Source organism: Flagellimonas beolgyonensis, assembly GCF_003992615.1.
GTDB lineage: Bacteria > Bacteroidota > Bacteroidia > Flavobacteriales > Flavobacteriaceae > Flagellimonas > Flagellimonas beolgyonensis.
The window spans coordinates 403701-461371 of the sequence record NZ_RZMY01000016.1 but is presented as its reverse complement, the minus strand read 5'-3'; the positions used below and the strand labels follow the sequence as shown (position 1 = coordinate 461371).

The following is a 57671-nucleotide window of genomic DNA, read 5'->3' as shown; positions in this document are numbered from 1 at the left end:
CAACGGTTTTACGAACCGCATATCGTAATGCCCTACTAGGCTTGGGTCGGGCAACTTGGAAATCAACGTTTCCATTTCGTTTCCGATATGCCCAACAGAAAGAATTGCCAATTTACTGCCTTTCTTCAAACGGCGGCCGGTACCCAATGCAATGGGTTCAAAGGGTTGTCTCCAATCCAAATTTACACCCCTTCCCCTTGGATAACGAATGGCGATGGGATGCGGTAGTTTTTGTTGTGCCGTGTACATGATATTGCGAAGTTCCATTTCGTCCATTGGGGCGAAAACGACCATATTGGGAATGCACCGCAAATAGGCCAGATCAAAAACCCCATGGTGGGTGGGCCCATCTTGACCGACCAAACCGGCCCGATCCAAACAAAAGATCACGGGGATATTCTGCAGGGCCACGTCATGGATCACTTGATCGTAGGCGCGCTGTAGAAATGTGGAATAGATATTACAGAACGGGACAAGGCCTTGGGTGGCCATTCCGGCGGCCAAGGTAACCGCATGTTGTTCTGCGATTCCGACATCATAAGCTTGATCGGGGAGCTCTTCCATCATAAATTTTAATGAACTGCCCGTGGGCATTGCAGGTGTAATACCCACAATGTTTTTGTTTTTTTGAGCCAGTTCCACCAAGGTATGTCCAAAAACATCTTGGTACTTGGGCGGTTCATCTCCATTGTATTTTTTGACCCGTTCCCCAGTATGCTTGTCGAATTTGCCCGGGGCATGGTAAACCACTTGGTCTTCTTCAGCCTTTTGTAGGCCTTTGCCCTTGGTAGTGATGATGTGCAACAATTTTGGACCATTTACTGTTTTCAAACGTTCCAATTCCTGAACAAGGGAAGGCAGGTCATGGCCGTCCAAAGGCCCGGAGTAGTTCAGGTTCAGGCATTCAAAAATATTTTCGTCCTTGGCGGTGCCGGCCTTTACGTTGGTCAGGTATTTTTTCAAAGCGCCCACACTGGGATCGATGCCGATGGCATTATCGTTCAGGATCACCAAAACATTGGCATCTGTAACCCCCAAGTGGTTAAGACCTTCGAAGGCCATACCACTGGCAATGGAAGCATCGCCCACGACGGCAACGTGTTGTCTGGTATGATTTCCTTTTAATTTGGATGCCATGGCCATGCCCAAAATGGCAGAAATGGCCGTGGAACTGTGTCCGGTACCGAAGTCGTCGTATTCGCTTTCACTTCTTTTGGGAAATCCACTAATGCCACCCATTTGGCGATTGGTATTGAATACATTTTTGCGGCCGGTAAGTATTTTATGGCCATAGGCCTGATGGCCCACATCCCAAATGAGTTTGTCTTTTGGGGTATTGAAAACATAATGTAGGGCAATGGTAAGCTCCACTACACCCAAACTTGCCCCTAAGTGGCCTTCTTTGGTCGATACAATATCAATGATGAATTCCCTCAGTTCCCCTGCAAGTTGTGGCAACTGGTCCATGCTCAATTTTTTGAGGTCGGCAGGGCTATTGATATGTGCTAAAAGGTTTTCCAACGGATAAAAAACAAAAGTACCGATAATCCCCAAAATTTTTTTATGCGTAGCTTAGCCATTATATAAAATCTTTTAAAAAAAGTGGAAAATCCATTTGATGACACCTATTTTATGAAACGGGCCTTGCAAGAAGCCCAGATTGCTTATGAGAGCGGGGAAGTGCCCGTTGGCGCCGTAGTGGTGGTCAACAATAGGATCATAGGTAGGGCGCACAACCTTACCGAACGTTTAAAAGATGTAACGGCCCATGCCGAAATGCAGGCCATTACCGCGGCCTCTAATTTTTTGGGAGGTAAATACCTTCATGGTTGTACGCTTTATGTTACCTTGGAACCTTGCCAAATGTGTGCTGGGGCCTTGTATTGGAGTCAGATTTCGAAAGTGGTCTATGGAGCCGCCGATCTTGAACGTGGGTTCAATGTGATGGGGGGTATGCTGCACCCCAAAACTGAGGTGGTAGGGGGTATCTTGGAAAACGAGGCCTCTGAACTGTTGAAACGGTTCTTCATCCAAAGGCGAAATCTCAACTAATAAAAAACCCCGGCTTAGCCAGGGTTCAACAAAAATCAAAATAAAATATTTTTATCCGATTACCTTCACTTGTGAAGCAACCCTTCCTTTTCTTCCTTCTTCTTCAGAGTATTCTACTTTGTCGCCTTCGTTCAGTTCCACTCCGTTCAATGCAGTAACATGAACAAAGATGTCTTTTCCTGTTTCACTGTTTGTAATGAATCCGTAACCTTTGGAATCATTAAAAAATTTTACTGTACCAGTCATTAAAAAAAAATAAAATGTTAAAACACGAAGGTATGTTATTTTCTGAACCGTTGGATGAAACCAACTTTAATTCTTTTGAAAATTATTGATTTTCAGTCTTTTTACGTTCATTTTCTTGCATTTTATCAATATTTTCCTTTGTAAGCATGTAATCTTTCATGTTTTTACCCTTGCTCTCATGGTAAAGAAACAGCGGCATGGCCACCAAAAAAAGACCAATTGTGCCCCCACCAATATATTTATGCGCTACTGCGGCCTGATCCTCCTCCAATGTAAATCCGTAGATAATGGAGGAAAAGGAACAGATGACAATCAGTAAGACAAAGAGTCTCATTTTCATTGGGAATGTTTGATCAATTTTCTTCTGTAGGCGGTGAGCAATTTGGATTTGGAAATAAACCCTTCATACTTTCCTTCTTTAATAACGGGCAAATTCCATGCGCCACTATCCTGAAACTTTTTCATGACCTCCTTCATATTGTCGGTTTCATAAAAAATCAACTCGGGCGGGGCATGCATTAGACTATTTACAAATACCTTCTCGTACATGTCCGTATCGAACATGAACGGCCGGATGTCATCCAGCACAATGATGCCCATCAATTTTTTATGATTGTCCAATACAGGGTATATGTTCCGTTTTGATTTGGCCACCGATTCATGCAACATTTCACCCAAGGTCATATCGGGATGAACAGGCCTGAAATTTTTCTCGATCACATCATCCAATTCTAACAGGCCCAAAACCATTTGATCCTTATTGTGGGAAAGCAGGGCGCCGATTTTGGCCAATTCCTTGGTGTAGATGGTATAGTCGAGTGCATTTTTGGTGATCAAATAGGATATGGAGGCAGTGATCATCAAGGGTACAAACAGTTCGTAGCCTCCGGTGATCTCAGCAATCAAAAATATGGCGGTCAAAGGGGCATGGATTACCCCGGCAATAAGCCCGGCCATTCCAATTAGGGTGAAATTACTTTCGGATACCGAAAAGCCAAACCCCAGGTTGTTGATCACTTTGGCCACTACATTGCCCAATGCGCTGCCCATCACCATGGTGGGGATAAATATTCCTCCCGCACCACCTGCGCCAATTGTTGTGGTCATGGCGATGGCCTTAAAGATGGTAATTCCAAAGAGTAGTGCAATCACCACCCAAATATTATGGATGTAGGCATCAAATGGCGTGCTGCCCAATGCTTTTAAATGGTCTCCGTGCAATAGGTTGTTGATGAAACTGAAACCTTCACCGTAAAGTGGTGGGATTGCATACAACATGATTCCGATGGCGATACCGCCCACCAGCAGTTTGTATTTTGGACTTTTCAATTTTTTGAACAGGGACAGGATGGCAAAATACATTTTGGTAAAGTAGATGGAAGCGAAAGCGGTTCCTATACCCAACAAAATGTAGAACGCGGTATCCTTGAGTTCAAAACCTTCAGTCAACGAGAAGCTGAACAGCACCTCGTTGCCCAGAAAGAAGTAGGAGGTTAGCACCCCTGAGATGGAAGCCAACAACAACGGCAACATGGACATCATGGTAAAGTCCAATGTAAATACTTCCACTGCGAAAATGATGGCCGCAATCGGCGATTGGAATATGGAGGCTATGGCACCGGAAGAGGCACAAGCCACCAAAAGTGATCGGGTCTTGGCATCAATATGCAACAGGCGACTAAGATTGGAACTTAAAGCGGACCCCGATTTCACTGCCGGTCCCAACAATCCAACAGAACCACCAAAACCTACGGTTAACGGCGCTGTGATCAAAGGGGTATAAATATCCTTGACGCTGAGCATGCCCCCTTTTTTGGAGAGGGAATAAATGATGGAAGAAACCGCGTGCTGCAATGGTTTTTTCTGTACAAACTTCACATATAGGTAAACAAAGGTGAGACCGATGGTGGGAAGAATAAAGTACAGTTGGTTCTCTGAAAACACGATGCCCTTTTTTAAAAGGGCCTCTATAAAATAAGTGAAGTTTTTTAGGGTAACCGCCACTGCGCCCGCCATAAACCCCACAACAAGGCTCATAATATGTATGAAGGTCTTGTTGGAGATATGTTTATATCGCCATTTTAGAAAACGGGTGAGTAATTTCTTTTTCTTTTTAGGCATTGGGGTCAATGTACACCTAAATGTATTAAAAATCCCGCTCGAAGGCGGGATGGTTTTTTATTAAAGATTGAGTTTGATGTGCAACTCGTTCAATTGGTCTTCATCAATATGGGCCGGTGCGTCGATCATCACATCCCTGCCACTGTTGTTTTTGGGGAAGGCAATAAAGTCCCTGATGGTTTCCTGTCCGCCCAAAATGGCCACCAAGCGATCCAAACCGAAGGCAATTCCACCATGGGGAGGGGCCCCATATTGGAAGGCATCCATTAAAAATCCAAACTGCGCCTTGGCTTCTTCGGGGGTAAAGCCCAAATGTTTGAACATGGTGGCTTGTGTTTCCTTATCGTGGATACGGATAGATCCCCCACCGATTTCGTTACCGTTGAGCACCAAGTCGTAGGCATTGGCCTTTACGGCACCGGGATTGCTTTCCAACAATTCCAGTTGTCCTGGTTTTGGTGAAGTGAACGGGTGGTGCATGGCATGGTAGGTGCCGGTTTCCTCATCCAGTTCCAACAATGGGAAATCCACAACCCAAAGCGGGGCGAATTCGTCCGGTTTCCGAAGTCCCAATCGGGTGGCAAGTTCCATGCGAAGCGCGCTCAACTGGGCACGCGTCTCGTTGGTATTTCCTGAAAGTACGCAGATCAAGTCGCCGGGTTGTGCACCTGTAACCTCCGCCCATTTGGCCAGATCCTCTTGATCGTAGAATTTGTCCACGGAAGATTTGTAGGTGCCATCTTCATTGCATTTTACATAAACCATTCCCTTGGCGCCGACCTGTGGTCGTTTCACCCAATCAATCAGGGCATCAATTTCTTTTCGGGTATAGGCTCCTGCACCGGGCACGGCAATCCCCACTACCAATTCGGCACTGTTGAAGACACCGAAATCTTTGTGTTGGGCCACAGCGTTCAATTCCCCAAACTGCATTCCGAAACGGATATCAGGTTTGTCGTTACCATACAAACGCATGGCATCGTCGTAGGTCATTCTGGGGAAGGAATCGATTTCAAAGCCTTTTATTTCTTTCAATAGGTGTTTGGTCAGGCCTTCAAATGTATTCAGGATGTCTTCCTGTTCCACAAAGGCCATTTCACAGTCGATTTGGGTGAACTCCGGTTGCCTGTCTGCCCGTAGGTCTTCATCCCTAAAACATTTCACGATCTGGAAATATTTGTCCATTCCGCCCACCATCAACAATTGTTTGAAGGTTTGTGGCGACTGGGGGAGGGCATAGAACTGACCTTCGTTCATACGGCTGGGGACCAAGAAATCCCTGGCACCTTCGGGAGTGGATTTGATCAAATAGGGCGTTTCCACATCTATAAACCCTTGGTCGGAGAGGTATTTCCGCACCTCCATGGTCACCTTGTGCCTAAAGATCAAATTATTTTTGACCGGGTTCCTACGAATATCGAGGTAGCGGTATTTCATTCGGATATCCTCACCACCGTCGGTTTCGTCCTCAATAGTGAATGGAGGCAACTTGGAAATATTCAAAATGGTCAACTCCTTGACCAACACCTCGATTTCTCCAGTAGGAATGTTCGGGTTTTTGGAAGCTCTTTCTATAACCTCACCTTTGGCTTGGATTACCGTTTCACGGCCCAATTCCCTGGCCTGTTCCAAAAGATCTTTAGAAGTACGGTCTTCATCAAATACCAATTGGGTGATGCCATACCGATCGCGCAAGTCTACCCAGGCTACAAAACCTTTGTCACGGACCTTGTGTACCCATCCACTTAAAATAACTTCTGAACCGATGTCGGATGCCCTTAGGGCACCGCAGGTATTGCTTCTGTACATGATGTTTGTAATGAGAGGGCAAATTTAAGAGGATTGCCTCTATTTATTGCTAGTAAACACCAATTTATCATCACCTTTTTGGTGCTATCATTTTGGGAGACCATTCTTAAGCTCAGATTAAAATTACACTAACTTTGAAATAACATTAAATTAACATTAATGATGATTTTTAAAGATTAAAGGCGTAAAATTATCGATTTTGGTTCTCAAAGTTAATTCAAATAATATATTTAAAAACTTGAAAAACAGATAAATAAAATTCTAATGTTAATTCAATGTAAATTTTATGTTACATAAATATGTGTTTAATGTAAAATATATGTATCTTTGATACGTTGTGTTATTAGTATTAACGATTTAAATCCCATATCGAAATGAAAAAAGCAGTATTATTTTTGGCGTTGATGTTTGTTGTTGCTGTATCTGCACAGGATACCAAACCAACATTTGAGAAAGTGGGTGAAATGGTGAAAGCTACTTATTTTCATGATAACGGGGAAATAGCCCAAACCGGATATATGTTGAATGGAAAATTACATGGCGATTGGGTGATGTTCGATACACAGGGAAAAAAGATAGCTACAGGTCAATACGTTAACGGTACCAAAACCGGAAAGTGGTTTTTTTGGAAAAGTGATGTATTGAAGGAAGTGGATTTTACCGACAACCGAATTGTAAACGTAACCAACTGGAGCCAAGGCGAGGTAGTCTCGGTAAACCAGTAGTTAAAATCAGTGTTTAAAAAAAAGCCCCGACCATTAGGTCGGGGCTTTTTTTTGGTATAATCTTATACCGAAACGGCTTCCAATTCCTCTGGCTTGGGAGCTTCGCGTTTTAGTTTCGCATTGCGTAACCGCAGTTTCAATTTGTAAACCAAACTGAACAATATCGGCACCACGATCAAGGTGAGGAAGGTGGCTACAAAAAGACCGTAAATTACCGTCCAGGCCAAAGGCCCCCAAAAAATTACGTTATCACCTCCAAAGTAAATGTTTGGGTTAAAGTCGCTCATTAGCGTAAAAAAGTTGATGTTGAACCCTGTGGCCAATGGGATCAATCCTAAAATGGTGGTGATGGCCGTAAGCAACACCGGACGCAAACGGGCTTTTCCACCCTTTACCACGGCTTCAGTGAAATCCTCGATGGGGAGGAGTTCGTCCTCTTCCAGATCCAATTTCACTTTTCTTCGATCGATCAGCAATTGGGTATAGTCCAATAGCACCACACCGTTGTTCACCACAATACCGGCCAATGAGATAATACCCATCATGGTCATCATGATCACAAAGGCACTACCAGTGGCCACAATGCCACCGAACACCCCGATCAAACTCAAGAAAATGGCCAACATGATGATACCTGGCTTGGAAACCGAGTTGAACTGGAAGATCAAGATGAAGAAAATCAAACCGAGACCTGTGAAAAAGGCACCCATCAAGAACTGAAACTGATCGTTCTGCTCCTCGATCTGTCCGGTGTAGTCGATCTTGATTCCGGAAGGCAGGTTCTCAAAATCATTCATTTCTTCCTGAATCTTTCCTACCACAGCCGCGGCATCGGTAAAGCCGGGGGCCAAAGCCGAATACACGGTTACCACACGTTTTACATCGCGGTGCTTAATGGCATTGAAACCGGTACTGTTCACTTGTTTGGTCACTGCCGAAACAGGAACTTCCTTAATTTGTCCGTTGGAAGGATCCCGGAAGGTAATGCGCTGGTTGAACAGGGCACTGGTATTGTAACGGTCCTCTTCGTTAAAACGCACGTAAATGTCATAATCCTCGCCTCCTTCTTTGTAGATGCCCGCCTTGGAACCAAAGATGGAGCTACGCAACTGTTGTCCCACTTGGCCCGTGGCAACGCCCAATTCTCCAGCCTTTTCCCGGTCCACGGCAACCAACATGGAAGGTTTGGATTTGTTCACATCGATTTTTAGCTCATCGATACCGGGAATGTTCTTGGTATTGATGAAGTTCCGCATTTCCTCGGCGGTATTGATCAATTCGGTATAATCATCGCCTTCCAGTTCAATGTTGATGGGATAACCCACTGGAGGTCCAACTGCATCTTTTTCCACAGAAATGGCCACCCCGGGATATACATCTTTCAGAGCTTCCTGTACTTTTCTGAGCAATTCGTTACTATCTGCCCCCTCACGGTATTTGAACTCACGCATGGTGGCGGTAATTTTTCCACGGTGGGGCATTTCGGCGGACGAACCACCATCGGTCTGAGGGTTACCAGCTCCTTCACCCACTTGGGATACGGCACTTTCAGTCAAGAAATTGTAATCCCCGTGCATGTAGGCATCCGAATTGATGATGCCATACACCTGTTCTTCAATTTCCTTGGTAATCTTGTTCGTTTTTTCAATATCCGTTCCCTCAGGATACTCGATATAGACAATGATCTGATTGGGCTTGTTGTCGGGGAAGAACTCCACTTTGGTGCGTTGGCTTCCAACAGACCAACCAAATCCCATAAAGGCAACCAACAACAGCACAAAAGTGGTAATTGCAATAAAAATGGGTCGTTTTCCTGCCAGTGCGTAGCGCAGCGTACGTTCATAAAAGCGCTCCCATTGGGGCAATATCTTGTTTTGGAACCCATTGGCCCAACCTCTTAGGAAGAAACGATAGATCCACAATAAAATAGCCGTTACCACCATTACCGTTCCCAAACCACGATAGCTACCACCAAAAATGATGATCAGTACACCGATTACTGAAACGATGGAAGTAACGCGAATGATCTGCTTTAAGGGCATTTCTTTGTCCTCGGTGGTCATGTATCGGGATACCAATACCGAGTTGAAGAAGATGGCCACGAACAGTGACGACCCCAATACTACCGAAAGTGTGATGGGGAAATACATCATAAACTGCCCCATGATACCCGGCCAAAGCCCAAGTGGAACAAACGCCGCTACGGTGGTTAATGTGGAAATGATGATCGGAAACGCGATTTCCCCGATTCCTTTTTTGGCCGCTTCAATGCGCGACATGCCTTCCTCATCCATCAATCGGTATACGTTTTCAACCACCACAATACCGTTGTCCACCAACATTCCCAGTCCCATGATCAATCCGAACAGGATCATGGTATTCATGGTATAGCCCAAGGCGTTCAAGATCATCAAAGACATGAACATGGACATCGGAATGGCAAATCCGACGAAAAGCGCATTCTTGAATCCTAAAAAGAACATCAAAACCCCAACCACCAAGATGATACCGAAGATGATGTTGTTCACCAAATCGTCCACCTGGCCAATGGTTTTGGTAGATTGGTCATTGGCAATGGTCACTTTAAGGTCTTGCGGGAATACATTGGCTATGGCCTCATCCACGATTATCTTGATCTGGTCCACGGCGGCCACCATGTTCTTTCCCGAACGTTTTTTAACGTCCAACATTACCACAGGCTCCCCAAATTCTCGGGCATAGGTGGTCTTATCTTCTTCCTTGAAGCTGATCTTGGCAATATCCCGTAAATAAATGGGGTTGCCATTTTCGGATTTTACCACAAAGCTTTCCAGATCTTTTGGTTGGTCAATCTCACCCACAATGCGGATGGTCCGGCGTTGGCCACTGGCAATCAGGTTCCCCGCCGACATGGTCATGTTCTCGTTGCTGATGGCATTGATCACATCGTTGAAGCTTACTTTGGCCGCCATCATTTTGTAGATGTCCACAGCCACTTCCACTTCTTTTTCCTGCGCACCGCGAATGTCTACCTGTTTTATTTCTTGGAGCCCTTCAATCTCATCCTCTAGGTATTCGCCGTACTCCTTCAATTTGTCCACGGGATAATCCCCGGAAATATTGATGTTGAGGATGGGCATTTCCTCGGAAAGGCTCAAATCGAACACATTGGGTTCCACTTTGGCACCATTAAAGGTGGGCCAGTCCTCCCCAGCGGTTTTGGAGTCGACCTCGTCCTTTACTTTTTGAAGTGCCCCTTCCACGGAAATATTTTCGTCGAACTCCACAATGATTATGGAATAATCCTCTTGTGAAGTGGAGGTGATCTCCACCACATTGCTCACGGTTTTGAGTTCATCTTCCAAGGGGTCCGTGATCAATTTCTCAATATCCTCGGCCGTATTGCCAGGATAAATGGAACTGATGTATATTTTGGTTTCCTTTACCTCTGGGAAACTTTCCCGAGGCATGCTGAAATAGGCCATGGCACCCAAGATCAGGATAACCACGATCAACACATACATGGTGGTCTGGTTATCGATGGCCCATGAGGATAGCCCAAATTCCTTGTCTACCTGTTTTTTTTGCTTGCTCATACAATTTTAAGTCTTTGGTCTATGGTTGATAGACGTTAGTTTTTAATATCTTTTTTAAGATAGTTTTGGAGGCTGGTCAGCATTTTTGACAGTTCCACCAAATGACTTTTCATATTCATTTCCTCTTCATCAGAAATATATTCCTGTCTTTTTGCGATGGTCAAGCAAACAACACTTTCCTTGATTGAACCCATAGCAATCTGAATAAACCGATTGAACTGTGCATTGGTGTCTCCCGAACCTTCGGCAATATTCAAGGCAATGGAAGTTGCGGAGCGAATAAATTGTGATGAAAGTCTATAGGTTTCCTCTTTTGGGAATTTTTCACACAATCGGTAGGCTTCGTCCGTAAACGCCAGAGCTTTTTGATAAACCTTTAAATCTTCAAAAGAGAATCGAATATTGTCCATCGACTGTAAGCTAACGACTGAATTTGATTTTCACTTTTTGTCCTTCCTTAACGCTTCTGGCCCCCTCGTCGATGATCGCATCACCACTGTTGATGCCCGAAAGCACTTCCACGAAATCTCCCTGCGTTTTACCTGTTTTGATGATCACTTTTTTGGCCACGGGGTCATTTTCAATGGAATCGGCCTCAACCAAGAACACATATTGTTCCCCTTCGGCGTTCTCTGAAAGGATGCTCTGTGGTATCAAAATGGCATTTTCACTGGTATAATCGTTGATCATTACCCTAGCAGTAAGGTTGGGCTTAATTTTTCCGTCATGGCTTGGCACTGGTATCTCGACGGTGAACGAGCGGTTACTTGGATTGATAAAATTTCCGGTCTCCCTGATCTTGGTGTTTACACTTTCGCCCAATACCGGAAAGTAAACCTTTACGTCTTTGCCCGGGGTTACATTGGGCAAATGGCTTTCGGGTACCTCGACTTCCACATACATGTTGGATAGGTTTACGATGCGGAACACTTCGGATCCCGGTCCGGGGGCCACCACGGTGCCTTGATCTTTGATCACGTCGTCGATGATTCCGGCAAATGGTGCTCTAATGGTCGATTTGGCCACTTGGCTTTCCATTTGTTTTACGGCACTCGTTTGGGCCTCATAGTTGGTCTTGGCCTGTAGGTACTGTATTTCCGAACCAATGTTTTGTTCCCAAAGTCGTTTTTGGCGTTCAAAGGTGGTCCGGCTCAATTCGGCCTGTGTTTTCATTTGAGCCAATTGACTGGACAATCCTCCATCATCAATGGAAGCCAAAACCTGACCTTTAGTTACATTTTGTCCCTTTTTAACATAGACACGGTTAAGTGTTCCGGCCATTTCGGGATAGATAAGTACATTTTGTTTGGTCATCACATCACCCTGTAGTTCCAAATAGTGTTCAAACTTTTGTGGGGCAACGGTTATGGTGGTCACCAACGGCAATTTGGCCGAATCGTCCAAAAGGGCAATGGCCGAATCCAGGGATTGCAATTGCATTTCCAAGGCTTTGTGTTCTTTGGAGATTTCCACATGTTTGGCCCTAATGGCTTCAATGTCCTGGCTGGCAAGCACCTTTTCCAAGGATTTGTTGCCTCCGCCCCCACAGGAAGCCAAAACAGCTGCAGTGATTGTGATATATATTGTTTTTCTCATGATGGAATGGTTTTCTGTTTTGATCATTTGTTTAAAATGGTTTCCAATTCGGTTTTCTTGTTGATCACATCTACCATGGATTGTAGATATTCTTGTTGACTGGTGTACAACTGAGTCTGTGCCTGTCGCAAGTCGAAACTTGTGGCCAATCCCTCAGCATATTTGATCTGGTTTTTCTTTTCGATGCGTTCCGCCAATTCCAAGTTGTCCTTGGATGTTCCATATTGTTCGATGGCCAGGATGTAATCGCTCTTGGCACTTTCCAATTGCAGACGGATTTGGGCCTCGGCCTCCGTAAATTGTGTTTTGGCTTTTTCCAGGGCAATCTTGGCCCGTTGGGTGCTGGCACTTCTTCCCAAAGAACTAAAAATGGGGATGTTGAGATCTACACCCAAAACAGAAGATCCAAACCATTGTTGTCCACTGTTCAGAAAATTGAAACTTTCGCTAAATGAGTTTCCACCATAATTCACAAAGGCATTCAGTGTGGGCAGGGCACGACTTTTGGCCAATTTTAATTCCAGGGCCCTTTGCTCGTTAAGGTTGAGGGCCATTTTGTAATCCACATTGTTTTCGATATTGAAATCGGCATCGATCAAGCCCAAATCAATTTGTTTTTGGGTAAGGTCATCCAAGTTTTCGGTCAACACCGTTGGGGTCTCAATGGGCAAGCCAAGCACCAAGTTCAACATTTGGTGGGTGATTTTTTCCAACCGCTTAGCATTTTTGAGTTGGTTGTCCACAGAAGAGAGTGTAATCTGCAATTGATCTACACTTTCTTCATCACCCAAACCGTTTTCATAAATACGCTTGGTCTCATAAAGGTTCTTTTCCAAGGTGGCCTTGTTTCTTTCCGAAATTTGGACACTTTCTCGGGCTAGGAGCACATTGCCATAGGCTTCCACCACAGCTTTTCGAACTTCCAGTTCGGTTTTTTCCTTATTGTTCCTACTGTATTCCAAAAAGGTTTTGGTGGCCTGCACGCCAACAATGTACGACCCATCAAAAATCTGTTGCCTTAGGGTAGCGGTTGCTGCGATGGACTGTGGCTGTCCGAAGACCACTTCTTGATAGGTGCCCGGTTCTCCTCCAAAAAACTCGGCAGGAATTTGTGTAACAGGCTGTTTCAATTGGTTTTGATAGTTCACTGCTCCCGAAATTTGGGGCAGTCCGGTTGCAATGGTTTCCCATTTTTGTTTTTGGGCATCCACAATATCCCTAGAGGCATTGATGGCACTGTAATTATGCTCCAATGCATAAGTGATGGCCTGATCCAAACTTAAGTTTGGAATGGTGTCTTGGGCCGATGCCAAAGTTGGCAAGATCAGCAAAAGGCTGATAATGAAAGTCCGCATTTATTCTTGGTTTGAATTGATGATTGAGTTGAGTATTTTTCTCCCTTTGGGTGTTACGATGCCCCTGAGGTGGTATTCCAAATAATAATCCAAAAGATGGGCCTTACTAAAGATTTCCGTAGGAAAAATGGCATTGTCCTTGATGCTCATGACCCCCGAAAAGTAAATCCGTGATACAAATTCCACATTAAGGTTATCGCGATAAATGCCCAATTCCATACCTCTTTTTACATTTTCGGCCACACAGCGATGGGTGCATTCAAATTGGATTTCCTTGAGTTCGGCATGTATTTTCGGATAATACTTCTGCAATTGGTACAGTGGTGAGGATTTTTCATCCTTTAAGTGCACCATCACAAATTTTTTGATCTCGTACAGCTCCTCAATTGGGTTTTGTTCCTGGGCTATGATATGATCAATCCCACAAGTGATCATGTCGGACATGGTCATCGTTGTGGCCTGGACCAATTCCGTTTTGTTCTTGAAATGGGAATAGATTGTTTTCTTGGAAATCCCCATTTCGTTGGCCAAATCGTCCATGGTTACGCTCTTAAACCCAAGGTTCAAGAACATATCTGCTGCTTTTTCTATGATTTTTTCCCTCATAACAAGCGGCAAATTTAGATAAGGAAACTTTAAAAACAAAAAAAGTTTCCATCGTTTTACATTTTTTTAACGAGAACTTAAAACTTTGTTTTATTTGGAATCATCCACCACAAAAAGGGGTTGAAGCACCTCGTTCTGCTCTAATTGATGGGTTGTGTTCCCAAAACTCCAAAAGAAGGGGCGATACTTCTTCAGGTATTTTTCAGTGAAGGTTGTTTTCTTAGCTGTTTTCATGATTTTCGTTTTTGATTTTTGCCACGTAGGCCTTAAAGGCTTCTTCACCCTCTTCTTTCCAGAATTGGTCGTAGTGTTTCCATTCGTCGAAGTCCCTTCGCAGGGAACTACATTTATGATTTGATCTGTGTTTCCTTCTTTGGTGCGACCCACCTTTGCTTTTACCGCCACCCCCTCCAAATCCGAAGATGATCTTGGCCATGACCAAAATGCCCAATGCTTGCCAAAAGGTAATGGTGGCCAGTCCAAATAGGTCGGGCATGAGCCAGTTCCAAAGACGCATGAGCACGTAGTTGGCCAAAAAGAACAGGGCTCCGGCAAGGATTACCATGGCGATGACCTTCACGATTTTTTTCACATAATATTCCACGTTGCTTTCCACACGTTTTTCAATTTCTCTTTTACGATCCATGATTCAATGCTTTTAAGTTTTCCAATTTTTTAGATAATTCTGCTAGAGCACGATGCCTTCGCGACATCAATGTGCCTGCTGGTATGTCGGTTCGTTCTGCGAGTTCTTTATAGTTATAGCCTTCAAAATCGATGGCGATAACAATATCCCGGTACGCTGGTTTCAGTTCCGAAACGGCATTTTTCAAAGCAGTTTCCAGTTCTGCAGAGTAGCTGTTATCAGCAGCTCCGTAGAACAGTTCTGCAAATTCCTGCCAATGCTGGTCCAGGTCGTCACTGGGCAATTTGCGTTCTTTCTTCCCACGCATAATGTCTATGATCCTGTTCCGGATGGCATTGTACACAAAGCCGCCCACATTGGTGATCGGGATGGCATCATCGGGCCGGGAAAAAATCCGAAGCGCAACATCCTGAACAATATCTTCCGCATCCCGTTCCGAAGTATCCCTGATCTTGGACTGCACATACGATCGCAACGAGCCATACTCCTCGTTGAAAAAGTCTGAAAGGTTGTTTCGGTCCTCGGTTTTGGTTGCCATTTTGATCTTGACAGCTATTGGTCTTCAACTATAGAGACGAACAAGTTGCAATCCATTGCAACTTTTCATCATTTTTTTTCGAAATATTTTGGGGAACACCACAAATATGGGGATGGAAACTTATCGTACCACTACCGTTTCAAATTGATTTTTTGCATGTATTTTTGAACCCATGTCAGCAATCGATAGTATTAGTCAGTACCGGGACATGTTTGTTACGGAACTCAAGGCCAAAACCCAATATTCGGAACCCAAAAACCTGTATGAACCGGTTTCATACATTCTGGATTTGGGTGGTAAACGGCTTCGTCCCGTTCTCACCTTAATGACCGCCGATATTTTTGGGGGTAAGGCAAAGGAAGCCATGGATGCAGCCCTTGCTGTTGAAATGTTCCATAATTTTTCGCTGGTGCACGACGATATCATGGACGATGCACCCCTGCGAAGAGGGAAGACCACGGTGCATGAAAAATGGGACGTGAACACAGGTATCCTATCCGGTGATGCGATGCTGATCCTGGCCTATCAATTTTTTGAGAGCTATCCAGCAGAAACCTATAAAAAGTTGACGGCTTTGTTCAGTAAAACCGCCATTGAAGTGTGCGAGGGCCAACAATACGATGTGGATTTTGAGACCCGGGACGATGTAACCATTCCCGAATACATCAAAATGATCGAGTACAAAACTTCGGTTTTGGTGGCTGCAGCCATGGAAATGGGAGCCATTGTTGCTGGTGCCTCGGAGCCCGATTGTAAGTCCATTTATGAGTTTGGTAGAAACTTGGGTATTGCCTTCCAGTTGCAGGACGACTTTTTGGATGCTTTTGGTGATCCGAAAACGTTTGGTAAACAGGTGGGAGGGGATATTTTGGAAAACAAAAAGACCTTTCTATACCTAAAATCATTGGAGCAAGGGACCAAGGAAGATCAGGAAAGCCTGTTGCACCTGTATTCCATACAACCCGAAGAGGGTTCGACCAAAGTGGAAACGGTAAAAACCATTTTCGAGGAAAGCGGCGCTGTGGAAGCCACCCAATCAGCAATTGAAGCCTACACCCAAAAAGCTTTTGAGGTTTTGGACGGCCTGCAATTACCGGATTCCAAAAAGAACTTGCTTCGCGTCTTTGGCGAAAATTTGATGCGGCGTACCGTTTAAAAAATCCGACCCAGCAAAGCACGGATAAAAGGCATAGGTTTGGGTGCGGTCACGATTTGCAACTCTTCCCAAAGATGGGTTTCGTTTTCCAGAAATTTTAAAATCAATTGGGCTTTTCGCCGCTTGAACAAAGACACAAATATGGAGGCGCCCAGTGCATTGTCCTTGTGGAGAATATCCAACAACAACATGTCGTAAAACAAAAATCGATCCTTGTGGTAAAACTGGGAAAGTGATTTTCCGGCCTTCAGATGTTCAACCAATTTGGGAATTTGTTGGCTGATACTGTAAAAGGTGAACCCGGTACTTGGCTTCGCCCAACCGCCTGCAATGCCGATATGGAAGACACGGTCAGAATTGTGCTTGTGAAAGGGATAACAGGTCATCGGAATGGTACCGAATTCGGTTTCAGTGATCGTAAAGGCCGTTTTGAACTTTTCTTGGATGTACTGTTTGATGGCCTCCTCATATTCACTTAGTTCCAAAAGATGCTCCGAGAAAAGGGTGTACTCCACCAAAGCTTCGGTTGGGGAAAAAGGCAGCACGTACAAAAATCGGGTGTTGCCGTTTTGAGCAACCGAAAAATCCATAAAAGTGGCTTCCCCTTCATTGAAAACTGGGTTTTCGGTTTTGACGAACCATCCCAAAAAATGTTGTTGCAATACCGGATAGTGCTTTTGACTGTAAGGACGTGATGGATCGTATAGACTCGAAAAAACGTGTTCTGCAGTAAAGGTTTGGGCATCGGTGACCACTTCCACCACATGCTCTTTTTCCCGAACGCTTTGCACTTCTTCTTTCACCCAAGTGATATTGGGGTATGCCTTTACCTTTGGTACATAATGGTTGTAAAAGTCGATTCCGCGCAACATCTTATAGGTGTAGGGAGTGATTTCCAAGGATTTTTCCCACTGTTGTCCCGCTACATAAATGGTATCCCAAGTTTTGTGGATCAAGTCATCAAACGGGCCCGGTCCTTTTTCCCAAAAACACCACGTACGGTCGTTTTGGGATTTATCGGCCTTGTCCAACACCATAATCGACTTGCCAGCGAAGAAAGCATCACGGCCAAGGGCATCGGCCAATAAGAGTCCGGCGGCCCCGGCACCAACAATGATATAGTCGTAATGGGTCATGGGTTCAAAGATAGGGGAAGGATTGGATATTAATTGAGTGATCATTTACCTCGGAAAAACAATCAACATTTTTCCTAATCAAAAAACCGTATACCGTACTCCAAAAAATCCCCGGATGCCCTGGTTGGGCCCATACACATAGGTGGGGTCAAAAGTAAGGGCATATGGGTTATCCGCCGTGGCTACCGGGTTTCCGTTGGCATCGAAGGTGACGTCCTTGTCAAATGGGTCGTTAGCCCGTGCAATGATAAAGGGATTGCCTCGGTTCGGAGTCCAGTCCAATAGGTTTTTGATGCCTGCATACACCTCAAAATTGTTCAGGCCTTTGTAGGTAAACTGGATGTTCTGAATGCTCCAAGTAGGGGAATAGGGCCTTCGCGGATCCAGGTCGCCCAACAAGGGCAAACGCATGGGGCCGTATAAATTTCCGGTATAATCTGCGGTGAGTTTAAGGGCATGAAAGGTGTACGACAGGTTCCACGTAGCCGTAATGCTTTCCGTAAGGATTTGCTGTTGGGAAATGCCATTTTCCGTGGTGCTCACATCTTGCCATGTGGCCCCGACCATAATCTTGAAACTACTGGGAAAAACTACATCCAAATTGGCACTAATGCCCTGGGAAACGGATTTCCCTTCCAAATTATCATAAATGATCTGGTTGGGATTGGTCTCGTAATCGGGCAAGATCACGTTGTTGAAATGGGTATAGAAAGCAGAGGCATCCAATCCGATAAAAGTACCGTTGTCGCTATAGATCTTCTTTAAATAATTCAGGTTGATGTTGTAAGAGCGCTCGGGTTTCAACTCTTCAGCAATGATCACTTCACGAGCCCCGGTAAGTGCTGCATGGTCTTCGGTGAACAAATTCACCACCCGAAAACCGGTTCCCGCATTTACCCGAAAAATGTCATGGTCCGAGATTTTCCATTTGTAGGCAGCGCGGGGGGTAAAGATGTTGCCGTGTCGTTGGTCATGATCAAAGCGCATTCCCGCCAAAAAAGAGTGTTTGGGGGCAAAGGTAAACTCGTCCTGCACAAAAAGGCTGGGAATCCAAATGTTGTCCGCTATTGGAGTGGCCGGGGTATTATCGTTGTAATAGTTGTATCGAATGGCACTTCCCAGCAACAGATCATGATTCCCCAAGGCTTTGTCCCAGGTGAGTTGGGCAAAACCAATACGCTGGTCGGCCAGGTATTCAGTATCGCCGTACACCGAATTTTGATTATGGTAATTGTACGAGAAAGAGAGCAAAAGCTTTTCGGAAAATGGCAATTGGTATTTTCCCAGAATTTCCCAACGACGGGTATAGATGCTCTCTCCATAAATTTCGTCCCCGCCACGGAATTCAGGGGTCCATTGCATTTCGCCGCCCCACCGGTCTTCATAAAAAAAGCGGCCTGCCAAGGAAAACAAACGGGCATCCTTACGTTCAAAATCCCATTTTTGGAACAAGGAAATACGGTCCTGTAGGGTAAGGTCGGTAAAATTATCCCCATTATTGTCGATGGGCACATCATAGTTGAAATAGTTGATTCCCAACAGCAAATCGGTCTTTTTGCCCACGGCAATCTTACTGCCCACATCCAGATTGTATTCGCCCCAACCGGTCACAAAACCATCGGCAAAAAATTCGGGGGCACTCAGCGCATTTTTAGTGATGATGTTGATCAAACCACCTACAGCCTCACTGCCATAGAGAGAAGAGGCAGGCCCTTTCACGATTTCAATTTGTTCAATCAAGGAATTGGGAATACCGGTAAGTCCATATACCGTTCCCAACCCGCTTACAATGGGCATCCCATCAATAAGTACCAGTGTGTAGGGCCCTTCCAAACCATTGATGTGGATGTCTCCGGTGTTGCACACATTGCAATTGATCTGTGGCCGTACGCCATTCACATTTTGTAACGCGTCAAAAACACTGGCCGTTGGGTTCTTTTTAAGAAAAGTTGGTGAGTACACCTCAACCGGAACTGGACTTTCCAACCGGTTTACGGGTTTTAGTGTTCCTGTGACCACCGTTTCGTCCAATCTTTGGGCCGACGGCTCCAATTGTATATTAATGGTTTTAGTCGTATCCGCCCCTAGTTTTATTTTGGTTTGATAGGGTTGATAGCCCAAGGAAGTCACTAACAATACATAGTCGCCCGGCACCACAGCGTCAAGTGTGAAATTACCATCGATATCGGTAGCTGCCCCATATTCAGTGCCTTTAAGCTGCACATTGACCAGAGGAAGGGGCGTCCCATTTTCGGTTACCTTTCCCGATACCGAAGCCGATTGGGCCAAACAACAACTGCTGACCAAAGCAATCCAATTAAGGGCAAGATGTTTACAAATTGATTTCAATTAATAAAAATATAAATTTAGACAAAACTAAAAATAGGTTTTGATAAATAAAAATGTATTTTTGAAAAAATTATTTTTGATGACCCGTTCGGAAGAAAATTATTTGAAAACTATTTTTCATTTGGGAGGGGGAAATGCCCAGTCCATTACCACCAATGCCATTGCGGAGCAAATGGAGACCAAACCGTCCTCGGTGACCGATATGGCCAAAAAATTGGCTGACAAAGGATTGGTCAACTATGTAAAGTACCAGGGCGTTTCTTTGACGGATTCCGGCATAAAAACAGCACTTTCCATTATTCGAAAACACCGGCTGTGGGAAGTCTTTTTGGTCAAAAAATTGGACTTTACTTGGGATGAGGTGCATGAAGTGGCCGAGCAATTGGAGCACATCAAAAGTGAAAAATTGATCGATAAGATTGATGAACTTCTGGAGTTTCCAAAATATGACCCGCATGGAGATCCCATTCCTACCAAGGATGGCAAATTTATGGAGCGGGACGAGCAATTATTGAGCGAAATGCCGGTGAATACGCAGGGAGTCTGTGTGGGAGTGAAGGATTCATCAGCCCCTTTTTTGAAATTTTTGGACAAGAACAATATCGCCCTTGGGCATACCATCAAGGTATTGGAAAAGGAAGATTTTGACCAATCCCTACATATTGAATTGCAGGGAAAGGAATTACGGATATCACATCAAATTGCAGCTAATCTTTATGTAAAAAAGAACGACTGATGGAACAGGTAATACAGTATTTTCAGGAAATAGATCCCGTTTTGGCGGCGCTCTATGCCACCATTTTTACTTGGGCCTTGACCGCATTGGGCGCAGGGTTGGTTTTTTTCTTCAAAGGGATGAACCGTGCTGTTTTGGATGGCATGTTGGGGTTTACCGGAGGTGTTATGGTGGCGGCCAGTTTTTGGAGTCTGTTGGCACCCGGTATCGAGATGAGCGAAGGGGAAGGTTTTGTAAAGGTGATACCGTCCGCGGTTGGGTTTCTTTTAGGGGCCGGCTTTATTTTTGCCTTGGACAAAGTGTTGCCCCACTTGCACATCAATTTTAAATTGAGCGAGGCGGAAGGTGTAAAGACCCCGTGGCACCGGACTACCTTGCTTACCTTGGCCATTACTTTGCACAACATTCCGGAGGGATTGGCAGTAGGTGTATTGTTTGGTGGGGTGGCCGCCGGTTTTGAAGGGGCTTCCATTGGTGGAGCCGTTGCGTTGGCCTTGGGTATCGGACTCCAGAATTTCCCGGAAGGGTTTGCGGTGGCCATGCCTTTACGCAGACAGGGCCTGAGCCGAACCAAAAGCTTTTTGTATGGACAGGCATCTGCTTTGGTGGAACCCATTGCCGGGGTGTTGGGTGCATGGGCCGTGCTCACCTTTGAACCTATTTTGCCCTATGCCCTCTCTTTTGCGGCTGGCGCCATGATCTTTGTGGTGGTGGAAGAGGTAATTCCAGAAACCCAACAAGACAAATACACCGACATTGCCACAATGGGCTTTATCGGTGGATTTATCATTATGATGACGTTGGATGTGGGCTTGGGGTAAACCAGGTTACCCTCCGATCAAATCAAAAACACCCTTGGTCAAAAATTGGTCCGTTTCGTTCAGTCCGGTACCTCTGACTTCGGTGAAGCCATCGTAGGTATTCCCTTGGGTCACGGCAACACGTTCAAACGAATAGTTGGAATCGGTTTTGCCTATCAATTTCAACACGTAGGCCGTACCTTCGGACTCGATTACCGCTTCTGCTGGCAGTGCCCACGTTTTTGTGGTATCGGTCATGATCAGGGCATTCACGAACATGCCGGGAAGAAAATTCCCTTCCTCTTTTTCAAGATGCCCGTGCACTTTAATTGTGCGTTTCGCATCGTCAATGGAAGTACCTACCAAGTATACCCTTGCATTGAACGTTTCATCCGACGCCTCCGGAATTTTGAAATGTATCTTTTGCTCCTTTTTTATTTTGAGAATATCCTTTTCAAAAACAGTGAGTTCCAGATGTACGTGATCGTTATCTATAATCTCCAAAATTTCCATTGCTGGGGACACATAACTGCCCATGGAAACGTTCATTTTGGTAATGCTTCCTTCTATTGGGGCATAAATGGCCGCTTCGGAAACGATGGTACCTTGTTCCACCTTGTTGGGTGAAATGTTCAACATCTGCAATTGTTCCCGCAATCCCTGGTAACGGGCCTTCGCGGTTTCGTAATTGCTCTTTGCCTGCAAGTAGTTTTTCTGGGAAGCGATTTTTTCTTCAAATAGGGTCTTGTTTCTTTCGAACTCGGTTCTTAAAAAATCCAATTGATTGAAAACTTCCAGATAATCCTGTTGCATTTGTACGAACTCTTGGCTTTCCAAGACCACCAAAAGTTGTCCTTTTTTTACACGATCACCCACCAACAAGGGTGTTTTCTTCACAAATCCACCCATAAAAGCGGTTACACTGGCCCTGTTCTCTGGCGGAACGTCGATCATGCCCGATGTTTCCACCATTTTTGGAAAGGTGCGCTGTTCCAAGGACCCCAATATCAAATCGTTGGTGTCAAATTGGTCCTGCGTTATGATAATACCCGAACCTTTCACTTCTTCAGAAGTCGATTCGGAGTTGTTCTTGTTGCCACAGCCTATCAATGTCAATAGGACAAAAGTGGCGATACTATAGCTTATATTTTTCATTGTTATAATGTTATGGTCAAGTAATTAATGGCGATTACAGTTTGATTGTATTGATTGAGCACATCCAAATAACTATTTTGGATATCATAGGCGTTTTCCAAACTTTGGATGTATTGAAAAAAGTCGATTTCCCCGTTCATGAAGTTTCCGGATGCTGCTTTTAGGATCTGGTCGGACAACAATCCCCCCTCATCTTCGTAATAGGAAAGCTCTTTGTCCAGCTGATCCAGTTGTCCCAACAACGCCTTGTAGCGCTGATTGGTGGATATTGAAATTTCCGTGTTCTCCATGGCCGTAATCTTGGTCTGGATCTTTGCCGATTTTACCTTGCTGCTTTTTCCAAAAAACAACAGCGGAATCCGAACACCCAATTGAACGCCGTACAACGATGTGCCGAGTCCTTTGTTGGTCCCTTGGAAATATTCCAGGTCCAAGTCGGGCAACAACCGGTTTTCTTCCAGACTTTTTTCTGCATTGCTCAGCTCTTGGCGTTGGTCCAGGAACGCCGTCTCCGTTTCCATAAGGCCCACAGCGTTGGAGATTGAAAGCTTTTCAGGCCTTTCAATGGCAATGTCCAAGGTATCGCCGGTTTGCACTAAACTGATGATCTGTGCATACGTGGTTATAATACCTTGTTGGACTTTTGCATAGGTATTGGCAATCTGCCGTTGTTTGGCTTGTGCCGTTACCTTTTCCAAATAATTGGTCTCGCCGAGTTCAAACCGTCTATCGGCAGCATGGGCAAATTTCCGATAAATACTGTCCAATGTTCCATAAAGTTTCGCTTTTTGGTGAAGAGTCTGATATTCGTAATAGGCCGTGCTCAATGACTGGAACAACAATTTCTTCCGAATTTCAAATGACGATTTTTGCAGTGCATAATTGGATTTTTGAACCCTGTTTTTAGCCCCATACACCGTTGGAAACTCAAACATCTGTTTTGCACCGAACACTTTCAACGGCTCTCCATTGAGTGCCAGGTTGTTTTCATCATATTGATAATAAACGTCCGTTTTTTCAAAATCGAAGGCTGTTCCACGTAGGGTTTTGGCTTGGTCGACCATCAATGCCCCCGCCTGTAATCCTTTATTGTTCTCCAAGGAAAGCGACATCAGATCGTCCAAATTCAATTTGGATTGGGAAAACCCGGAGATCGATACCAAAAGCATCAAAATGGTCAAAGCATTTTTCTTCCGCATTCTACGTTCTTGCCTTCTTTTTCGCATACCTCTGAACTTTATATTGTGGGAATAGGCATATAAAACTGGCAAAACCACCAACGTGAGCATGGTAGCGGTGACCAATCCACCAATAACCACAGTGGCCAATGGACGTTGTACTTCAGCTCCGGCATTAGTGGAAACCGCCATGGGCAAGAAGCCCAAAGCCGCTGCCGAAGCGGTCAATAGAACAGCGCGCAAACGATCCTTGGTTCCCTGTTTGATCAAATCTTCCATGGAATCAAAATCCTTGCCCTTCAATTCTTTAAAATGCTCGATTAGCACAATGCCGTTCAATACCGCAATACCAAAAAGTGCAATGAACCCAACACCTGCCGAAATACTGAAGGGCATGTCGCGCAACCAGAGCAATAGCACACCTCCAACCGCGGAAAGTGGAATGGCCGAGAATATCAACAGGGCTTCTTTTACCGAGCCAAAGGCAAAGTAGAGCATGATAAAGATGAGCAATAGGGCTATGGGCACAGCTATCATCAACCTTGCTTTTGCATTTTGAAGGTTTTCAAACTGACCTCCATAGGTAATGGTATAGCCGGGGGGCAATTGAATGTGTTCATTGATCAGCAGTTGTACATCATCCACTACGGATTGTAGGTCACGATTACGTACATTGATACCGACCACAATGCGTCGCTTGGTATCGTCCCTTGAAATTTTGGCCGCACCCTTTTGATAGGTAATTTCGGCCAATTCGCTCAATGGAATTTTACCGCCATTGGGAATATCCACATAAAGGTTTTTAAGGTCGGAGATGTCGTGTCGGTTGTCGGCATCCAACCGAACGACCAAATCGAATTGACGTTCCCCTTCAAAAACGCTACCCAACACTTTACCGGCAAACCCCATGGAAATCATTTCGTTCAGGTCGGCAATATTAAGGCCATGCCTAGCAATTTTTGCACGGTCGAAGACCACACTCATTTGAGGCAAGCCTTCTACTTTTTCCACAATAATATCCGAAGCGCCTTCTACATCTTGGATCAAATCCTTTATTTCATTGGCCTTGCGGTTCAAGGTTTCCAGACTTGGTCCAAAAATCTTGATGGCAATATCGGCCCGTACCCCAGTAATCAGTTCGTTGAACCGCATTTCGATGGGTTGTGTAAATTCCACCTCCATGCCTGGAATCACTGAAAGGGCCTCTTTAAACTTATCGGCAAGTTCATCCTTGGTTTCGGCGGAAACCCATTCCTTTTTCGGTTTTAGGGAAATAATGACATCACTTTCTTCCATGGACATGGGGTCGGTAGGTACTTCGGCCGCTCCGATCCGGCTGACTACTTGGTTCACTTCTGGGAATTGATCTATCAAAATCTGTTCGATTTTGGTCGTGGTTTCCACGGTTTTCGCCAGCGAGGTTCCTGTTTTCAATACGGGCTGAATCACAAAATCCCCTTCATCCAAAGTGGGCACAAATTCCCCTCCCATGGTGGAAAACAATAATACGGCTCCCACCAACAATGCTGCTGCAATGGAGAGCACCAGTTTTTTGCTGTTCATGGCCCAATGGATCACAGGTTCGTATTGTTTGTTGATCCAATTCACCAATCGGGCCGAAATACCTTTTGAAGTATTTTTTGCAGGTTTAAGGAAGAGGGCGGAGGCCACGGGTACATAGGTGAAACAGAACAGAACCGCACCTAAAAGTGCAAAACTGAAGGTCAACGCCATTGGTTTAAACATTTTCCCTTCCACACCACTCAACGAAAGAATGGGGATGAATACGATCAAAATGATCAGCTGTCCGAAAACTGCGGAGTTCATCATTTTTGTGGCGCCTTCCACAGTGATCTTATCTTTAATGGATTGGGTATCCCCTTTGTTCAATTGGGAGAGCTCTCCTTGCCGTTGGGTGATTTGGAAAGCGATATATTCCACAATGATCACCGCTCCGTCTATAATGATGCCAAAGTCGATGGCACCCAAGCTCAAGAGGTTGGCGTCCACTCCGAAGATGTTCATCAGGGTAAGGGCGAATAAGAGACATAACGGAATCACCGAGGCTACCACAAGCCCCGATCGCCAATTTCCCAAGAGCAACACCACCACAAAGATGACGATCAAACAGCCCAGGATCAGGTTTTCAGTAACGGTAAATGTGGTTCTTCCAATCAATTCGCTGCGATCCAAAAAGGGATTGATATAAACCCCATCAGGCAGTGCTTTGGAAATATTTTCAACACGTTCTTTTACAGCGTCGATAACCCGTTTGGAATCGGCATCCTTCAACATCATGATCTGTCCGAGCACTTTTTCGCCCTCCCCGTTCCCGGTGATGGCGCCGAACCTGGGCGCACTACCGAATCCAACTTTGGCAAGATCCTTTATATAGATGGGAATGCCATTTCTTGTGGTCACGACAATATTTTCAATATCCTTCAGGTCGCCGACCAAGCCTTCACCACGTATAAAGTAGGCCTGGTTCACCTTTTCAATATAGCCACCTCCACTAACACTGTTGTTCATTTCCAAGGCGGTGAAAACCTCTTTGGCGGTGATGTTGAGCGCATTCAATTTTTGGGTTTGGATGGCCACCTCATATTGTTTGAGGAATCCGCCCCAAGTGTTGACCTCAACAACCCCGGGTATTCCGGAAAGTTGTCGTTTCACGATCCAATCCTGAATGGTTCGAAGATCGGTGGCCGTGTATTGATCCTTGTGTTCGGCATCCACATCCAAAATGTATTGGTAGATTTCGCCCAAACCTGTGGTAATCGGACCCATTTCCGGAGTTCCGAAGCCTTCCGGGATTCGGCTGGATGCCGATTTTATTTTTTCGGCAATAAGCTGCCTGGGCAGGTATGTACCTAAGTCATCGTCAAAGACAATGGTGACCACGGAAAGCCCAAACTTGGAGACCGACCTGATTTCCTTTACACCGGGCAGGTTGGCCATTTCAAGTTCCACAGGATAGGTGATGAACTGTTCCATGTCCTGTGTGGACAAGCTTCTTGAGGTGGTGATTACCTGAACTTGGTTATTGGTCACATCGGGGACCGCCCCAATGGGTATTTGTGAGAGGGAGTACAACCCGATCAGGGCTATAAATGTTGTAAATAAGAGAACAATGAATTTGTTCTTTATACTAAAGCTGATAATTTTTGAAAACATGATTCATAGATATAGATAGCATTATAAAATTCAATAAAGCTTCATGGAAAGTAAACGGCATGGGCCGTAAATACTATGTTCTATGCATGTTTGGGTGGTTGGAAGGGGTCGTCGCCCCAAACGGTTGAGTAGGAGATTTGATAATGGAAATTCCCTTTTTGAACCATCGGAATCTCTGATTTTGAATCAAAGAAAGATTTTGAGTCCATCACAAAGACCAAGTGCTGTGCACACTGGGTTTGGTGTTGAAAGGGTAATTTTTCGTGTTCCTTTTGTTCTTCTTGGTGTTTTTCGCTGTGGGAATCCTTTAATTCACCGTAGTGTTTGGACATAAATACCAAAAAGTTATCGCCATATTCCGCAGAGTGGAATTGGTAGTGCTCAATCAATTGATCCAGTTCGGCCAAATCGGTGAAATGGATATTGATACTTTGCAGAAAAATGAGCACTGCAGTACCTATGGTAATTAATTTATTCATCCTGACAGCGTAAAATTACAAATTTAACACGGCAGGAAAACCATGGGCAACTAATTTAGAATCAATCTGATTACACTGAGAATGAATTAGTTGATATTCAAAATCACCGCCTGAAATGGCTTCAATTTTAAGGAATTGTCAATAATATCAAGGTCATTATAATTATTTATAAGAATTGGGGAAGCGGCCCAATTCTTATCTAGGGACACGGTCGAACTTTCTTTAGAAAAGTTTAACAGGACCAATAGCTTCTTATCGTCCATTGTTCTGGTATAGGCATAAACCGTTGGATGCTCGGGCATTATAAGTTTGTAATCGCCATACACCAAAATTGGATTTTGTTTGCGCAGTTGGGTCATTGCCCTAAAATGGTTCAGCACGGAATTGGAATCTGAATCTTCAACTTGTACATTGATTTCTGCGAAATTGGGATTTACGGGCAACCAAGGTGTTCCTGATGTGAAACCAGCATTGGTGGAACCGTCCCACTGCATGGGGGTGCGGCCGTTGTCCCGGGAGCCGAAATTGAGTTTTTCCATGAACAGGTCCATATCCTCACCTTCCGATAATGCCTTTTGATACCCATTGATGGCAGCAATGTCCTGATATTGCGAAATGGAATCAAAATCAATATTGGTCATACCCAGTTCATCCCCATAATAGCAATAGGGCGTGCCGCGCATACTTAGGATAAACGTATTCAACAGCTTGGTGGAAGCGCTTCTAAATGCTTCACTGTCGTTGCCCCACCTGCTCACCATGCGGGCCTGGTCATGGTTGGCCAAAAAGATGGACAACCATCCATCCTCGGCAAATTCTTGGTCCCATTTGGTGAACACTTCCTTCATGGTGGCCAGATCATATCCTTCATATTTGGGAATGTCCACCCCTTCAAAAGCATAGGCCAAATTGAGTTCATTTCTATCTTGGTCCACCAATTTGTGTGCATCCTCAAAATTGCGCCCGGCACCTTCGGCCACACTCATTACATCATATTTGCTGAAGACTTCTTCGTTCATTTCCTTCAAGTAGTCGTGAAGGCCATCCTGCATGGCATAATATTGAATGAAATCCTTCTCAAAACCATCCGGGAATTTTGGATAGGTGGTATCCTTGGCAGCAAATTGGAAGGCATCCAAACGGAACCCATCCACACCTTTATCGGCCCAAAATTTCATGATATCGTACACTTCCTGTCGCACTTTGGGGTTGGACCAATTCAAATCGGGTTGTTGTTTGGCAAAGTAATGTAGGTAATAGGCATTGGTCAACGAATCGTATTGCCAAGCGTCTCCTTTGGCATCGAACAGACTGTAACGGTAGGGCGGTTTCCCTTTTTCTGCAGGCCACCAATGGTAATAATCCCGGTATGGATTGTCCCGTGAGCTTCTGGATTGCTTGAACCATTCATGCTGGTCACTGCTATGGTTCACCACTATGTCCATGACCAATTTGATATCGCGTTGGTGCATTCCGGCAAGCAGGCTGTCAAAATCGGCCATGGAGCCGAATTCTTCCATGATGTCACGGTAGTCGCTCACATCATACCCATTATCGGCATTGGGAGAGGTATAAATGGGATTGAGCCAAACGGCCGTTACCCCCAAACTTTTAATGTAATCCAACTTTTCGACGATGCCCTTCAGGTCACCTACGCCATCACCATCGGAATCCTTGAAACTACGGGGATATATTTGATAGACAATAGCCTCTTTCCACCATTGGGCATTATCAATACTGGTTTTGGGCTGTTCTTTTGGTTTTTGATTGCAGGATAAGACCACCATTAGCACTAAAAAAAGGCAAATCACCCCTATAAATGAGGAACGTTTCATAACAGTTGGTTTATATGCAGTATTCCTTAAAGATAGGTGATTTGCCCATATGTTCTTTTATCGCTTTGCCGTTCTATTCCAAACGGATGGTGCCACTGCCATTTTTTTCCAAAAGGACATTTACCTTTGGAAGTTGCGTTTTAAGAGTGCTGTTCAATTTAGCCATGTGTTGGTCCAACTCCTTCGAAAGTTCATCGTACACCACGTATGCAGCATCCGTTGGTCTGGCGTCCCCATTTTCGATGCTTCGTTGCAAGGCATTGAATCGGTTGTTCAATTTAATCGGGAAGTTTAAGGGGTCTTGACCCGATTGGTTCTTGGTCTGATACAGGTCTTCCTCAATTTCGGTAAGGGTGCCCATAAAATCACTGGATAGCTTTTTGAATTGATGGCTCGAAATACCTTTGCCCAAACTATCCAATTGCTTGCGAATGTCCCTGATCTGGATGACCGCTTCATTGGCAATGGTGGCTTTTTTGGTGATTTTGGATGCCAAGTCAAATTGCTTTTGAAGGTCTTCGGCCGTAATGCCTTTCAAGTTGGGGTCCATTTCAATGGTAAACGGATAGCTTTTGATGACCTCCGTACCAACTTTCATTTGCACGGTGTACGTGCCGAGCGGTGCTTTTGGCCCTTGCTTGGCTGAAGCTCCCCAAATAATGATGCCATCAAAGGTCGTGGGTCCGGGATACCTCAAATTCCAGGTAAAAGAATTGATGCCTTTTGCAGTTGTCGGAGTGGTACTGCTGCCACGGCTCCACCAAGATGCATTGTCGTCCTTTTTGTATTTGGGTTGGTTGCCTCCAAATGCTTCAATCAAATTATTGTCGGCATCAAAGATGGAAAACGTAACACTGTCCACCTGTTCTTCCAAATAATATTGGAAAGTGGCATTGGTAATCCCTCTAATCGCATTGGTGGGCTTGAACAGTACATTTCTATCACTGATAAGCTCTTCTGAATATTCGCGTAACGGTTGTATATCGTCCAAGATCCAGAATCCCCTACCGTGGGAGCCCAAGACCACATCGTTGTCCTTGATCACCAAATCCCTGATCGGGGTGTCGGGCAGGTTTAATTGCAGGGATTGCCATTGTTCGCCATCGTTTATGGAAAAATAAACGCCATGTTCGGTGGCCAAGAACAACAAGCCCTCCCGTACATGGTCTTCACGGATGGCCCGTGCAAAATGTCCTTTTTCTATCCCGTTGATGATCTTGGTCCAAGTTTTTCCGTAATCGTGCGTCTTAAAAACATAAGGCTCACGATCATCCACTTGGTAACGGTTGGCGGCCACGTACAAAGTACCCGGATTGTGAATGGATTCATCGATGATGCTTACCCGTGAGAATTTTGGTAAATCCTTTGGGGTGATGTCTTCCCAATTTTTACCGCCATCCCTTGTAATATGGATTTTGCCATCATCCGAGCCGGCCCAAATGGTGTTGATGTCGTGATTGGAAGGTGCCAAGGCAAATACGGTGGCATAAATTTCAGGCCCGTTCATGTCCATGGTGATGATACCCCCGGTTTTCCCCAGTGTTTCTGGGTCAGCATAGGTGAGGTCCGGACTGATTTTTTCCCAGGTCTGTCCATCGTTTGTGGTTTTCCAAACATGTTGGGAGCAGGTATACATCACATTGGGGTCTTTTGGCGCGAACATAATGGGGAACGTCCATTGCCAACGTTCCGGAAGGGCACTTGCCGGTTCCCCAGAAAAGAATCGTGGATACACCTGAATATCCCTTATCTGTCCGTTGCTTCGGTCATATCGCGTCAATAGGGCGCCTTGGCTTCCGGCATAAAATATATCCGGATTGGTCGGGCTTTGGGTAATCCAGCCACTCTCACCACCGCCAACAGCATAGTACCAGCCGTGGTTCGGGCCACGGGCCTGCATAAAATCCCATCCATCACTGGGCATGGCCAACGTACTGTTGTCTTGCTGGGCACCCACCACGTGGTAGGGCACGTCGCTGGTGGCCATTACGTGATAGAATTGTGACGTGGGATAATCCTGTTCGGTCCATGTTTTGCCTCCGTTGATGCTTACTACACCACCACCATCATTGGAGCTGATCATACGTTCTGGGTCATTGGGGTCGATCCATAGATCGTGATTGTCGCTGTGTGGAGTTCGGATGGTAACATCGAAGGTTTTTCCCCCATCTGTGGATTTGAAAAAGCCAACATTTAAACCGTACACCACATCCTTGTCCTTGGGATCGGCATAAATTCGGGAATAGTAAAAAGCGCGTTGGCGCAGTTTTCGTTCATTATTGGTGAGCTCCCAGGTTTTTCCACCATCATCCGATCTGAACACACCTCCTTCGTTGGCTTCCACAATGGCCCAAACCCGGTTCGAATCCACTGGGGAAACGGTTACCCCGATTTTTCCAATGGGACCTTCGGGCATTCCGGGATTTTTGGTCAAGTCGGTCCAAGTTTCTCCGCCATCGATGGACTTCCACAATTTACAATCGGGACCACCGCCCCACATTTTCCATGCTTTTCGGTACACCTGCCACGTACTGGCATACAGGGTATTGGGGTCGTTTCGATCAATGATCAAATCAGCAGCGCCCGCTTTGGGACTCACATACAATACTTTTTTCCAGGTTTTTCCACCGTCCACACTTTTAAAAACACCCCGTTCCTCGTTTTCGCCGTAGGGATGCCCAAGGGCTGCCACGTACACAATGTTTTCGTTGGTGGGGTCCACCCGTACCCTTGAAATGGCTTGTGTTTCTTCCAATCCTAAATGGGTCCAAGTTTTGCCACCATCCGTGGTTTTGTAAACGCCGTCGCCTTGGGTAATGCTGCCGCGCAACTGGGTTTCCCCCATACCAATGTATACTACGTCCGGATTACTCTCGGCCACGGCCACCGCTCCCACCGAAGAGCTGGTCACTTGTCCGTCCGTTACCGCGGTCCAAGTATTGCCGCCATCGATGGTTTTCCAGAGGCCACCACCTGTGGCCCCAAAATAATATTCGTTGGGTCTGGAGGGACTTCCTGCACAGCCCAGTGACCTTCCGCCGCGGTCAGGACCAATGTTCCGCCAGGAAAAACCACTGTAAAAACTGGTATCCACGGGCATGGATGCTTGGTCGTTTTGAGCAAAATTGAAAAGGGTTGTGAAAAACATGGCCATAAGCCACCATGTTTTGGTTGAGGTTGTTTGCATTTTCATAATCTGAGCGTTGGTTTTGAGTAGTTAGCCCCAAGTTACTCAATATGAACGAAAAAATATCACTCGCGGAGTTTTTCTAGGGTCATGCCGAAATCGTATTGCAGGTCTTCGTGGAGCAAGGGCATTTTTTTGGCGATATAATCCAATTGTCGGGTATATAAATTGAGCAATGTGGTGTTTCTGTGAATGGAAGGCTTCAGATTTTTTAGCTTTTCACAGAAATACAACAACAATTCCACTTCGGTTTCCTTGTTGCCCGAATAGCGGATGTATTTTTTGATGGTCCGCAATATTTTCCGCACACTCTTTTTGATATAGAAATAGCTATTGATGTTAATGTCCGCGAACATTTCGTCCACCTCTAGTTTAACCGTTTCAATATAACCGGCCTCACTGTCGGATTCAAAGAGCAGATAGGTGAGAAGTTCTTTGTTCTCCTTTTTAAAACGGGCCAAACGCAAACAGAGCTGCACAATATCGTCTTGGGACTTGAATTGGAGTTCTTTTTTGAGTTGGGCTATTGTAGCTGCCTTCATGCGATTACTATCTTAGGTAGGATGCACCGTTAACATCGATTATGGTACCCGAGGAATAGGCCGCCCCTTCAGATGCCAGGAATAGGATGGCATGGGCCACTTCTTCGGGCTGGGCCATACGTTTGAAAGGGGATTCCCGTAACAGGTTTTCACGTTCAACTGGCGTCAGGGTTTCCTTGGCCATTTCGGTTTCGGTAAATCCGGGTGCCACCACCCCGATGTAGATTTTGTAAGGAGCCAATTTTTTGGCGAGCGATTGGCTCATAGCATTCAAGGCAGCTTTGCTGGCCCCGTAAGCTGGTTTGGTGGGCTCGCCACGGAAGGACCCACGAGACGATACATTCACAATATGCCCACCGCCCGATTTTATCATGCTCTGGGCCGCCCAATAGCAGGTGTTGGCCACAGCGAATAGGTTGGTTTCGAAGGTTTTTTCCCATGCATGTGTCCAATGGTCAAAATCGACCTTGTCAATTTCATGGAAAATGGAAATGCCCGCATTGTTCACCAGAACGTCCAATCGGCCGTAAGCTTTTATAAAATCATCAATAAGCGTTTTGGTCTCGGCCTTTTGGGAAATATCCCTTTTGAACAGTTTGTGGCCGCTCCCGGGTAATTCGGATAAGGTTTGTTGGGCCACTTCATCATTGCTTCGGTAATTGATGCCCACTATGGCCCCTTTTTGGGCAAACGCCATCGCAGTTGCCTTTCCTATACCACGGGAAGCTCCAGTGACTAACACATTTTTTCCTGTAAAATCCATAAATCGTTTGATTGTTGTTTTCAAAGATAGGGGGAAAAGCGCTTTTTGATTGCTAAAATGAATTGCACTACCTTTAAAATCCAATTCAGTAAAACAAGTGTTTGAATGGGAACCAAAAAGAGACATTGGCTGTGGAACCTATTGATTGTGCTGACGGTAATCGTTTGTATTCTCGCTTTTGTGGAGCACTATAAAAATTGGTACAAGGTGGAGGAAGGCAACCTAAAGGTACTTTCCGGGCTGTACTACCAAAAAATCCCATTGGCGGAACTGGACAGCGTACTCTTTGTGGAAAAGTTGCCCGAAATGGAACGATCAAGCGGTTTTTCTTGGAAAGCAAGGGAAAAAGGCATTTTTCTGGATTCGGTAACACAGACCAAAGTGCATGTTTTTGTGGACGATCTGCGGCAACACAAGATCAAGTTGGTACACCATGATTCCCTTACCTTGTACATGAACCTGCAAGATAGTACCGAGACCCAAGAATTATTCTCAATTTTGCAGACCGAAATGCAAAACCGTACCCATGTTGATTAAGGCAATGAATAATAAAATGGCGGTGGCCATAAGTTTAGTAATGTTCCCCATGTTGGCTTTTGCCCAAAATACCATTTCAGTGCATGTACACAATGTGGCATCCAAAAAGGGAAAGGTGAACGTTGCAGTCTATAACTCCCACAATACATTTTTGTCCTTTGATGGGGTCCTCACTACGAACAGCGTGCATGCCAATGAAGGGATTGTAACGTTGAAGATACCAAATTTGCCTGCTGGGGAATATGCCTTGGCTGTTTTTCATGATGAAAACGACAATGGGAAATTGGATACCAATTGGCTGGGCATTCCAAAGGAAAAGGTGGCATTTTCCAATGCGGAGATGCGGACTTTCGGACCACCAAAATATAAGGATTGTGCCTTTCACATTTCCTCGGATTACGAAATCAACATCACTCTTTAATTAAAATCAGATGGGAACAATATTTATGGCGCAATTGATGGGTGCACTTTTTGGACTTTTGGCTGTCGTTTTCGGTGCTTTCGGTGCCCACGCCCTTAAAAAGAAATTGACCCCTGAACTGCTCCATAGTTTTGAGACAGGGGTCAAATATCAAATGTACCATGCCATCGTACTTTTGGTACTGGGCTTTAATTTGGGTTTTGACAATGCGTTGGATGCGGCCATTGTCAATTGTTTCATTTTTGGGACCTTGTTGTTCTCCTTCAGTATTTATGCCCTTTGTTTGAGCGCTGCCAAAGGTGAAAAATTGCGGTTTTTGGGTCCTGTAACTCCCATTGGGGGATTATTGTTGGTCGCGGGATGGGCATTGTTACTTTATTCCTTTGTGGCCAACTTGGTCTAAAGCCTAAGGTATAGATTCCCGTTGATGGTGTTCAGTCGCAATCGGTTTTCAGCCTTGTCGAAGCTGCCTTCCACTTTTTGACCCACATACTTGTCCGAAACCACCAAGTTCAGCTTTTCGTCGGCATAGATATTTCCATTCAAGGTTTCGGCCACCAATCGGGTGTTTTTCATCACTAGGTCAATGGCACCGTTGATGGTCTGGAGGTCCATATCACCCTTGTATTGTTTGATGTCGATATCCCCATTGATCAATTCGGCCGTAAAATCCCCTTCGATGATGTCTGATTTTAGGGTGCCATTGATGCTGCTCACTTTAAAACGAGCTCCCTTGGGCACATAAAGTACATAGTTGAATTCATAGGTGTCATCTTCCATGAACCCTCTATTTTTGGAACCTGGGTGATTTCTGTCCCACTCATCCTGAAAGGCTTTGAAAACAGGGATGGCATCTTCTTCAATGTCCAATGTAGATCCGTTTTCATCAATGTCCAAGTTGTATAGGTCGATGAATTTGCCATTTTTGGTGGTGATGTCCGCCTTCAGGTATACCGTGGATTTATCCCAGGTCTTTACTTCGATTTCGGAGGCAAATTTTACGTTAAGGTCAATAAACTGACCGGAATACTTGAAGTTTTTTTCAATAACTTTTTGTGCCGATAGGGATAGGGTTGCCAATCCCACAACTGCGGTGATGATCCATTTTTTCATGACTGTTCGTTTTTAAGATGATTTTAAATTGATGTTTTGTCATCTTGAGCGCAGTCGAAAGATGGATAAAAACATCTCGACTCCGCTCGATGTGACATTTGAGATTATTTTTTTCGGAGGTACATATTACTATTGACAGATTTCATGGAGATTTTGACTCCACCACCATTGATGGCGGCATTCACTTTTCGTCCCAAATAGGATTTCATGCCATCCTTTTCGGTCACTTTTATGTCGAAGTCGGTATAAAGATTTCCATTCAAGGTGCTCAACGATAGGTTGGCGGGGGTATTGCCAGGTAGCGAAACATCCACCACTCCGTTAGTAGAGTACAAAGTAATCGGGGAATCTTGTTTTACGGTCCCGAAAACCACTTCCAAGGTTCCATTAAGGGAGTTGGCGGTTACCGGACCATTTACGTTGGTGATCTTTACACTACCATTGAGTTGGGCATCTGCCTCGATTTCTCCTGAAAACCCATCGATGTCGATGTCGCCGTTCCAAGTGCTCTTAACAGATAGGTTTTGGGATTTGGGTAGGTAGATTTCGGCCCCTTTGCTTTTTCTCAAATTGTGTACGATCAATGTGTTGCCATCTTGCACCACGGAGAAACCGATATTGGTGTTGTCCGGCCCTCCCTCTCCGACCAATTTGAGACCTTTGGCCCTTTCGGGGGTCTTCACTTCGGGACCGGATTTGATCAAAAGCTCATTGGAGCTGTGGGTTTTAACGGTGATGTCCGTTTTCGATTCAATTTTGACCCACTCGATGCCGCTTAATGATTTCGTGTAATCTGTCTGGGCCTTGGCCAAGGTGCCCACTAAAAGGGCCGCAATAATAAAAATTGATTTTCTCATGATTTTCGTTTTTTGATGTTTATGTTATACTGGGTAATACTGCTTTGATCTGTTCTTTTATAAAGGGTTGGGTGTCTTCTTGATCCAATAATTTTTGCATGGGTTTCACCGCTTTTTTCTCTTGGATTTGCACCAGTGCTTGAATGATAGCGACTTGGATACTCGGATTTTTCTCTTTTTCCAAAGCCTCAATGAGTATGTTTTTTACACTTTCCGAGGAAGTGAACTTTGCAAGGGCATCGAAGGCAGACATACGAACGTTGTCGTTTTCATCATATAACAATCGGTTGCCCAGTGCTTTGATGATGGCTTCATCCGGACTTTCAAATTCTTCAATGTAGCTGACTCCTTGGATGCGTTTGCTGGCCGATTGGTTTTCCATCAGCGATAACATGGCCGTTTGTTTCATTTGGAGGGTCTCCTCCTGCAGTAGCGCGATGTCCTTATTGGCTTTTTGCTGTTGGAATACACTGCCCATTTGGAAGGATGCCACCAAAAGTGCAATGCTTGCCGCCACTTTTAAAAAGGTGTTCGACCAGTTGTTTCCTTTTCGTTGCGGCTGCAATTGAATCACCTGGCCGTGATTTGATATTTCCGTTTCCAGCACTTTTTCAAATTGAGCCTTCAACCTTTCGGAAGGAACCTCAATTTGGTCTTCCCTAAATGCGGAAAACAATAGTTTCATTTCTTCCAATTCCTTTTGACAAAGGGGACATTCCGCAAGGTGTTGCTCCATTTTTCGTAAGTCTTCCCCTTTAAGTGAACCGTCCAGATAATCGGGAATCAATTCATCAACATGTTTGTTTTTCATAGCTACAGACTTTCTAAATAGATATGTTTCAATTTTTTTAGTATTCGGCACACTTTGGTTTTTATGGCTCCCGGTGTGCTTCCCATCATTTCCGCAAGGTCCTCATACCTAATTTCCTGGAACCGGTTCAATAGCACCAATTCCCGGTCGGCAGGATCCAATTGGTTCAAAGCGTGTTGTAATTGGGCATGGTTTTCCATTGTTTCATTTTCCTCTTCCACTGCTTTGTACGCCAAAACACCAATGTCTTCATGATTTTTATGGGTTCTCCTATAATAGGTCTTGAGACTGTTTCTGGTAATGGTGAACATCCATGACATAAATGAGCCATTGTTGTACGAGTTCCTATACTTAATGAGCTTGTAAAAAACATCTTGGGTCAAATCTTCGCTCAACATGCGGTCACCAGACATTTTGTACAGAAAATTGTACACATGTTTGTGATGTCTGTCGAACAATACCTTGAGCAAATCCAGATTACCTTCTGTAACCTGCTGCATGATCAATTCATCTGAAAGCGTTTCCAAACGATGTTTTTTAGTTGGCGTTTACCTTATATAGTCAGGAAATTAAGAAAGGTTACACAGGAAAGAAAAAATAAATCACCATCCTAACTAAAAGGGAGCCAAAAAAGGTGTATTTGGGTGTTGAAGTTTAGTTACAACCACAATTGTCTTGGCCACAGCCCTTGTCCTTTTTTTTGCCAAAGGATTTGGGCAATAGGTATTTCCAAAGCAGAAAAGCGACTGCCAAAATCAGAGTTCCATATGCCAAAAGTTGTTGTACCATGTAAAGGTCAAATTAAAAGTTGATAGGCAATCAATGCCACGATATAGGCAAACACGCTCATGAAACCCAGTTGGAACAGGGGCCATTTCCAAGAATTGGTCTCCCTTTTCACTATGGCCAAGGTACTCATGCATTGCATGGCGAAAGCATAGAATAGCATTAACGAAATGCCCGATGCCAAATTGAAAAGTGGCCTGCCTTCATCATCCAATTCTGCCGCCATTCGGTTTTTGATGGTTTCCTCTTCATCGCTGCCCACACTATAAATGGTGGCCAAGGTACCCACAAAAACTTCACGCGCCGCAAACGAGGTCAATACCGCAATGCCTATTTTCCAATCGTAGCCCAACGGTTTTACAAAGGGTTCAAAGGCTTTGCCAGCCTGACCAATGTATGAGTGTTCCAATTTGTAGCTGGAGATTTCCTGGGCAATCGCCCTTTCTTTCAGTTCCTCCGTCAATACGGTTATGGAATCTTGGAGGACAGTAGCGGACATACCATCTGCGAGAGCTGCTTCTCGATAAGAAGCCACATTGTTCTGGATGTAATTTTTGCTGTAGGTGCTTAGTCCATCTTTTTCTATACGTTCCGAGACTATATGTTCAGCATTCTTGAAATCATCGGAATACCCATTAGACCCCAAGAACCAAAGGACAATGGAAATGGCCAATATGATTTTTCCGGCCCCAAAAACAAAGCTTTTGGTTTTCTCCAACACCGTATAGGCAACATTTTTGAAGAGTGGCAGTCGATACGTGGGCATTTCCACCATGAACAGCGATCGACTTTTGATTTTCAGGATTTTGTTCAACACCATGGCCGAGAAGATGGCCATTCCGAACCCGATGAGATATAGCAACATTAAGGTCAAGGCTTGATAGCTCAGTCCCAAAAACGTGCCTTTGGGAATGACGAGAGCAATCAAAATGAGATAGACGGGCAACCTTGCAGAGCAGGTGGTAAAAGGTGTCACCAATATGGTAATGAGCCTCTCTTTCCAGTTTTCAATGGTTCGTGTGGCCATAACCGCAGGAATGGCACAGGCCGTTCCCGAGATCAAGGGTACAATACTTTTTCCGCTCAGGCCAAATGGGCGCATCAATCGGTCCATTAAGAACACCACACGGCTCATATAACCTGATTCTTCCAGCAAGGAAATAAACAGGAACAAAAAAGCGATCTGGGGAATAAAGATTACAATACCCCCAATACCGGCAATGATTCCTTCAGCCAATAGATCGGTGAAAATACCCGGTGGCAATGTATTTTTGACCCATTCACTGGCCATGGCAAATTGCTCGTCGATAAAGTCCATGGGGTAGGAACTCCAATCGAAAATGGCTTGGAAGATGGTCAATAAGATCACAAAGAAGATCAGATAGCCGAACACTTTATGGGTCAACAGTTTGTCCAATGATCCCCTGAGGCCTTTGGCGGCCAAAAAGTCAACTTTGTAGGTTTCCTTAAGCGTATTGTTGATGAACTGGTATCGAAGTACCGTTTCCTTATGCTGTAGTTTTTTGAGTTCTTCCTTTGACTTGGTGGTAAAATCGGTGGCGTCCTGGATGCGTTTTTTCTCAATGGGCATAAAGTTCACATCCTGGGTGATCACCAACCACAATTTGTAGAGGTCTTCGTTGGGGAACGTGCGCTGCAAACGCTCAAAATATTCTGGTGAGATGCGTTTGGCATCCAAGTTGGGTGCGGAGGAAATATTTTTGTAATCGGCAATCAATTCCTTTAACCGATCGATCCCTTGCCTTTTTCTGGTACTCACCAAGGCGATTTTGGTATCCAATTTCTCTTCCATGGCTGCCACATCCAACGAAATACCCTTTCTGGACATGCGATCGGCCATGTTGATCACTAAAATGGTCGGGATTTTGAGATCCTTGATTTGAGTGAACAGAAACAGGTTACGTTTCAAGTTCTCCACATCACTGATCACCACAGCGACATCGGGGTAATCCTTGTCGTTTTTGTTGAGGAGCAACTCCACCACCAGACTCTCATCCAAAGAAGTGGTGTTCAGGCTATAGGTGCCTGGTAAATCCAAGATATGGGCCTTTACACCCCGTGGCAATTTGCAAATCCCTTCTTTTTTCTCAACCGTGATTCCGGGGTAATTGCCCACCTTTTGGTTAAGACCGGTAAGTTGGTTAAAAACGGAGGTTTTGCCTGTGTTCGGATTTCCGATCAGGGCAACGTTGATGTTTTTACTCATGGTGCTTGGGTTTCTTCGATAATATCAAGCTCTATGAGTTCGGCCAACGATCTTCGAATGGCAATATGACTTCCGCTCAGATTGATGTAAATGGGGTCGTTTAAAGGGGCAACTTGCACCAATTCAACACTATTTCCGGGCAAACAGCCCAATTCCAACAATTTTATGGGGAGAAGGTGCTCGGAGAAATCCTTGATTATGCCCTTTTGTCCATGTATTAGATCCGCAACGGTAGCCACTATGCTTATTTAGATTTATTATAAGTAATGGCAAAAATAGCTAAAGTTGATAAATAAATTGCCATAAATTGAAGGAAAGGTCGGAGGTTATTCACTGTAGCTTTTCTTTAAGATTTTGATATCGGCCAGCAACTTGTCAATATCTTCCGGATTGGTGCCATCGTAAAAGCCGCGTATCCGCTTCTCTTTGTCCACCAATATGAAATTTTCGGTGTGGATCATGTCGTAGGGCCCACCATCTCCATCATTTTTAACGGCCAGGTACGATTTGCGCGCCAGTTCGTAGATCTGTTTCTTGTCCCCGGTCACCAAGTTCCATTTGCTATCGACCACCCCTTTTTCCAAGGCATATTTCTTCAATTGGGGTACCGAATCGATTACTGGGGTCACAGAATGCGACAGAAGCATGATCTCTGGGTCGTTCAGTATGGCATCTTGGATCTCGGCCATATTTTTGGTCATTATGGGGCAAATGGTAGGGCAGGTGGTGAAGAAAAAATCGGCCACGTAAATCTTGTCCTTGTAGTTCGCTTGGGTAATGGTATCCCCATTTTGGTTCACTAGTTTAAAATCTGCAATGGTGTGGTATTTCTTTTTATAGTAAAGTGTACTGTCCACCAACGATTTATCCACCATGGATGGTTGGTACACTGGCAATAGTTTTTCCGGTTGGAGGGCATTGTAAAAAAGGTAGATGATGATGGCGGAAAGACCCAGTAAAACGAGCCCGAACAGTTTGTATTTGGCAAAAAATGAAACCATACCGCAAAATTACGGCCCAGACTACGATTCACCATGATAAAAGTCAAAATTTGGTGCTAAATCTTTCTTAAATACAAGGGCATGCAAATACACCGTTTTTTTATCACTTGCTAAAAGTTTACTTTTGTTCGTTTTAATAAACGCTGTCGAATGACCCCTATATTAATAAAGACCATACAATTCTTTTTAAGTCTCTCCCTACTCATTGTATTGCACGAGCTGGGACACTTTATTCCTGCAAAGCTATTTAAGACTCGGGTCGAGAAGTTTTACCTCTTTTTTGATATCAAATTTTCGCTCTTCAAAAAGAAAATTGGCGAAACCGTTTATGGTATCGGTTGGTTGCCCTTGGGCGGTTATGTGAAGATATCCGGTATGATCGATGAGAGTATGGACACAGAACAGATGCAGCAGGAACCACAACCTTGGGAGTTCCGCAGCAAACCGGCTTGGCAACGTTTGATCATAATGTTGGGCGGGGTAACGGTCAACTTCATTTTGGCAGTGGTTATTTTCATTGGCTTGGTGTTCACGTATGGCGAACAGTATATCGCTGCAGATAGTCTAAAGGATGGTATTTGGGTCACCGATAAGACGCTGGGGGATGCTTTGGGTCTGCAGACCGGAGACAAAATTTTGACCATCGATGGTAAAAAGGTGGAGGCCCTATCGGAAATCATCCCGGGTTTTGCCTTAGGGAATCACTATACCGTGGAGCGAAATGGTGAAGTAATCGAAAAAGAGGTGCCCGTAAATGTTATTCAAACATTGTCCGATGAAGGCGATCGGGATAAAATCAGGTCCCTAATTACGTTTCGAGTGCCTTTTGTGATCAGTGAAGTGCCCAAAAATTCCATCAACAAGGACAGTGGTCTCAAGTCTGGTGATTTTGTGGTTCAAATAGATGGACAGCCGGTAGAATACAAAGATCAGGTGCTTCCCATATTGGAGGCCCATAAAGGGAAGACCGTTCCCGTTGTGGTAAATCGGGGCGGAGAAAAAATAGATTTGAACATAAAGGTGGCCGAAGAAGGAACCTTGGGCGTTTATGTGGGCATGACCCCAGAGGACTACAAGGAAGCAGGCTACCTTGAAATGAAAACCTTGAAGTATAATTTTTTGGAGTCCATTCCGGCAGGTTGGAACAAAGGGGTAAGGACCTTGACGGACTACATCAAAGGGATGAAGAAAATATTCAATCCCGATACCGGGGCCTATAAAGAGGTAGGTGGCTTTGCAGCTATTGGAGGCATGTTTCCCGACACTTGGAACTGGTCGGCTTTTTGGGCCACTACGGCTTTTATTTCCATTATTCTGGCCTTCATGAACATTTTACCCATCCCAGCGTTGGATGGTGGGCACGTTGCTTTTTTATTGTACGAAATGATCACGGGCCGCAAGCCGAGCGATAAATTTTTGGAATATGCCCAAATGATCGGGTTCTTTATTTTGATTGCTTTGTTGTTGTTTGCCAACGGCAACGATCTGTACAAATGGCTTTTTAAATAGAAAAGCGTTTTTTTTCTTTGTAGTGTAATAAAGAATCTGCTATATTTGCACCCGCTTAGGATAAAAATATTCCTCCTTAGCTCAGTTGGTTAGAGCATCTGACTGTTAATCAGAGGGTCCTTGGTTCGAGCCCAAGAGGGGGAGCAAAAAATAAAAAAGCCACACATTTGTGTGGCTTTTTTTGTGCTTATACATATTGAGCTAAAATAGCTTTTCATTGGGCGGTTTTACCCCGGCCAATCTCAAATAGATGGTGGCCTGCCCCCTATGGTGGGTTTGGTGTTCGAACATTTTATCCAATGCTTTTGCCTTGGTCATTTCGAATTGGCCGAAAAGTGTGATCGGATCCGAAAGTTGCTCCGCAGAGATTTGCTGTAACCCTGCAATCACAAAATCGTATCCGGCATTCACCAATTTGATCACATTCGCTTTGGAGGTATCCTCCGTTTTTTCCGATTCGCCAAAACCAACAGGACTTTGAATACCGGCAATGGCAGCTGTAAAACCATAATTGGCATCGGTTATATGCAACATTTGCTCAGCAAAGGAACGAACCTCGGGAGTTGCCTTAAAATCGAATTTATCAGCAGGCATGGCTTCCATATATTCCATGGTGTACGCTTTGGCCCGTTCCCAATCGGCGATTAAGTCAGTTGGATTTTGGGCATTCATGTTGGGCAAGGCCATTAGGGCCACTGCCAGGGTCAAAAGGAATTTGATTTTTTTCATTTGTGAATCATTTAGTTTGTTACTGTTTTTCGGTTGTAGATGTATGAGTTTGTTTCACTTCGGTTAAGTCGTGATGCACTTTCTTCTCATAAAAGCCATGATAAATTAATAAATCTATTCGGTTATTTGGTTCGAATCAACTTTAAATACTTTTTGAACTCCTGTTTCACCTTGGGGAACAAGATCAAAAGCCCGATCATATTGGGGAACACCAAGGCCAAGATCATGGCATCCGAAAATTTGATTACCGCATCCAAAGTTATGGCCGCACCCAAAACGGTGAACAGCAAAAAAATGACTTTATAACTGAGGTCTATCCACTTGCCGCGACCAAAGAGGTATTTCCATGCTTGCAAGCCATAATAGGACCATGACAGGATGGTGGAGAAGGCAAATAGACACACGGCCAACATCAATACATAAGATGACCCGGGGATGGAACTTTCAAACGCCAGAGAGGTAATGTTCACCCCACCCAGTCGGCTGCCATCTGCCAACAAAGCCTGTCCGTTCAGCACATCGCCGTACACAAATACCCCATCCATATTAAAAAGGATGATCACCACCGCGGTCATGGTGCAGATCAGCACGGTGTCGATAAAAGGTTCCAACAAGCCCACCAACCCTTCAGATGCTGGGAAGGCGGTGTTTACGGCTGAGTGTGCAATGGCCGCGGAGCCGGCACCCGCCTCGTTGGAAAAGGCGGCCCTTCGAAACCCTTGGACGAGCACCCCTACAAATCCGCCCGTTATGGTGGCCTTTGGGGTGAAGGCATCCGTAAAAATGGCAGTGAAGGCATCATCTACCCACTCAATTTTGGAGAAAATGATGAACAGGGCGGCTCCCACGTATAAAATAGCCATGAACGGCACTACTTTTTCAGTAACCTTGGCAATTCGTTTTATACCCCCGATGATCACGATTCCGGCCAATAGGGCAAAGACGAGCCCAATGATACTTCCCGAAGCCTCGCCCGAAAGTCCGAACCGTTCAATGATCTGCGCGGCCGCCTGATTGCTCTGGAAGGCGTTGCCACCACCAAAAGAAGCTCCCACGCAGAGTACGGCAAACACTACTGCCAATACTTTTCCCAACCGAGCCAGTCCATTTTCCTTCAATCCTTTGGATAGATAGTACATTGGCCCGCCGTATACATTTCCTATGTTATCAATATCCCTGTATTTTACGCCCAAGGTACATTCCACAAACTTGGAGGACATGCCCAAGAGCCCAGCCAAAATCATCCAAAAGGTGGCTCCCGGACCCCCGATGGAAATGGCCACTGCCACCATGGCGATATTGCCCAAACCTACGGTTCCGGATACGGCAGTGGCCAACGCCTGAAAATGGTTGACCTCACCAAGGTGGGCTTCATCCTTTATGGTGTCCACCAAATCCCCATCCACTTCATATACTTGGGGTTTGATTTGGGATGCGCTTTTTTCCAGGACATCGTACTTACCTCGAACCACTTGAATAGCCGTAGGAAAATGGCGGATGTTCACAAATCCAAAATAAAGGGTAAAGAACAGGGCGCCCACTATTAAAATAATCAGCACCACTGGAATCCCGTGGCCGAAAATGGGAATTTCGGAGAGGATCAAATTCTCCCACCAAACGGCAAAGGGCATGAACGCCTCATTGATCTTTTCGTCCAATCCCTTGGTCTGGGAAAAAACCTGTGGGCTATTTATAAAGAACAATACACTGCATAATAGGATTCTGGCCATAAACTGAATTTTCCATTCAATTTCGATGGCTTGCTTAATCATGAAGCGGTTTGTCGGAAGGAATCTTAAAATGTCAGTAAGTAATCTGCTGACAATGAGGATGTAAGTTACTCATTTTCAATATAAATGTTCTCCTTTGGCAAGAGCAATCTAATTTTACGCTCCCGGTTTTCCGACATTTCGAACAGGGTGTTTTTAAGGGGGGTATAGTGCATGTCCTTGGTCCAGTTCTTCTTTCCAAAAAGGCCATCGAGCAGGGCTTCCACCAATCTTTTTAACTCATTGTGATCATTGATGTCGTAGTTTTTGGACGTGTCAAAATTTTTAGGTTTGATTTCCAGCCAGCCGCCTTCGGAATGCATCTTGCGGTCAGCAAAGGTTTTGAAGAGTTTGTACAGTGCCTGAGTCAGCTGAACGGTTCTTTCAGCATCCCCAGGGAAACCCAGTAAAGCCACTTCATAAATGTTTTTGCCCTTGGATTTTCTTTTTTTTCCGAACGTTAATTTTAGTTGGTGCGGTTGGGGAATAATGGTTTCCGTAAGCTCTTTTACCCAACTCAGGGCCAATGCAAAAAAGAGCATGATCAACGATGTCTTGAATATGGCCGAAAAGAGCAACAGATTAATGGAGTTGCCCATAAACTTATACACTTGGGCCACTAGGGTAACCAAAATGGTTAGCAGGGAAAGCCAACCCAACAAGGGTAAGCGTCTTTTGATGAACGATTCCCATAAAACAAAACCCAAAAAAAGAAGTGTAAGCAGGGCATAATACACATCCAGTTCGTTGATGGTCGATGGAGTGCTCCTCAAAACCATTTTAAGCAAAGTGGGCAATAGGGCAAACGCAAAGGGAATTCCAATGATGTAAGACCAAAACTTGGACTTGATCAATGGGGCAAAGGGTTTGGGCAGATATTTGAACCAGGGCAGGGCCATTAAAATGAACAAGCTGTTCAATAGGGAAAACACACTCCGAAGCCCTTCTTTTAATGGAAGTCCTGTTTCGTCTTGGTGTAACATCAGAATTTCCACCAACCCGGAGCATGCCCAGCACAGTACGGAAAGTGCCAACCAAACAGGGCCATAATCCTTTTGGTTTTTACCAATATGGTACCATATGGACATGAGGGCGACAAACGCAAAAAGACAGACGGTCAATTGCCACCAACCGTAAAAGCCATAAATGGAAATATCAGTTTGGTTTGCCAAGATCAAGTTGAACAAGTAATTAATACTATTGGATGCAGGAATATATTAAAAATAGCTGATTTCATTTTGTTTGGCCCGTCGAATTCAGCTTTACCATAAATTTGACCAAGTACCGATTTGAAAATATTTGTTGGGTCTATAAATGAAAAAGCCACACATTTGTGTGGCTTTTTGTATTGCTGACATTACATATTTATTGTTTCATTTTTCGAAATCAAAGAGGTCTTTAATTTCTACTTCCAAGGCTTGAGCCAAAAGATGTAAATTTACTACTGAAGTACTGATTTCACCTCTTTCTATTCTACCGACCTGATTTTTGGACATCTTGGCATCGGTCTCTAATGCGGTTTGAGATAAACCAACATTTTCCCTCAATTCGCGTAAACGTTCGCCAAAATTCTTTAAAAATCGTAGCTCTTCTTGGGTGTATTTTCTTCGCATGGCCCCAATTTGCATTATTGAAGCAATTATGTAAACCACATGAATGTGGTAATTGGTAAAAATGTGCTAACTTGTTTCCGTTGTTTCGGCATATCCCCTTTCATCTTAACATTTTTCAAATTATGGGCAACAATGTTTTAGGGGAAATCAAAGCATTTTTAGATAGGGGGTCTTCAACTTCACTTGAAATCGTCTTTGGACTATTGGAAATAAAAACCATGGTAAAGGGCGAATTGCTGAAGACTATGGTAAAGCAAAATGGAAGACTAAGAATCCGAAAATCTAAAAATGATAATCGTGCCCAAATGGAAGTGTTGGACAATTTGGTTTTTAATTTTGACTTTTCCTTCCCTTATCCAAAATCATATGAATATTATAAAAGTAATGATCTGGAATTGCCAAGGCCATTAACCTTAGGATCATTAATTATAGATAAGGAATTTATTGAGTTGGAATTTACTATTGACACGCTTGATTCAAAAATAAAAGTAGCCGTTAAACACAGATATAATGAACTACAATTAATAAATCAATAACCAATCTTTATAGCTTAAAGAACAGAAATGTAAGGCACTTTTTTTAAGATATATTATAAATTGTTAAGGCATAGATAAGCATTTGAAAATACCATAGGATTCAACTTGCGCAGTATTAAAATTTGAGCTATTTTTTGCCATTGAAAGCAATACTTTTTTAGCTATCGGATCATCGGTTTTATCTGCCATTTCGTTGTTGATTCTTGCAATTGTTTTTGCCATAAAATCCATGTTGGATTTGGATATTGACTCATAATTTCCTTTGTACTCTAATCTAAAGGTTCTGCTGTAATTATCTCGGAAGTCTATATTTTCAAAATTAATATTGCGACCATTTTTAATAGACCCAACATTAATTGACATAGTAATCGTTTTATTGCATAATTCTTTAAGAGATGTAATCTTATTGGGATAATAAATTATTGTATTTTCAATTTTCAAATTATCCAAATTTGATTTATCCATGGTAATTTTAAAATATTCACGATTACCGTCTGTATAATCCACTTCATAGCTTAGTCGACAATTGCCATCGACAAAGGATAGTTTGTCACGGTAAATCCAATTTAGAAGATGTTTTTGTGAACCCTGTGATATTTGATTTTCATCAGCCATGATATACATGTTCCAATAAAGTTCTTTGTTTTCAAATAAGCTAAGTAGCTTTTTATTTCTCTTAGTTCCAATAATATTGACTCCTTTTTTTATAACATTCATGTTGTTATCATAATTCTTGAAAATATTTTTGTCTTGTTCTATTTGTTTTCTTAAATCAGGTAAAAACTCTTTAAGGCCATCGGCTAGAATTATTAAAGCAATGTTTGTTATTTGAAACTCATTAGGTAAAGGATGAGACAACTTTTCTAATTTATCATCACTTTCTTTTTGATTTTCTGTGGATTGAAGTTTGGTGTAATGTTGAATTTTAAATCCGGCAAAGGCCACAGTCGCTGCTGCGAAAGCGACAAGAATACTAGCGCCTAATGAAATATTTGACCAATTACTTATTATTTTATTATAATCTATTTCAGACATAATAAACCCTTTATTTAATACTGGGGGGTAAGAAACATTTGTCAAGTTATTTAAAAGTTTTCTTTTCCATAATCTATGTTAACAAATATTCTTTTAATATATTCAATTGATTTCTCTTTTTGATAACAGTAAGAACTTAGGATGTTGATTTATTAAGAGTTAATTCACATTTTTATGAAATTAAACTGGTTTGTAATATCATTTTTTATTGGAGTATTGGCAGGAATTATATGTTTCCTTGTTTCAAAAAGCATTTCACTTTCATTGATAATTGGATTTTTGGTATTATTGGTTATGATGCTGTATAACCCTCAAAGGCGTTATATTAAGGCATTTTGGGCTATACTTATTAACTTAATACTTCTTAATAGGGTTGTCTATAAGTTTTTAGGGAAGATTGCAAATGTTTCCTTTGAAATATCCAGTCCTGTTCTTAGTGATACAGTGAGTGTGTCCTTAGTTTTACTATGCATAATTACTTTAATATTTGACTTTATTGAAAGGAATCAAAAAAATGCATCCTCTGGAATCTCAAAAAAGGAAAATAGTTTAGGGTCAATAAAAGGAGATGGGAATAAAATAAATCAAAAAATTGAGTAGCTGGTTTTTCAAAAAAAATAAAATAAACAAAGTTCAAGGGAATAACAATACGATTGTTCAAATAATTAATTCTTTTGGAAAAGAAGAAACAATTGAAATCAAAAAGGTCCTTAAAAAATATTTAGAACCCGATTTTGAAGAAATTGAAAAATTGAAAGAAAAAATTTCTTTTGGTCAAAAGAACTATGAATTGAGTGAAAAAGTTGTTGCTTATCAAGAAAAGGAAGTATTTGATTTAAAAAATGAACTAGCATTAAAGAAGCAGGAAATTATTGATAAGGAAAAACAGTTAAATAGTATACTTTATGACTTGAATGGTAGGGATTTTAGACAAATTTCTAAGATTCAAGCAAAAGCATATGAAGCCTTCCTTGGAGGAAATTTAGATAAAGCTCTTTCAATACTTAAAATTGAAAAATTATCAAAACAGACATATGAGTTATTAAAAGTTAATGAAGAATATTCAGATTTATGGTTATTAAGAGCTAAACTTTTATTTGCTGAGGGTAGTCATAATCAAATTGCAAATTGCATCACAAATGCCTTAAAATTAAATCCTAGCCCGAAAAATTACTTCACTTCCATTGAATTGTTGTCTCAAATAAAATGTTTTAGTGAAGTAGAAAAACATTTAAAAGAATTGGCAAATAGACAACTTGAAATTAGTGATCAAGTTAAAGTTAATATGGCGTTTGGTTGGTTATATTATTATAAAAATAAAATTGAGAATGCGGTATTACATTTGACTAAAGCAAAAGAAGCATTAGTAAAACTGTCTCAGGATAACTGCGGCAAATATTTGACTATCTATGCTAAGGTTTTAACAGATTTGGGAGAAGCAAAAAGTAAGTTAGGATTTTATAAAGAAGCAGAATGTTTGTTTTTAAAATCTTTGGAGAATCAAGAACCGATGAGCAAGATTGATTCTGAAAATGATGCCATTTTAGCAATGATAACATTGAACAACTTGGGAAATCTATTTTATAAGGAGGCTGAGTTCAAAAAGGCAAAGAAATTCCTAAAAATAGCTATCGAAGTTGTAAATGCAAATAAGGATATACCATCTGTTGAATATTTACGCTTGAAGGGATTAATATTTCGCAATTTAGGAAACGTTGAAAGGGAGCTGATGCAATCAATTAAGGCGGAAAATGCACTAAATAGCTCTTTAACGATATTTGAGGAATTGGTCAATGTAAATCCAGGCACATTCTTATATGAATATTGTTATATAAATGGAGATTTAGGTGTTTTTTTCAAACAAAACGGCAGACTTACAGAGGCCAAACAAAAATATATTGAATCAGTAAATGCAGCAAAAACCTTGGCAAGTATTCAACCTGAAACCTATTTGCCACTTTTAGCAATTAATTTAAATAATTATGGAAATTTATTAGTTAAAACAGGCAATTTAGATGACGCATATTTTTCTGCACAAGAAGCATTAGAAATTAGACAAAGACTTTTTGAAAATGAGCCTAGAAGATATGCAAAAGACTTAGTGGTATCTCATATTAATCTCTCAAATATTAACATAAAACAAACGAATTATTCTCAAGCAGAGGAAAACCTTTGTGAAGCAATAAAGATTGCTGATAGGTATTTTGATTTCAGGAATAAGGATAGTGTGTTGAAGTATGCAGGCACAAAACTTAATATTGCTTTTTTGTATCAAGAATTTATTAAAAACAAAGAGTTGTCAATAAAAAACGCAAATGAAACCATAGATTTGTTAAGAGAACTAGAAGATTTGCCTTTGGCAAATAATCAAATAGAAAAAGCTTTTGGAATCTTAAGAAAATGGCAATAAAATAATAGAAATTAGGGATGCAATTTGGAGTACAATGGAATAGATATTTTTTTAAAGTGCAGGATATCAAACATTTTCTTTCTTTGGTTCGAGCCCAAGAGGGGGAGCAAAAACAAAAAAAGCCACACTTTTGTGTGGCTTTTTTATCAATGTATTGAAATTTTATTTTTTAATGCCGGGCACACCTTCGGGTCGTACGGTTTGCCAATGGAAGGTTTCCGCTGCCTTTTTCACTGGGGCAATCTCGTCCAAGGTGTTGGCATCATACACCTTTCCGTTTTTGATCACATACTTTATGGTGTTGGTGTTCCGGATGTTGTCCAACGGGTTTTGGTCTAGAATTACCAAATCGGCCAATTTACCGGCCTCAATACTGCCCAGGTCCTTGTCCAAACCTAGCGCTTCGGCACCAAAAATCGTGGCCACTTTAAGTGCATCCTTGTTGTCCATGCCGCCACTGGCCACCGACCACAGTTCCCAATGGTATCCCAAACCTTGCAACTGCCCATGGCTACCCACGCCACCAATACCATCGGCCTCCACCAAATCCTTCATGAATTCGGCATGCTTCATAAATACATGCTCCTCCGGCATAAACCAAGCACTTCTTCGACGTGATTTCTCTGCCAGTTCTTCGTAGGGTGTAAAATATTGTAACTTTTTATCGTTGTACGGCTCTTCCGTAGCATAGTAATAATTTTCAGCCCATGGTCCGCCATACGATACCAAAAGGGTAGGGGTGACCGCCATTTTGGATTCGGCAATGCTCTGCACCGCATCTTTATATATGGGATAAATCGGTAACGAATGTTCATGGCCTGGGTACCCATCCAATAGTTGGGTCATATTGAGTTTGAAATCGAGCCCTCCTTCGGTAGTGGGCATGAGTTCCAACTCTTTGGCAGCCATTATGATCCACTGGCGCATTTGTCTATTCCCCACCAAATACATTTTTATACTCTTGGTGTCGTAATACTCACTGTACTGTTTCAATACATCCTTGGCATGCTCCAAGGATTTGATCTTATAGGCCCAGTAGCCCACACCGGGTCCTGTGCTGTACACACGTGGGCCGGGCATCATACCAGCATCGACCATATCGGAATAGGTGAGTACATCGGTGGTTGCCGTTTGTGGGTCACGCGTGGTGGTCACGCCATAGGCCAAATTGGCCGCATAGATCCATATTTGATTTTTATGGATGCCCCAATTGGGCCACATGTGGGCATGGGTATCCACAAAACCGGGCGTGATCGTTTTACCGGATGCATCTATTTCCAGGGTTCCTTTGGGAACGTTCAAAGAACCGGAAGCACCCACCGCTTTAATGCGGTTGTTTTCAATCAGGATGTCGCCTTTTTCAATGACTTGATCATTTTTCATGGTGATGATGCGGGCTCCTTTCAACAAAATGTTTCCTTTTGGAATGTCTTTGGTATAGCTAACGGACACTTTCAGTTCCTTGGCCATATAGCCTTTGTCCTCCTCTTTTTCCTTATCTTCCTTATCCTTTTCTTCATCTTCTTTTTTCTCCTTGTCCTTCAAGTCCTCAGCAGCTTTTTTTACTGCTGCCACACTATCGGCATAGGCTTCTGCCGCAGGAATGTTGTAGATGAAGTGACTGGCACCCAACGACCAGTGAACATCTTTGCTGTTACCTTCCCACGCAGGAAACTCCCCACCCATAACGGTGAGTTTTTTGGCCGGAAAGGCAGCTTTGTCGGCATCGGCTACAGAGATTTTTGGCGTTTTTCCAAATTTTGGAATGGTAACCGTATAAATATCATTGTTGATCTTGGCCAATGCCGTTGTGCCATCCGGAGATATTTTGATTTCAGAAGGTGCTGAAGATTTATCCTGGGGTTCTTGGTATTGTTCCGAGCCCGGCAGTATGTTGTGTCCTCCATTGTGGTCATGGAATCCGAATGAGGATGACCCAAAGGTGGTGATACCACTCAGTTCCAAATGTTCCTTTTGATCGGTACCGTCCCAACGAATGGAAATCAAGGCGCGATCTTTGTTGAGGTAGATACGGTCATCCACTTTGGTGAAATGCGGATTGGAACGACCTTCAGCCTTATCGATTAAAGTTGCTTTGCCGCCATCGGCAGGAATCCAGGCCAAATCTTCTTGGGCGCCTTGGGCCCTAGGCCCAATAGCATCTCGGTATACTTGGGCGGTACCGCGGGTAAACACAATTCGATTGCTTTTGTAGGACCAGGCGGGGTTGGAATACAATGCTGCTTCCTGAGTTAATTTTTGTGCCCTGCCCCTTCCGTTGGCGCTGATTTTGTAGAGGTGTCCACCTTCAGTTTCCCATGTGGCAAAAACAATACTTTCTCCGTTAGGAGACCATGCCGGTTGCGCTTCGGTAAAATTATTATTGGTCAAACGTTTGGGTGTGCCATCCGGTAAATCCATCACGTATAAACGGTTCAATGCCGTAAAGGCGAGTTTGGTCCCATCCGGAGAGGGCACCGCATCCCGTATTTGGGTCACCAGTGCCTCGGGGGTATCCTCTATGGGATATTTGAAGGATAGCTGGGGACCCATTTCCAAGTTTACGTCCACTTCGAAGGGTATTTCCGTGGCCACATTGGAATCGATGTTGATCTTGTATATTTTGCCACCGTAGCTGGCAACGAGATTTTTGCTATCCGGCGTAAATGCCATCGCAGGCAACACACCCAGCGGCGCAATGGATTCCTGTTCGTCACGCTGAACGGGATAGGCCAACCAACGTTCATCGCCATTTTCCAAATTACGAAGTACCAGACCGGTTTCGGTTTCGAACCGACTGCCGAAGACCAACCATTTTCCATCCGGTGAAAGGGTGGGTGTAAAGGCAGACCCATAACGAGAGGTAATGGTGGAAAGTTCCCCATCTTCCATGTCATAGGTGCCCAATTGGTATTGGGGCAACTGGGCATTGTAGTTCCATGCCCTGGATCGTTGTGAAAAATAGATCAATTTCCCATCGGGACTGAACTCGGGGTCAATGGCCTTCAGGTTTTCCGGCTTGTCAATGAGTTGAACCCCACCGCCACCATCTTTGTGGTACAGGTGCAATTTGATGTTTCTTCGACCCTTGGCTCCCACAATATACTGTCCGTCAGGGCTCCAATCGGCCGCAAAGTAATTTTGGTCGCTATCCTTGGTAATCTGTTTGGTCTCTTTGGATGCCAGCTCCATGGTCCAGATATTGTCCGACCCGCTTTTATCGGAAATGAACACAATGGATTTGCCATCGGGACTGAATCGGGGGTGTACATCGTAAGCCATTCCTTCGGTTACTTTTGTGGCTTTCCCTCCTTGCATGGGAATGGTGTACAAATCGCCCATCATGTCAAAAATGATGGTGGTGCCATCGGGGCTCACATCCAAGGACAACCATGTGCCTTCTTGAGTGGTAAAGGAAATGGTTCTTTCCGGCTCCAGGGGAAGTTCCTTGGTGGCCTTTTTGGTGCTATCGGGCTCTTCCTTGTTTTCTTGGGCAAATAGGGTTGGAATTGCAATGAACAAACTCAATAGCAATAGGGTGCAGTTTTTTCTCATGTAGTCGTTCGGTTTTTGTTTCAGAGCAGGTAAGGTATGAAAAATTATTATTGGGAAAAATCAAAAGGTTTCACCTTTATGTGGTGGAAAATGCGAAGTAGTATTGGCAGTAAAAAGACTGCTTCTTGGTTGTCCGGGAAAAGTGTTTTGACAGCTACAGGTTTTTCGAATCGGCCACCTTTGTTTTGGCCAATTGATTTAGGTTGATTTCATATAGTCGAGATGAAGGTTTTTTGGAAAACTCCTCTTCAACAAGCCCACCCAGCACATAAAGTTTGTTTTGGTAATAATGCAGATTGGGATTGTTGATGAAAAGGTCAATATCATAGGCCGTTAAGGTTGCCTTCTTGGTATCATAAATATGGAGTTTACCGAAATTATAAATGTAGATGGTTCCGTTGTGCTTGGTGATACTGGGTTTCTCCATGGCATAAAACAGATCACCTTCTTTTTTCCATGTTCCCGTCTCAAGGTCCAAGGATTCTATTTCCGAAAGGGGTTTACCGTTGAAACCGCCAATCAAAAAGACCTTGTCCTCAATGATGACACCATCTGTTTCCTTGGGTTTGGTCATCGTTGCCAGTTCATACCAATACCCATTAGTAGCGTTAAAAAAGTGGCACTTATCGGTAAAAACCTTACGGCCATCCTTCGTCATTTTATTGGATCCGCCCATTACCAATAAATTGTCGTTATAAGCAAATGAAGCAAAATCCACAGCCTGATGGGGGTTAACATTATCCATTATGATTTGGAGGGAATCCAGACTGAGTATTTCTATAGTGTTCAATAAATATTCTTTGGATTTATTGTTAGCCACCCGTTTGCCGCCAAGCGCATAAATCTTATCATTGATAATATTGATTTGATGGTGGGAACGGTTCTCAAATTCGATGGGTGAGGTGTGCCATTGATCGGAAAGGATGTCATAGACCTGCAACTCGTTGTTGTAACCTTGGTAGCTTCCATTGGGGTCAAGTTCGTCCAATACAGCAAGAATGCCTCCCGTAGGGTTATTTATACTCGCAGCTTCGATCGCTTCTCTCATGGTATCCTCCGTATAGGATTCACTGCCTCCTATCACGTAAATCTTGTCGTCAATTAGAGTAGAACCAAAAGCAAAAAGGCCCCTCTTTAAACGCGAAAGTTCCTTGTACCTCAATTTTTGCTGCAGTTTTCTTTTTCCATCTACAATGACCTCTCCCAATTCGTTGGTCAGTTCGGATAGCATTATCGTGTTAGGATTAGTGTCCAAAAGGTCGGACAGGGCCAGTTTTAAGGTTCGGTAACCAACAATGGAGAAGGTCAGGCTATCCGATTGACTTGTTGGAGCATTGATTCGGAGCCTAAATTTTCCCTTATCGTTGGTGGCCGTTCCTATTTTCGTGTTTTCAATATAAATATTGACATTCTCCAGAGGTATTTCGGTTGCTTTGTCCAGCACCGTACCGCTCACTTGCTGTGCCAATCCTGATTGAGGGAAACCTATTAGGCATATAAATAGAAGAAAACTGGTTATGGGGAACCAAAGCAACTTATAGGCCATGGTAAATAAAGGTTTAGTGTTTGTACCTACAAGGTATAGGATCTTGGATTTTTAAACCAGCTTAGAAGGAAGTATTAACATAAATTTCATGTTTTATTTTCTGACCAAAGGAATGCCAATGGGCCTATTGGAAAACAAAGACACTAGGTTTTCCCTAGGGCTTTTTTACAGCTCCATCTTAATGTGTTGGGAAAAGGAAAACACATCGTTAAATCAACTCAAACAGTAACTCTTTGGGTTTTCTCACTTTTTTCGGAATTGCGTATGGTCTTCGGATGACAGGTAACCGATCGGTCATGTAAAATCTGTTTGTAACAGGCCGTAATACAGTAAATCGACCAATTCTCCTGATGTTGTTCGGTAATCGTCCCGTAACAATCCTTCTTTTTTAAACCCAGTTTTTTCAGCAACGGCGATCGCCGAACCATTTGTAGGATGGGTTCTTAAAAAGAGCTTATGAAAACCATGATGCTCAAAACAATGTTTACAAACAAGATGAAATGCTTTGGACGCAATGCCTTTGCCCTCATATTGGGCATCTATAAATAGTCCCAATTCAGTTTTGGGAATGTTCCAATCGATGTTTTTAAGATCGATAAAACCTGCAATCGTATTGGATTTTTTATCGATAAGGACATAGGGGATGTACGTTTTGTTCTTGATTTTTTGCCCCACATCGTCAAGAAATATTTTAGTGGCATCAATGGTCTGGGTCTTGGCCACGATACCAGCAAAAAATTGTTCAAGTCTACTTTGGTTGTTTTCCATTAAATGAAAAAAAGCATCATGATCGGATGCTTTTAGAAGCCTTAAACAATAAGTGTCAAAGTTCATTCTGCTTTGTTGATCGCTTTTTAATGTAGATTACAATTTTACATAAAGTTGGACATCAACTTTATTGCCATGCGGAAAGAATTGAATATGCTTTTCAAGACCATTATCGATGACCGTTACAATATACGGTTTTTCCATTGACCAGCTATTGCTCCAACGGTTGGAGTTTTTTCGCTTGACATAGGTCATGCCATTTCTTAAACCTCCTGTATATGCTGCTCCATTGGGTTCTACACCCTGAATAATTTTTTCCTTGGCCGATCTTGACACGTCAAAACCAGGATCGAACAACCGGACTGTTCGATCGGTTAACACGTAACCTTCAAAAGCATCGGGTTCCAAGGGTATATTTTTCCCATTGATGATAAAGTCTTCAATATCTTGTTCAAAGTTCAATGAAAACGTGTTCCCGTAGTCAAAAACATCCGCATAAGAAATCTTGCCATCTGCAATCGTGCATCTTTCAAATAAAAACTGGAACATTTTTTTAAGACTGGACCCTTTTTTTGAAAGTTGGTGGTCCCAACGTAGTGCAATAAGTGATCCCCGATAATAGCTTAACTTCTTTTGTGCAGCACCAAAATTATCCCGGGCGGCAATTTCCTCATAGGATTCGTTGGCAC

The 57671-nt window shown here is 43.6% G+C and carries 50 protein-coding genes and 1 tRNA gene (2 of these 51 cut by a window edge); 13 read left to right on the top strand and 38 right to left on the bottom strand.

The features are described from left to right. Positions 1-1467, bottom strand: partial view of a 1-deoxy-D-xylulose-5-phosphate synthase gene (locus EO131_RS13075; protein ID WP_241243844.1) — the 5' portion only. The gene continues 258 nt to the left of window position 1, outside the view; the window shows 1467 of its 1725 coding nt (coding positions 1-1467); the start codon lies at positions 1465-1467; its stop codon lies beyond the left edge, outside the window. Positions 1468-1602: 135 nt separating this feature from the next. On the opposite strand from EO131_RS13075, the gene EO131_RS13070 reads away from it, so the two are divergent. Then, positions 1603-2052, top strand: a complete 450-nt coding sequence (locus EO131_RS13070) for a nucleoside deaminase (RefSeq protein ID WP_127022889.1) — start codon at positions 1603-1605, stop codon at positions 2050-2052. A gap of 51 nt (positions 2053-2103) precedes the next feature. Here EO131_RS13070 and EO131_RS13065 read toward each other — a convergent pair whose 3' ends face one another. The 4 genes from EO131_RS13065 to aspS form a co-directional block, all read right to left on the bottom strand. Next, positions 2104-2298 (bottom strand): cold-shock protein, encoded by a 195-nt coding sequence (locus EO131_RS13065; protein ID WP_127022886.1) that lies wholly within the window; start codon positions 2296-2298, stop codon positions 2104-2106. 82 nt (positions 2299-2380) lie between these two features. Then, a complete protein-coding gene (locus EO131_RS13060; protein ID WP_127022883.1) occupies positions 2381-2638 on the bottom strand; it encodes a hypothetical protein in 258 nt (85 codons plus the stop codon). Continuing rightward, positions 2635-4419, bottom strand: coding sequence for a chloride channel protein (locus tag EO131_RS13055; RefSeq protein WP_127022881.1), 1785 nt, complete (start codon positions 4417-4419; stop codon positions 2635-2637). Before EO131_RS13055 ends, EO131_RS13060 begins: the two co-directional genes overlap by 4 nt. Positions 4420-4479: 60 nt before the next feature. After that, a complete protein-coding gene (gene aspS, locus EO131_RS13050; RefSeq protein WP_127022878.1) occupies positions 4480-6228 on the bottom strand; it encodes an aspartate--tRNA ligase in 1749 nt (582 codons plus the stop codon). 374 nt (positions 6229-6602) lie between these two features. Here aspS and EO131_RS13045 point away from each other — a divergent pair, with 374 nt between their 5' ends. After that, positions 6603-6953: a toxin-antitoxin system YwqK family antitoxin gene (locus EO131_RS13045; protein WP_127022875.1), complete on the top strand. Its 351-nt coding sequence runs from the start codon at positions 6603-6605 to the stop codon at positions 6951-6953. Positions 6954-7015: 62 nt separating this feature from the next. On the opposite strand, the gene EO131_RS13040 is transcribed toward EO131_RS13045, so the two are convergent. The 8 genes from EO131_RS13040 to EO131_RS13010 all read right to left on the bottom strand — a co-directional run bounded on the left by EO131_RS13040 (position 7016) and on the right by EO131_RS13010 (position 15269). Continuing rightward, positions 7016-10528 carry an efflux RND transporter permease subunit gene (locus EO131_RS13040; RefSeq protein ID WP_127022872.1) on the bottom strand — a complete coding sequence of 1171 codons (3513 nt, stop codon included), beginning with the start codon at positions 10526-10528 and terminating at the stop codon, positions 7016-7018. Between the two features lie 35 nt (positions 10529-10563). Next, entirely contained in the window at positions 10564-10938 is a 375-nt protein-coding gene (locus EO131_RS13035) for a four helix bundle protein (protein ID WP_127022869.1), read from the bottom strand. Between the two features lie 10 nt (positions 10939-10948). Beyond that, the gene (locus tag EO131_RS13030) at positions 10949-12124 is read right to left on the bottom strand and encodes an efflux RND transporter periplasmic adaptor subunit (protein WP_127022866.1); all 1176 of its coding nucleotides are present in this window, start codon (positions 12122-12124) and stop codon (positions 10949-10951) included. Positions 12125-12147: 23 nt separating this feature from the next. Further along, positions 12148-13479 (bottom strand): TolC family protein, encoded by a 1332-nt coding sequence (locus EO131_RS13025; RefSeq protein ID WP_127022863.1) that lies wholly within the window; start codon positions 13477-13479, stop codon positions 12148-12150. Continuing rightward, positions 13480-14085 carry a TetR/AcrR family transcriptional regulator gene (locus EO131_RS13020; protein ID WP_127022860.1) on the bottom strand — a complete coding sequence of 202 codons (606 nt, stop codon included), beginning with the start codon at positions 14083-14085 and terminating at the stop codon, positions 13480-13482. A gap of 90 nt (positions 14086-14175) precedes the next feature. Continuing rightward, positions 14176-14319: a hypothetical protein gene (locus EO131_RS17165; protein ID WP_164731691.1), complete on the bottom strand. Its 144-nt coding sequence runs from the start codon at positions 14317-14319 to the stop codon at positions 14176-14178. Beyond that, positions 14306-14731, bottom strand: a complete 426-nt coding sequence (locus tag EO131_RS13015; protein ID WP_127022857.1) for a hypothetical protein — start codon at positions 14729-14731, stop codon at positions 14306-14308. Before EO131_RS13015 ends, EO131_RS17165 begins: the two co-directional genes overlap by 14 nt. Further along, entirely contained in the window at positions 14721-15269 is a 549-nt protein-coding gene (locus tag EO131_RS13010) for an RNA polymerase sigma factor (RefSeq protein WP_127022854.1), read from the bottom strand. The genes EO131_RS13015 and EO131_RS13010 overlap by 11 nt, the downstream gene beginning before the upstream one ends. A gap of 181 nt (positions 15270-15450) precedes the next feature. Here EO131_RS13010 and EO131_RS13005 point away from each other — a divergent pair, with 181 nt between their 5' ends. Next, a complete protein-coding gene (locus EO131_RS13005; RefSeq protein WP_417935634.1) occupies positions 15451-16425 on the top strand; it encodes a polyprenyl synthetase family protein in 975 nt (324 codons plus the stop codon). Here EO131_RS13005 and EO131_RS13000 read toward each other — a convergent pair. Both EO131_RS13000 and EO131_RS12995 read right to left on the bottom strand, forming a co-directional pair. Next, positions 16422-17606, bottom strand: coding sequence for a lycopene cyclase family protein (locus EO131_RS13000; RefSeq protein ID WP_241243843.1), 1185 nt, complete (start codon positions 17604-17606; stop codon positions 16422-16424). The two genes, EO131_RS13005 and EO131_RS13000, sit on opposite strands and share 4 nt — an antisense overlap. 33 nt (positions 17607-17639) lie before the next feature. Next, positions 17640-19910, bottom strand: a complete 2271-nt coding sequence (locus EO131_RS12995) for a TonB-dependent receptor (RefSeq protein ID WP_127022848.1) — start codon at positions 19908-19910, stop codon at positions 17640-17642. Between the two features lie 79 nt (positions 19911-19989). On the opposite strand from EO131_RS12995, the gene EO131_RS12990 reads away from it, so the two are divergent. Continuing rightward, entirely contained in the window at positions 19990-20646 is a 657-nt protein-coding gene (locus EO131_RS12990) for a metal-dependent transcriptional regulator (protein ID WP_127022986.1), read from the top strand. Further along, positions 20646-21467, top strand: a complete 822-nt coding sequence (locus tag EO131_RS12985; protein WP_127022846.1) for a ZIP family metal transporter — start codon at positions 20646-20648, stop codon at positions 21465-21467. Before EO131_RS12990 ends, EO131_RS12985 begins: the two co-directional genes overlap by 1 nt. A gap of 6 nt (positions 21468-21473) precedes the next feature. On the opposite strand, the gene EO131_RS12980 is transcribed toward EO131_RS12985, so the two are convergent. The 7 genes from EO131_RS12980 to EO131_RS12950 all read right to left on the bottom strand — a co-directional run bounded on the left by EO131_RS12980 (position 21474) and on the right by EO131_RS12950 (position 33759). After that, positions 21474-22601, bottom strand: a complete 1128-nt coding sequence (locus EO131_RS12980) for an efflux RND transporter periplasmic adaptor subunit (RefSeq protein WP_127022843.1) — start codon at positions 22599-22601, stop codon at positions 21474-21476. 2 nt (positions 22602-22603) lie between these two features. Beyond that, a complete protein-coding gene (locus tag EO131_RS12975; RefSeq protein ID WP_127022840.1) occupies positions 22604-26953 on the bottom strand; it encodes a CusA/CzcA family heavy metal efflux RND transporter in 4350 nt (1449 codons plus the stop codon). Between the two features lie 80 nt (positions 26954-27033). Further along, on the bottom strand, positions 27034-27432 hold the full coding sequence (locus EO131_RS12970; protein ID WP_127022837.1) for a hypothetical protein: 399 nt from the start codon (positions 27430-27432) through the stop codon (positions 27034-27036). An 86-nt stretch (positions 27433-27518) separates the two neighbouring features. After that, a complete protein-coding gene (locus EO131_RS12965; protein WP_127022834.1) occupies positions 27519-29267 on the bottom strand; it encodes a glycoside hydrolase family 13 protein in 1749 nt (582 codons plus the stop codon). 73 nt (positions 29268-29340) lie between these two features. Beyond that, positions 29341-32421 (bottom strand): VPS10 domain-containing protein, encoded by a 3081-nt coding sequence (locus EO131_RS12960; protein WP_241243842.1) that lies wholly within the window; start codon positions 32419-32421, stop codon positions 29341-29343. 98 nt (positions 32422-32519) lie between these two features. Continuing rightward, on the bottom strand, positions 32520-32996 hold the full coding sequence (locus EO131_RS12955) for a hypothetical protein (RefSeq protein ID WP_127022828.1): 477 nt from the start codon (positions 32994-32996) through the stop codon (positions 32520-32522). Between the two features lie 7 nt (positions 32997-33003). After that, entirely contained in the window at positions 33004-33759 is a 756-nt protein-coding gene (locus EO131_RS12950) for an SDR family NAD(P)-dependent oxidoreductase (protein ID WP_127022826.1), read from the bottom strand. 105 nt (positions 33760-33864) lie between these two features. Between EO131_RS12950 and EO131_RS12945 the strand changes: the two genes are divergently transcribed. The 3 genes from EO131_RS12945 to EO131_RS12935 are packed head-to-tail and all read left to right on the top strand — an operon-like array spanning position 33865 to position 35120. Further along, positions 33865-34296 carry a PH domain-containing protein gene (locus EO131_RS12945; protein ID WP_127022823.1) on the top strand — a complete coding sequence of 144 codons (432 nt, stop codon included), beginning with the start codon at positions 33865-33867 and terminating at the stop codon, positions 34294-34296. After that, positions 34286-34717, top strand: a complete 432-nt coding sequence (locus EO131_RS12940; RefSeq protein WP_241243841.1) for a DUF2141 domain-containing protein — start codon at positions 34286-34288, stop codon at positions 34715-34717. Before EO131_RS12945 ends, EO131_RS12940 begins: the two co-directional genes overlap by 11 nt. A 10-nt stretch (positions 34718-34727) precedes the next feature. After that, the gene (locus EO131_RS12935; RefSeq protein WP_127022820.1) at positions 34728-35120 is read left to right on the top strand and encodes a DUF423 domain-containing protein; all 393 of its coding nucleotides are present in this window, start codon (positions 34728-34730) and stop codon (positions 35118-35120) included. Here EO131_RS12935 and EO131_RS12930 read toward each other — a convergent pair. The 7 genes from EO131_RS12930 to EO131_RS12900 all read right to left on the bottom strand — a co-directional run bounded on the left by EO131_RS12930 (position 35117) and on the right by EO131_RS12900 (position 41512). Further along, positions 35117-35830 carry a DUF4097 family beta strand repeat-containing protein gene (locus EO131_RS12930; protein ID WP_127022817.1) on the bottom strand — a complete coding sequence of 238 codons (714 nt, stop codon included), beginning with the start codon at positions 35828-35830 and terminating at the stop codon, positions 35117-35119. The two genes, EO131_RS12935 and EO131_RS12930, sit on opposite strands and share 4 nt — an antisense overlap. Positions 35831-35934: 104 nt before the next feature. Then, a complete protein-coding gene (locus tag EO131_RS12925) occupies positions 35935-36687 on the bottom strand; it encodes a DUF4097 family beta strand repeat-containing protein (protein WP_127022814.1) in 753 nt (250 codons plus the stop codon). A 19-nt stretch (positions 36688-36706) separates the two neighbouring features. Continuing rightward, positions 36707-37498, bottom strand: coding sequence for a HEAT repeat domain-containing protein (locus EO131_RS12920; RefSeq protein ID WP_127022981.1), 792 nt, complete (start codon positions 37496-37498; stop codon positions 36707-36709). Between the two features lie 2 nt (positions 37499-37500). After that, the gene (locus tag EO131_RS12915) at positions 37501-38025 is read right to left on the bottom strand and encodes an RNA polymerase sigma factor (RefSeq protein ID WP_127022811.1); all 525 of its coding nucleotides are present in this window, start codon (positions 38023-38025) and stop codon (positions 37501-37503) included. 269 nt (positions 38026-38294) lie between these two features. Continuing rightward, a complete protein-coding gene (feoB, locus tag EO131_RS12910) occupies positions 38295-40511 on the bottom strand; it encodes a ferrous iron transport protein B (RefSeq protein WP_127022808.1) in 2217 nt (738 codons plus the stop codon). Further along, the gene (locus EO131_RS12905) at positions 40508-40753 is read right to left on the bottom strand and encodes a FeoA family protein (protein WP_127022805.1); all 246 of its coding nucleotides are present in this window, start codon (positions 40751-40753) and stop codon (positions 40508-40510) included. Before EO131_RS12905 ends, feoB begins: the two co-directional genes overlap by 4 nt. Before the next feature lie 84 nt (positions 40754-40837). Further along, entirely contained in the window at positions 40838-41512 is a 675-nt protein-coding gene (locus EO131_RS12900) for an SCO family protein (RefSeq protein WP_127022802.1), read from the bottom strand. A gap of 150 nt (positions 41513-41662) precedes the next feature. On the opposite strand from EO131_RS12900, the gene rseP reads away from it, so the two are divergent. Together rseP and EO131_RS12890 are read left to right on the top strand one after the other, a co-directional pair. After that, positions 41663-43021 carry an RIP metalloprotease RseP gene (gene rseP, locus EO131_RS12895; RefSeq protein WP_127022799.1) on the top strand — a complete coding sequence of 453 codons (1359 nt, stop codon included), beginning with the start codon at positions 41663-41665 and terminating at the stop codon, positions 43019-43021. Between the two features lie 70 nt (positions 43022-43091). Then, positions 43092-43165: transfer RNA gene (locus EO131_RS12890), tRNA-Asn, on the top strand. Positions 43166-43222: 57 nt separating this feature from the next. Here EO131_RS12890 and EO131_RS12885 read toward each other — a convergent pair. The 4 genes from EO131_RS12885 to EO131_RS12870 all read right to left on the bottom strand — a co-directional run bounded on the left by EO131_RS12885 (position 43223) and on the right by EO131_RS12870 (position 47132). After that, positions 43223-43750 carry a DinB family protein gene (locus tag EO131_RS12885; protein WP_127022795.1) on the bottom strand — a complete coding sequence of 176 codons (528 nt, stop codon included), beginning with the start codon at positions 43748-43750 and terminating at the stop codon, positions 43223-43225. A gap of 122 nt (positions 43751-43872) precedes the next feature. Further along, positions 43873-45480, bottom strand: a complete 1608-nt coding sequence (locus tag EO131_RS12880) for an alanine/glycine:cation symporter family protein (RefSeq protein WP_206512892.1) — start codon at positions 45478-45480, stop codon at positions 43873-43875. A gap of 107 nt (positions 45481-45587) precedes the next feature. Then, complete coding sequence (locus tag EO131_RS12875; protein WP_127022789.1) at positions 45588-46706, bottom strand: hypothetical protein; 1119 nt, start codon at positions 46704-46706, stop codon at positions 45588-45590. Between the two features lie 186 nt (positions 46707-46892). After that, positions 46893-47132: a helix-turn-helix domain-containing protein gene (locus EO131_RS12870; RefSeq protein WP_127022786.1), complete on the bottom strand. Its 240-nt coding sequence runs from the start codon at positions 47130-47132 to the stop codon at positions 46893-46895. Positions 47133-47254: 122 nt separating this feature from the next. Between EO131_RS12870 and EO131_RS12865 the strand changes: the two genes are divergently transcribed. Next, the gene (locus EO131_RS12865) at positions 47255-47668 is read left to right on the top strand and encodes a hypothetical protein (RefSeq protein ID WP_127022783.1); all 414 of its coding nucleotides are present in this window, start codon (positions 47255-47257) and stop codon (positions 47666-47668) included. 63 nt (positions 47669-47731) lie between these two features. Here EO131_RS12865 and EO131_RS12860 read toward each other — a convergent pair whose 3' ends face one another. After that, entirely contained in the window at positions 47732-48703 is a 972-nt protein-coding gene (locus tag EO131_RS12860; RefSeq protein WP_127022780.1) for a hypothetical protein, read from the bottom strand. A gap of 174 nt (positions 48704-48877) precedes the next feature. Here EO131_RS12860 and EO131_RS12855 point away from each other — a divergent pair, with 174 nt between their 5' ends. Together EO131_RS12855 and EO131_RS12850 are read left to right on the top strand one after the other, a co-directional pair. Continuing rightward, entirely contained in the window at positions 48878-49303 is a 426-nt protein-coding gene (locus EO131_RS12855; protein ID WP_127022777.1) for a hypothetical protein, read from the top strand. Then, positions 49296-51113 (top strand): tetratricopeptide repeat protein, encoded by a 1818-nt coding sequence (locus EO131_RS12850; protein ID WP_127022774.1) that lies wholly within the window; start codon positions 49296-49298, stop codon positions 51111-51113. The genes EO131_RS12855 and EO131_RS12850 overlap by 8 nt, the downstream gene beginning before the upstream one ends. A 162-nt stretch (positions 51114-51275) precedes the next feature. Here the strand turns inward: EO131_RS12850 and EO131_RS12845 are convergent, their stop codons facing one another. From EO131_RS12845 to EO131_RS12830, 4 genes are all read right to left on the bottom strand, one after another. Next, positions 51276-54668, bottom strand: coding sequence for an amidohydrolase family protein (locus EO131_RS12845; protein ID WP_127022771.1), 3393 nt, complete (start codon positions 54666-54668; stop codon positions 51276-51278). Positions 54669-54822: 154 nt separating this feature from the next. After that, entirely contained in the window at positions 54823-56214 is a 1392-nt protein-coding gene (locus EO131_RS12840; RefSeq protein WP_127022768.1) for a Kelch repeat-containing protein, read from the bottom strand. Between the two features lie 294 nt (positions 56215-56508). Continuing rightward, positions 56509-57048, bottom strand: a complete 540-nt coding sequence (locus EO131_RS12835; RefSeq protein ID WP_127022765.1) for a GNAT family N-acetyltransferase — start codon at positions 57046-57048, stop codon at positions 56509-56511. A 30-nt stretch (positions 57049-57078) separates the two neighbouring features. Further along, a protein-coding gene (locus EO131_RS12830) for a M61 family metallopeptidase (protein ID WP_164731690.1) crosses the window boundary here: on the bottom strand, positions 57079-57671 show its final stretch. Its footprint extends 1066 nt past the window's final position; 593 of the gene's 1659 nt are visible here — the last part of the coding sequence; its start codon lies off the right edge, out of view; its stop codon occupies positions 57079-57081.

What these genes read in the sequence shown, in the direction of transcription:
- EO131_RS13065 (WP_127022886.1), bottom strand. Translation starts at nt 2,298, where the DNA reads ATGACTGGTACAGTAAAATTTTTTAATGATTCCAAAGGTTACGGATTC.
- EO131_RS13060 (WP_127022883.1), bottom strand. Translation starts at nt 2,638, where the DNA reads ATGAAAATGAGACTCTTTGTCTTACTGATTGTCATCTGTTCCTTTTCC.
- EO131_RS13055 (WP_127022881.1), bottom strand. Translation starts at nt 4,419, where the DNA reads ATGCCTAAAAAGAAAAAGAAATTACTCACCCGTTTTCTAAAATGGCGA.
- aspS (WP_127022878.1), bottom strand. Translation starts at nt 6,228, where the DNA reads ATGTACAGAAGCAATACCTGCGGTGCCCTAAGGGCATCCGACATCGGT.
- EO131_RS13045 (WP_127022875.1), top strand. Translation starts at nt 6,603, where the DNA reads ATGAAAAAAGCAGTATTATTTTTGGCGTTGATGTTTGTTGTTGCTGTA.
- EO131_RS13040 (WP_127022872.1), bottom strand. Translation starts at nt 10,528, where the DNA reads ATGAGCAAGCAAAAAAAACAGGTAGACAAGGAATTTGGGCTATCCTCA.
- EO131_RS13035 (WP_127022869.1), bottom strand. Translation starts at nt 10,938, where the DNA reads ATGGACAATATTCGATTCTCTTTTGAAGATTTAAAGGTTTATCAAAAA.
- EO131_RS13030 (WP_127022866.1), bottom strand. Translation starts at nt 12,124, where the DNA reads ATGAGAAAAACAATATATATCACAATCACTGCAGCTGTTTTGGCTTCC.
- EO131_RS13025 (WP_127022863.1), bottom strand. Translation starts at nt 13,479, where the DNA reads ATGCGGACTTTCATTATCAGCCTTTTGCTGATCTTGCCAACTTTGGCA.
- EO131_RS13020 (WP_127022860.1), bottom strand. Translation starts at nt 14,085, where the DNA reads ATGAGGGAAAAAATCATAGAAAAAGCAGCAGATATGTTCTTGAACCTT.
- EO131_RS17165 (WP_164731691.1), bottom strand. Translation starts at nt 14,319, where the DNA reads ATGAAAACAGCTAAGAAAACAACCTTCACTGAAAAATACCTGAAGAAG.
- EO131_RS13015 (WP_127022857.1), bottom strand. Translation starts at nt 14,731, where the DNA reads ATGGATCGTAAAAGAGAAATTGAAAAACGTGTGGAAAGCAACGTGGAA.
- EO131_RS13010 (WP_127022854.1), bottom strand. Translation starts at nt 15,269, where the DNA reads ATGGCAACCAAAACCGAGGACCGAAACAACCTTTCAGACTTTTTCAAC.
- EO131_RS13000 (WP_241243843.1), bottom strand. Translation starts at nt 17,606, where the DNA reads ATGATCACTCAATTAATATCCAATCCTTCCCCTATCTTTGAACCCATG.
- EO131_RS12990 (WP_127022986.1), top strand. Translation starts at nt 19,990, where the DNA reads ATGACCCGTTCGGAAGAAAATTATTTGAAAACTATTTTTCATTTGGGA.
- EO131_RS12985 (WP_127022846.1), top strand. Translation starts at nt 20,646, where the DNA reads ATGGAACAGGTAATACAGTATTTTCAGGAAATAGATCCCGTTTTGGCG.
- EO131_RS12980 (WP_127022843.1), bottom strand. Translation starts at nt 22,601, where the DNA reads ATGAAAAATATAAGCTATAGTATCGCCACTTTTGTCCTATTGACATTG.
- EO131_RS12975 (WP_127022840.1), bottom strand. Translation starts at nt 26,953, where the DNA reads ATGTTTTCAAAAATTATCAGCTTTAGTATAAAGAACAAATTCATTGTT.
- EO131_RS12970 (WP_127022837.1), bottom strand. Translation starts at nt 27,432, where the DNA reads ATGAATAAATTAATTACCATAGGTACTGCAGTGCTCATTTTTCTGCAA.
- EO131_RS12965 (WP_127022834.1), bottom strand. Translation starts at nt 29,267, where the DNA reads ATGAAACGTTCCTCATTTATAGGGGTGATTTGCCTTTTTTTAGTGCTA.
- EO131_RS12960 (WP_241243842.1), bottom strand. Translation starts at nt 32,421, where the DNA reads ATGGCCATGTTTTTCACAACCCTTTTCAATTTTGCTCAAAACGACCAA.
- EO131_RS12955 (WP_127022828.1), bottom strand. Translation starts at nt 32,996, where the DNA reads ATGAAGGCAGCTACAATAGCCCAACTCAAAAAAGAACTCCAATTCAAG.
- EO131_RS12950 (WP_127022826.1), bottom strand. Translation starts at nt 33,759, where the DNA reads ATGGATTTTACAGGAAAAAATGTGTTAGTCACTGGAGCTTCCCGTGGT.
- EO131_RS12945 (WP_127022823.1), top strand. Translation starts at nt 33,865, where the DNA reads ATGGGAACCAAAAAGAGACATTGGCTGTGGAACCTATTGATTGTGCTG.
- EO131_RS12940 (WP_241243841.1), top strand. Translation starts at nt 34,286, where the DNA reads ATGTTGATTAAGGCAATGAATAATAAAATGGCGGTGGCCATAAGTTTA.
- EO131_RS12935 (WP_127022820.1), top strand. Translation starts at nt 34,728, where the DNA reads ATGGGAACAATATTTATGGCGCAATTGATGGGTGCACTTTTTGGACTT.
- EO131_RS12930 (WP_127022817.1), bottom strand. Translation starts at nt 35,830, where the DNA reads ATGAAAAAATGGATCATCACCGCAGTTGTGGGATTGGCAACCCTATCC.
- EO131_RS12925 (WP_127022814.1), bottom strand. Translation starts at nt 36,687, where the DNA reads ATGAGAAAATCAATTTTTATTATTGCGGCCCTTTTAGTGGGCACCTTG.
- EO131_RS12920 (WP_127022981.1), bottom strand. Translation starts at nt 37,498, where the DNA reads ATGAAAAACAAACATGTTGATGAATTGATTCCCGATTATCTGGACGGT.
- feoB (WP_127022808.1), bottom strand. Translation starts at nt 40,511, where the DNA reads ATGAGTAAAAACATCAACGTTGCCCTGATCGGAAATCCGAACACAGGC.
- EO131_RS12900 (WP_127022802.1), bottom strand. Translation starts at nt 41,512, where the DNA reads ATGGTTTCATTTTTTGCCAAATACAAACTGTTCGGGCTCGTTTTACTG.
- rseP (WP_127022799.1), top strand. Translation starts at nt 41,663, where the DNA reads ATGACCCCTATATTAATAAAGACCATACAATTCTTTTTAAGTCTCTCC.
- EO131_RS12885 (WP_127022795.1), bottom strand. Translation starts at nt 43,750, where the DNA reads ATGAAAAAAATCAAATTCCTTTTGACCCTGGCAGTGGCCCTAATGGCC.
- EO131_RS12880 (WP_206512892.1), bottom strand. Translation starts at nt 45,480, where the DNA reads ATGGCCAGAATCCTATTATGCAGTGTATTGTTCTTTATAAATAGCCCA.
- EO131_RS12870 (WP_127022786.1), bottom strand. Translation starts at nt 47,132, where the DNA reads ATGCGAAGAAAATACACCCAAGAAGAGCTACGATTTTTAAAGAATTTT.
- EO131_RS12865 (WP_127022783.1), top strand. Translation starts at nt 47,255, where the DNA reads ATGGGCAACAATGTTTTAGGGGAAATCAAAGCATTTTTAGATAGGGGG.
- EO131_RS12860 (WP_127022780.1), bottom strand. Translation starts at nt 48,703, where the DNA reads ATGTCTGAAATAGATTATAATAAAATAATAAGTAATTGGTCAAATATT.
- EO131_RS12855 (WP_127022777.1), top strand. Translation starts at nt 48,878, where the DNA reads ATGAAATTAAACTGGTTTGTAATATCATTTTTTATTGGAGTATTGGCA.
- EO131_RS12845 (WP_127022771.1), bottom strand. Translation starts at nt 54,668, where the DNA reads ATGAGAAAAAACTGCACCCTATTGCTATTGAGTTTGTTCATTGCAATT.
- EO131_RS12840 (WP_127022768.1), bottom strand. Translation starts at nt 56,214, where the DNA reads ATGGCCTATAAGTTGCTTTGGTTCCCCATAACCAGTTTTCTTCTATTT.
- EO131_RS12835 (WP_127022765.1), bottom strand. Translation starts at nt 57,048, where the DNA reads ATGAACTTTGACACTTATTGTTTAAGGCTTCTAAAAGCATCCGATCAT.